Source organism: Mucilaginibacter aquaedulcis (assembly GCF_030409325.1).
Lineage (GTDB): Bacteria > Bacteroidota > Bacteroidia > Sphingobacteriales > Sphingobacteriaceae > Mucilaginibacter > Mucilaginibacter aquaedulcis.
In genome coordinates, this window is sequence record NZ_JAUFPR010000004.1 from 576713 (window position 1) to 634383 (window position 57671).

Sequence of the window (57671 nt, forward strand, 5' to 3'; positions counted from 1 at the left end):
ACTCGGCCACATCACTGAAGTTTTCGTTTTTTTGATAGGTCCATTTTTCCAGATTAGGCAATATCCGTTTTAGGTTGGCTATACCATAAGTGCCGGCTTTCATGGCATTATCGCCAAGATCTTCGTTTTGCAAACGCGGGTCAATAGAGGTGCCTTGCCTGCCGAAGTAATATAATGGATTGCCGGCCTTTTTATCGGTCCAGCCCGCTAAGATCTCTTTTTCCTGCTGCGCGGTTTTATTGCCTGGGAACCAGCTGTAGCCCCATTTTATGGCCCAAAGATCATACTCGCCTATTTGCGGATAAAGATGGGTAACGCCATCACCTGGCTGAGCTATGTAGTTAAAACGGGCATAATCCATAATTGACGGTGCTGTGCCATGTTTATCAGTAAATGATTTCGACCGCAGTGAATCAACCGGATAAGCGTAGCTTGAACCAAAGTTATGCGGCAGGCCCAGGGTATGGCCAATTTCGTGCGATGATACAAAGCGGATCAGTTCGCCCATTTGCACATCGGTAAACTGAGCTTTGCGAGCGGCCGGGTTTACCGCTGCTGTTTGTATCAGGTACCAATCGCGAAGCAAACTCATTACGTTGTGATACCAACCTACATGGCTCTCCAGGATCTCGCCTGTGCGCGGGTCAGAAACGTGTGGGCCGTAAGCATTCTCCACATCAGAGGCAAAATACCTGATCACGCTGTAACGGGCATCTTCTGTACTAAATTGAGGGTCTTGCTTTGGTGTTGGCGCTTCCTTACCTACAATAGCGTTTTTAAATCCGGCAGCTTCAAATGCTTTGTTCCAATCGTTTATACCCTGAATAAGATAGGGTACCCATTTTTTAGGTGTTGCGGGGTCAATGTAATAAACTATTTGCTTTTTGGGCTCAACCAGTTGTCCGTTGGCATAGGCCACTGGATCTTTAGGTTCCAGTTTCCAGCGATGAATGTAGCCTGTTACCAACGATTTTTGTGCATTGGTACCGTAATCAGTTTGGCGCTGACCAAAATAGCCTACCCTTTCATCGCTGATGCGGGCCTTCATAGGTATTTTGGGCAGTAATACCATTGATGTATTCAGTTCAAAGGTTATTGCTCCATTGGTGTTATCGGTTGGCGAATCGCCGGCGCGGTAAGTTTTGAGGGTGCGCGCCTCCAGGTTTATCGGGAAGCTTTTAATAGTATCGATATATGAACGGGTATTATCAACGCCTGAAATTTTGTAAGCTTTTTTAACATCGTCAGATAATCCAATGGCGCTTACATCGCCATTGTAAAAATCGGTAACATCAATGAGTACGCCTGTGGTATCCTTATTGAATGCCTTGATATCAAATGAGGCCAAAACGGCATCAAGGTTTGAGTTTTTAACAGACTCATACATATCTGAAGTGCTATCGGCACGAATAGAATAGCTGGGCACACGAATAAATATCTGTTTATCATGACGCTCCCATTTCCAAACCTGATCATTCAGCATTTCGCCACCGTATTGCTGGGTAAATGTTTTGAGGCCTCCCGGAGTTTTTACAAAACGGGTAACCACCAGCATTTCGCGGTTAATTAACGAATCGGGGATCTCATAATAATATTTGCCGTCAACTTTATAAGTATTGAAAAGGCCGCTGTCTGCCTTTATCTTATCAGTTATCAGCTCACTGAATTTTTTAATGCCGTCTTTTTTGGGTGTGCCAACAGTTGCTGTGGTAGTGGTTCCGGAGGGGCCGGATGATGTTTTGAGGGTTAGGGTTTGATTTGCTGCATGCTTTTTTGATGCACAGGAGCTGGCTAAAACTGCAAGCAAGCACGCGGCTCCATATAGATATTGGACCGCTAAAAATTTTTGTTTCATTTAATAAGAAGAGTTTGAACCGTAAACATAATAAAATATCAGCTTTTTATGATGATATATGGAGGGCTGGTGATAGTCGCACATTATATGCGCCGTTTTAAAGTGAGTACCACTTTATCAAGCCTTTTATCGTGGTATACATCAAGCAGGAGGCTACGGTCGTTTTTTGATTTAAATATGTCGTCAATTTCTTCAAGGGTCATTTTGGCAACAGGCTTAAAATTGATAGATACAATTTCATCATCAGGTTCCAGGCCAACCTCATCGCCTGCCGATCCGGGTTCTACCCGGTTAATAACTATCCGGTCAAAATTTTCGCCGGCAGCATAATATTCAAGCCCGCTCATGTCATGTTCAAAGGGTTCGCGAAAATTGGGTCCGGGTTTTAGGTACATGGTGTTGTGGGCGTAATCCAGAATAACTGAAAATCTTTTCAGCGTGCCGATACCAAGGTTGCCGTCGCGCTCTACTGATAAATTAAGCTGATTATTATTTACATCCGGAAAAGAGGCTATGGCGTCCTTGACTTTGAATTTACCCAGTTCAATTGCGGCAATGCGCCCCAGGTAGCCATTGATGGGGCCATTTAAACCGATGCCCAGGTTAGCGGAGGTAATGAACTTTTGTGGTAGCCCATAGCGCTTTACTATATTTTCGAGAGATATGGGATGCCCGGCACCAAGGTCGATAATGAGTTTGGTTTTTATGTTTTCACCGCTTTGCAGCGTAATCCAGGCTTCAACATAGGGCTTCCGGTCTTCAATGGTTATAGGTATTGGGACCCCCTTTCTGAATACTTTTACATCTTTGGGGCGCCAAACGGTTAAGGTACTATCAGGTGTATTTATTTTAACGGCGAGATTATTAAAAAATTCGTACCCGATTAAACCATGAATAGGCATACCTGCATAACCCGACAAGCTGAAAAGATCTTTTTTAAGTATAGCCGCTGCTACATCATAGCTTTTTAATCCGGGTATTTCAACATCAAGCGGTGAGGTGACGTAGGCTTCCGCATCTTCGCCCTCGCCCAGCCCCGGGATTTTTAAAGTGCGCTTGTTAGGAATATAAATAGAATCAGCTAATTTGGGGTCGGTTATGATCATGAGGCCAACGCCGGTATCTAATATAAAATTAAAGGGCCCTTTGTGGTTAATATTTAATTTAATAACCATAAGGCTGCGCACCAGGTGAAACGGAATGGTTACCTTTTTTTTGTGGAAATCAAGATCAAAATATTGAGCCCGGGCGGTTAAAAAGCAAAACGACAGTAAACATACCAGCCACAATGTGCGGGATTGCTTTAACTGATGGAATAGCTTAAGTAACAAGAGATTATAGTTGGTATATTAAATTTACAACAATAATTGGTTAAACTGAATATTTTTATGCTAAAATCAACTTTTGTATTTCTGGTAATTATTGGCGGCTTATTGCTGTGTAATGATACCGTTTATGGACGTTCAATTAAAAAACGGAAGATAAAAAGGCAGTTTAAGCACTCGCAAATAGTTAATGATCATTTTACCGGGTTTGCCTTGTATGACCTGGACAATAAAAAAATGATATATGAATTAAATGCAGATAAATATTTTACTCCGGCATCAAATACTAAGTTATTTACCTTTTATACCTGCCTTAAAATGCTTGGCGATTCGATACCGGCACTGCGTTATGAGGCCCGGAACGATTCGCTGGTATTTTGGGGTACGGGCGACCCCTCCTTTTTGCATAGCGACCTTAAAGGGATGAGTGCATACAGCTTTTTACAGCACAGTAATAAAACCCTCTATTACTCGGCAACGGGTTATGATAATGATTTTTTTGGATCGGGCTGGGCTTGGGATGATTATGGCGATTATTACCAGGCCGAGATAAACGGACTGCCCCTCGAAGATAATGTAGCCCTGATCTACGCAGATCATGATGGCAACCTGCAGGTTAAGCCTAATTATCTGAAACGCTTTTTAAGCCAGGATACCAGCTATCACCCTAAACGTTTTAATGTTAAGCGCGATTTTGTAAGCAATAAATTTAGCTATCCGGTGATGGATGTGCCTGCAAATTTTAAACAGGAAATACCCTGGAAAACCAGCACCGAACTAACGTGTGCCTTATTGCAGGATACGCTGAAAAAACCGGTATGGCCAGTAAACCTGCCGCTAAGCAGCAATGCCAAAACCATATACAATGCCAGTGCCGATTCTGTTTACCGCCGGATGCTGCAACCGAGTGATAATTTTATTGCCGAGCAACTGCTACTGGCCTGTTCATCCGTAAAGTTTAATACGCTGAATACCGATTCGGTGATTAATTATTCAAAAACTCACTTTTTGAATGATTTGCCAGATGTGCCCCAATGGGCTGATGGTTCAGGACTTTCGCGCCGTAATTTGTTTACGCCACGCAGTATCATCGCGCTTTTATGCAAAATTGAGGATGTGGTAAAGGACGAGCAGCTTTTGCATAGCATGATGCCCGCAGGCGGCACAACAGGCACCATCAGAACGGCTTATAAAACCGATAACGGACAGGTGTTTGTTTGGGCCAAAACAGGATCATTAGGTAATGTTTATAACCAGAGCGGATACCTGGTAACCCGAAAAGGCAAACGCCTGGCTTTTTCATTCATGAATAATGGCTTTACCCGCCCAACTAAAGAGATCAGGGATGAGATGGTCAGGATCATGACCTATATTCACGAGGAGTTTTAAAGGGAGGGGGAAAGTTTTGTAAAATGTGTCATTCCGATTGAGCGCGGGTAGGGATACGGGGTGTGCGAAAGAGAAAACATTTCTCGTCGTTCCTCCTCGAAATGACAATACTGCAGCACAATTTTTTAAGTTTAGTTCAACCGCTTTACCATTTGCTCTTCTACCATTTTAAATACCTGGATGGGTTTTAGGGTACGCCAGCCAAGGTTATCAAGCACACCGCCAAAATTGATGTAATAATCAATATTGTTGCGCTTAAATTCGTCAATTACATGTTCGCGGAAGTTGATGCCTGCAATCCAGCCGTCCTCTATATCCTGAAACCACTCTTCATAATACAGATCATCGGATGAGTGAAAGTTGAGTACATTCTCCCCTATCAGTATAAAATGATTAATACCACTATCTATCATCAGCTCCAGTAGTTCGCGTTTAAGCAGCATGATGTCATTATTGATAGCATCGTTCCATTCACCTATAAATTCAATAATGGTATAGCCTTTTTCGTAATCGGCAAACAGTACTTTTAGGTACAGGGTATTGGAACCAAAGGAGTCCCACTGTGGGTGCAGCAGATAGTTATACACCTGCTTATCAAACTCAAACTCATTATATTCAGTAGCATAAAAAGGCGAATATTCGTCTTCAGATGCTATATAATCATCTCTCCAGCGGTAATATGGTTCTATCTCGTGCATAGCTCTTTCTCAATTTCAAATATGCGAGTTTCAGATGAGAGGTTGATTTTAATTCGCATGTCTGCACATCTGAAATCTGCACATCAATTCGTTATTTTTTATAGTTGTCAACGGCGCTTCTAACACTTCCGTATTTCTTTAACAGCGCTGCGGCATCATCTTCATTTAACCCGGTTTCTTCCATCACCATACGGGCTCCGCGGTTAACCAGTTTATTGTTGCTTAACTGCATATCAACCATTTTATTCCCCTTTACACGGCCCAATTGTATCATAACGCTGGTACTTAGCATGTTTAAAACAAGCTTTTGTGCAGTGCCGGCCTTCATGCGGGTTGATCCGGTTAAAAATTCAGGTCCGGTTACTACCTCAACCGGATATTGCGCCTCGGCGGCAACGGGGCTGCCACTATTACAAACAATGCATCCGGTTACAATACCATTTTGAGCGGCAGTTTTTAGCCCGCCAATAACATAAGGTGTAGTACCCGATGCAGCAATACCTACTACAACATCCTTGTCATTTATCTGAAATGCCAGCAAATCTTTCCAGGCTTGTTCGGCATCATCCTCTGCAAACTCAACAGCTTTGCGAATGGCGCCATCGCCACCGGCAATAATACCAACTACCATATCAAACGGAACCCCGAACGTTGGGGGGCACTCTGAAGCATCAACAACACCTAAACGACCGCTGGTACCTGCGCCTATGTAGAACAGCCTGCCGCCTGCTTTCATGCGCGAAGCGGTTATAGCTGCCAGCTGCTCAATTTGCGGCAATGCTTTTTTAACAGCAAGGGGAACTGTTTGGTCTTCTTTGTTAATGTTTTCAAGTATCTCAAGAACCGATAGCTGTTCTAAATTCTTGTAGTGCGATTCCCTTTCGGTGATGGTTTCCATTAATTTCAAATAATTTATAACAAAATTCGGTAAAAAACATCAAATGCAATGATGCCAATAAAAATTATTGATAACGCATTGATTAACTTTGCTCACAGAACATGAAAAAGACTGCGGGTGTTATTTTTAGGACAATGATCCTGGTGCTGTTAGGTATTGCTATTGGGTTACTGATAGGCGATGGTAATTTTGCTGACCGTAACCTTGGCTTTTCATTTTCAGGTAATGATAAAATTTCAAAAGTTCTGGAACTGGTTGGTAACAACTATGTTGATAGCGTGAATGTTGACAGTATCGAGGGGGTATCAGTTAATAATATGCTGCAGAATCTTGATCCGCATTCACTTTACTTACCACCGCAGCAGGCACAATCAATTAATGAACGGCTTGATGGCGGCTTTAACGGCATTGGCATTGAATACCAGCTGCTGCGCGATACACTGGTTATTACCCAGGTATACGAAGGCGGCCCCGCAGCCCGGGCAGGCTTGTTGGCCGGAAGCAAAGTGCTTACGGCCGATGGTAAAAAATTCTCCGGAACCAAACTTACTGCGGACAGGGTAAACAATATTTTCAGGGGACAAAAAGATGCGGTTATCCTGTTAGGCGTTGCCGAAGGTAGCGGCATAAAAACATACACTATAAAACGCGGACGTGTTGATTTAAGCAGCGTGAACGCGGCTTATATGGTTAACAGCAATACAGGTTATATCAAAATAAGCAAGTTTGCATCAACTACCGATATTGATTTCAGGAAAGCGCTGAAGCGCCTTAAAACCGATGGCATGAGCAAGCTGTTGCTTGACTTGAGGGGCAATGGCGGTGGCTACCTGAATGCAGCAACATCCATGGCCGACGAGTTTTTGGATAAAGGCAAGCTGATTGTTTATACCAAAGGCGTGCATGAACCGCGTACTGATTACTTTGCTACTGATTCGGGAGCGTTTCAACAGGGTAAGGTAACAGTATTGATTGATGAGTATTCGGCATCGGCAAGTGAAATACTTGCGGGGGCCTTGCAGGACCTGGACAGGGCCACCATTGTAGGCCGGCGATCGTTTGGTAAGGGGCTTGTTCAGCAACAGTTTCCATTTGAAGATGGTTCGGCGGTAAACTTAACGGTTGCCAGGTATTATACCCCATCGGGCCGGTCTATCCAAAAATCATATAAGGGCGGGCTTGATAGCTACCGCAATGAGTTGGCCCAGCGGATGCAAAAAGGCGAACTGTTTTCTGAGCAAAGCAACCGGAGCGATTCAATTTTTAAAGGCACATCTTACCACACCCTTAACGGGCGCAAGGTTTTTAGCGGTGGCGGTATTATGCCCGATGTTTTTGTACCGGCAGATACTACACAAAATACCATGGTAATACAAAACCTGCTTGACCAGCAGCTGTTTTCGGCCTACGTGATTGACAGGATGCAGCCTGTTTTAAACAAATTTACAACCGATACCGATTTTATAAAAAACTATACGATTACTGATGAGGACTTTCATGACTTTATCCTTTACTCATCGCAAAAGCTTAAAGAAATGGATTCGCACGAACTGCTGATATCCCGTGACTATATTAAAAGTGTATTGAAGGCCAACGCGGCCCGCTTTAAGTGGGGCGATAACGCTTTTTACCAGGTAATGAATGATAACGACGAAGCCTTTAAAAAGGCAGTCGCGACTATTAATTAACTTTCGCACTCAGAGACATCCGGATATAAAAAAAGCACCTTTTAAAGGTGCTTTTTTTATGCTGATTATTTTTGTCTGAACCACACCTGTATCGGTGCGCCCGAAAAATCAAAGTTTTCTCTTAGTTTGTTTTCAATAAAACGGTAATACGGTTCTTTTACATACTGCGGTAAATTACAGAAGAACGCGAACATGGGTGATGAACCTGCAATTTGAGTAATGTATTTGATTTTAACGTATTTCCCTTTGATAGATGGCGGCGGATAGGCTTCAATGATGGGCAGCATTACCTCGTTCAGTTTAGAGGTGGATATTTTGCGGGCACGGTTTTGATAAACCTGGTTGGCCACATCAATTACCTTTAACACACGTTGTTTTTCGGTTACTGAAGTAAACACGATAGGCACATCGGTAAATGGCGCTATTTTCTCGCGGATCTGCTCTTCAAAAACTTTTACGGTTTTGTTATTTTTCTCAATCAAATCCCATTTGTTTACCACCACCATGATACCTTTTTTATTCTTTTCGGCCAAGTGGAATATATTGATATCCTGCGATTCGATACCTTCAACAGCATCAATCATCAGGATGATCACATCAGCTTCTTCCAGGGCTTTGATGGTACGCATCACCGAGTAAAACTCGATGTTTTCTTTCACCTTGGTTTTTTTACGCATCCCGGCAGTATCAATCAGCATAAAATCATGCCCGTATTGGTTGTAGTGGATGTGTATAGAATCGCGGGTGGTACCTGCTATAGGGGTTACAATGTTGCGGTCTTTACCGATAAGCGCGTTGATGATGGATGATTTACCTACGTTTGGCCTGCCCACAATGGCATATTTGGGGCGGGTGTTCTCTTCCAGAACAACATCCTCACAATGTTTAACCACTTCGTCAAGCAATTCGCCGGTGCCAGAGCCCGTCATTGACGAAATGCTGTAGATCTCGCCCAAACCCAGGCTGTAAAACACCATCGAATCGGCAACCTGGCTGTTATTATCCAGCTTGTTTACTACCACAAAAACGGGTTTGCTGCTTTTACGAAGGCGGGTGGCAATTTCATCGTCAAGATCGGTGATGCCGGTAGTAACATCAACAACAAATAAAATAACGGTGGCTTCCTCAATAGCAATATCAACCTGCTCACGTATGGCAGCTTCAAAAACATCATCAGAGTTGGCTACGTAGCCGCCGGTATCAATAAGGGTAAACTGGTGGTTAAGCCACTCGGCCACACCGTAATGCCTGTCGCGCGTTACGCCGCTAAAATCATCAACAATGGCTTTACGGGTTTCGGTTAAGCGGTTATATAAGGTTGATTTGCCCACGTTGGGCCTGCCCACTATGGCTACTATGTTACTCATGGTTGTTAGATTTAAGAATCAAGAGACAAGAATCAAGACAAACTTATCTAAAGTCGGTCTATATTTCGCACTCTAATTCTTATTATATTGTTATTAATTTAACTCTTGTATCTTGATTCTTACCTCTTGACTCTATGGATTACTCGTATCCGAATTTTTTAAGGTAATTTTTTTTGCTGCGCCAGTCGGGGATCACTTTGACAAACATTTCCAGGAAAATCTTTCGCTGAAAAAATTCTTCCATATCGCGGCGGGCATAGGTGCCTACAATTTTAAGCATTTTACCACCCTGGCCAATGATGATGTTTTTTTGCGAATCGCGTTCCACAATAATTTCGGCGCTGATGCGGTGCAGTGTTTCGCCTTCAATAAAGGCAGTAACAATAACTTCGGCGCTATAAGGGATCTCCTTTTTGTATTGTTTAAGCAACTGCGCGCGGATCATTTCTGACGCGAAGAAACGGTCGTTACGATCGGTAAGCGCGTCCTTTTCGTAATAAGCGGGGTGCTCGGGTAGGTTTTCAACAACAAAATCCATTACAGATTTAATGTTGTGCTCATGCAGGGCCGATATGGCAAAAACGGCTTTAGGGTTTAGCTTCTCCTGCCAAAACTCTACTTTCTTTTTTACGGTTTCCTCGTCGCTTTGGTCAATTTTGTTAATGAGCACGGCAACCGGGGCCAATGAGCCTTCCAGTTTTTTCAACACATCGGTTTCATCATACTCCTCGTAAATATCAGTAACGAGTAAAATAAGGTCGGCATCAACAATAGAACCATCTACCTGGTGCATCATGCTTTCATGCAGGGCATAGTGCGGTTTGATAACACCGGGCGTGTCTGAAAACACGATCTGGTAATCGTCGGTATTTACAATACCCAAAATGCGGTGACGTGTAGTTTGCGCTTTTGGGGTAATGATTGACATTTTTTCGCCAACAAGGGCGTTCATAAGGGTTGATTTACCTGCGTTGGGTTTACCAATAATGCTTACAAAACCTGCCTTGTGACTCATATAAAAATAATTAAAAATATATTTGGACTGCAAAGAAACGAATTATATCTTTGCAGTCCAATTAAAACGGAGTGCAAATTGCATTTTGACAATTGGAAGGAACTTTCCGAGGTTATGACGGAATGCAACATATAAGAATAACAGTGCGGGATGGAGCAGTTGGTAGCTCGTCGGGCTCATAACCCGAAGGTCGTAGGTTCGAGTCCTGCTCCCGCTACAAAGTAAAGGCCTCTTAGAGAAATCTGAGAGGCTTTTTTGTTTTTCAATATTTTGCCGGTGAATATTCTTGATTTAATGATTTGAACTTAAGAAAGTTTATAGAACATGAGTTAATAACAAGGTTCGACAGCGACCAGTTCTGCTAATTTGGCGGCTATTTCTTTCATTGTTTCTTCTGAAGTGCTAAGACCGCTTCGTGAGCCGAGCAAGGGACTTACATCACGTAAAGCTTCATACGTCGTGTTGTGCATGATTGGAACAAGTAAATCTCTGGCTAATAGTACAGAAAGCTCTTTGTCGGCGATGCCCTCTCCTGCAAGGCGACGCAGTAAAGCCGGAGTTACCAGCACAATTCCAACCCGTGACTTTACCAATCCCTTGTCGATTTCGCGAAGCAAGGATGAACCAAGCAAGACATCTTTTTCGCTGAACCAAACCGAAACATTATTAGATTCAAGGAGATCATGTAATTCCTTCGCAGCTCCTTGTCGATCATCCCATGCATGGCAAAGAAAAATGTCGCGTAGGTCAGGCAAAGAGGATCTCTCCTCTACATTTTCACGGACTGGTGTGAGAGTACGAACCTCGGCGGGCGTATAAAGAACAGATGAACCCGCTTGAGACCAACGAGGCTTAATGCTCCGACCCGACCCGTTGCTGCTACTGCGGCTTCCCGAGTTGCTTGTTGACGAAGGGTTGGTTGGTGAGTAAGACGGGTAGGAATCGTAGGATGGGTAGGAGCGGTAGCTGCGACTACTACATGCTGGACAGGCTGCTGCTCCGCTCGCTGTGCGGTGTCCATATGTTGGGGCTGTACATCTTGCCATGTTTTTACTATTTACTTAATGATTAAGGTTAAGGAATTATTTAAGTTGCAAAATACATAATCTTCTCCATCTTAATAATATATAATTATTAACAACCGCTTAGTAATTAGAAACTTTGACGGAATCCACTGTGTAATTCGATTTTGAGCTTCTGCCTCGCTTCCGCAAGCCACCCCCCCTGCTTCTGCAAACCTCCGGCTTGTGGCTCTTAATAATTTATTTCAAGTTATCGATTAGAATAAATCGCAGTAAAATTTTAATGACAGTAAACCTTTTCTCTACTTCTGTCGTAGCTTTGATATAACACCATTAAAAAATCAAAACAATCTCGCTATGTTAAAGAAATATTATTGCTTATCGTTTTTAATCTTCGGCTTTTCACTTTTGATAGCCAGCTCCGGCTTTGCCCAATCAAAGATGTTATCTAAAGGAGATAAAGCACCTGTGTTTAGCGCCCAGGCCAGTTTGGCCGGCAAGGAATTTAATTTCTCATTAAAAAATTCGCTTGCTAAAGGTCCAGTTGTGGTTTATTTTTATCCTTCTGCTTATACCGGCGGCTGCGATGCCGAAGCACATGCCTTTGCCGAACAAAAGGATAAATTTACCGCGGCAGGTGCTATTATTATCGGCGTATCCGGAGATGATATTCAGCGACTGAACACATTTTCTGCCGATCCAAATTACTGCGCAGGCAAATTCGCCGTTGCATCAGACGCCGGAGGTAAAATTGCACAAACATACGGCCTGGTAATGTCTTCTCCTAAGCTTGGCATGAAAGACGTGCGCGGAATAGAGGTTAACCACGGTTTTATACCACGTACAACCTATGTGATTGGTAAAGACGGTAAAATTATAGCAGTGTTTTCATCAACAAACGATCACATTTCGCCTACTGAACATGTTGACAAAGCATTGGCCATTGTAAAAGGAGCATAATTCAATGGTCCTGGTATAAATTTTGAATTTGTAGTAAAGCCTCTCATAGAAATTTGAGAGGCTTTTTTCGTGATTGCAGTACAGGCATCATTCAATGGCATACACCATAGTTCCCGCTTCTACCATTTCCTGAAACCCTGATTTGATATAGAAATCGAAAAGTGGCCTGCGTGTAAATAGCATAATCATTTTAAGATCTAATTTTTTCACCTCCTCTTTTACAACAGCCATTAGGCCGCTGCCTACCCCCGTGCCCTGGCAATTCACAGCTACAAATAATTCTTTCAAAATAAAAATGCTGCCACTGTAGTAAGGCTCCATATTCCCTATGGCACAGCCAATTATTTGTCCGTTTCTGCGGGCTGCCCATCCCATAAAATTAGGGGTATTGTAGTAGCAGGTTAGCAGGGCTTTTGCTGTCTGTATGTTCCAGTTATCGTTCCAGGGCTTCGCGTTGTATGCCGCCGGGTAAATTTCGACGCATTGTTCAAGTATTTCAATTGCCTTTATGTTATGTATTATAATGTTGTGCTCCATTGTGAATTCTTTTGTTGGATGCATTTTAGTCGGAGTAGTTGTTAATTCCTTACAAACTGTTTTGGCTCCCTCCTGCCCTCTCTTTTGTTTGATTTGGTATACCGCAATGAATTAAATCACTATATTTAATACCGGTCAGATCAATTGATAAACGGAAAGATCCTCGTGTACGACGAAAAGATTCGCCACTTTCCACCTACGGCCGCCAAAAAATAGCAGCTTATTCGTATTGTTAATACAATAAGCCCAAGAGGTTTTTAACAAAAAACAGGTCAATGTTAAAATCTTAGTGACGGGAGCAAAGTTTTTTTGCCTATTATTACGGCATGCATTTTCACGTTGGCTTCAAGGTTCTTGTTTTGGCTTCGTTATCATTGATGAAGCCTGAGCGTGAATCTTTAATAACCAGGCATAAAACAAAAAAGATCGTAAAGATGCACAGATCGCATCACGATCATCCCCGAACGGTTGTGGATACAGCTATTTTAACTGGCTGCACCAGCCCCGACGAGTTAATAGCGTTTGCCAAAACACTCAAGGGGATCAGGTACCGGTACGGTTCTTCAAACCCGGAAAGGGGCTTTGATTGCTCCGGATTTGTTAATTATGTATTTAATCATTTTGGAATAGCCATCCCCAGGAGCTCTTCAGATTTTGCTGGTGTTCAGGGAAACAAGGATCTGAGCGAAGCTAAATTCGGCGACCTGATATTATTTACCGGTACCAGAACACATAACAGAGGGCGGGCCGGTCACATCGGTATTATTGTATCGCAACCGGGCGAGCCTATCACTTTTATACATTCCACATCTGGCGCGGCCAATGGTGTTACGGAAACAACCCTGAACGATTATTATATGGGCCGGTATATCAAAACCATTCGCCTTTTTGCTGAAAACAATGATACGCCTGATGAACATCTTGTTTCAGCTTCCGACTCTACCCAGATCAATAACGGGTCCCTTTAGTACAGGTTTTTGTTTTAATTAAGTAAAATAAGAGGAGTAATCTGCACTGCTCAATTATATATTCGTCAATTACCAAAACTTATTATACATTTGCAGCCCATCAAAACAGTGCGGGATGGAGCAGTTGGTAGCTCGTCGGGCTCATAACCCGAAGGTCGTAGGTTCGAGTCCTGCTCCCGCTACATCGAAAGTAAAAAGCCTCAAGTCGAAAGATTTGAGGCTTTTTTGCGTTCAGGAGATTTGTATATTAGTGGTGCAGTGAAAATACCAACCACAGGCTTAAATCGCTCGGATGAATGTAAAGCCTATCTGAGGGCTTCAGGATGGGGTATACTGTGCTTTTAACAACGCTTAAATTAACCATTTAAAAATAAATTATGAGAACAATTAACCCCTGGATCAACTTCAATGGAAATGCCGAAGAAGCTTTCACTTTTTACAAATCAGTTTTCGGTGGAGAGTTCACAAAGATTATTCGGTTCAAAGATTTATCAAGCGCGGAATTTCAGGTGCCGGAAAACGAAGCCAATAAAATTATGCACATTGCTTTGCCAATTGGTAAGCACAATGTGTTAATAGCCAATGATGTTCCCGAATTTATGGGACGGGTAAATGAAAATGAAAACAGGTCTAAAATAGCCGTTAGCACAGAAAGCCGGGAAGAGGCCGACAAAATATTTAACGGGCTATCAGCAGATGGAGCTATTGAAGGGCCCATTGGCGACAGTCCATGGGGTACCTACGCCGGAATGTTCAGAGACAAATATGGCATCGAATGGATCGTAGAATTCGACCCTAATAGTAATTGATAAATTTAAAACAGAAAAGCCATGCAGCCCGCATGGCTTTTCTGTTTAGTACATAAGGGAATTAGGAATATCTTTACAAAATTCCTGAGGTTTCAAAACCGGACGCTCAGATGTTCGGTTTTATTACAACGGTCGATTTGAATTTTTGCGTAATTTTCTGTTTTTCAATAAATTACAAGTTTGGAATAAGGATTGGGGTATTCCTATAATTGAACCCACATGCACTCCATATTGATCTGTATAACATGGCCTCCCTGGTGGCCATGCTCATCGGGCTGGCTTTCAGCTTGATCGTGTGGTTTTCCAAAAAAGGAAACAGAAGCGTGAATCGCCTGCTTAGTCTTATCCTCGTCACCATGGTTTTGTGGTTGCTGAGAGCTGTTTGTATAGATATCCAATTAGAAAATTATTTTAAACGATGGAGCTGGTTCCCGTTTCAGTTTTTGCTGACACTTGGCCCGCTGGTATTCTTTTATGTCCGCAGTATTGTGCGGCCCGAAGAAAAAGTTACAGCTAAAGATCTGCTGCATTTCAGTCCCCTGTTGTTGGAGCAAGGTATACACCTGTTAACGATTATCCAAAGTGAACACACCGGCGCGGCAACCTATAACACATCGGTTTATAAGCAGTGGCACCCGGTGCTACAGTTGTTGGCCTTTATTTCAATCGCGGTTTATTTGTTCCGGTGCGCTAAACTTGCAAAATATCCTGTGCGGGTTGATCACAATAAGATCCCGGGCAAGGGCATTTTGTATGTGAGCCCGTCCGCAACAGAAAAGCTGATACTAAAAGGATATTGGCTGCGGCATCAAATGAAGATGGGCCGGTTTTATTTAGATGCGGAGCTGAGCTTAAATTCTTTGGCTAAAGAGCTCGGTATTCCTATCCATGAATTATCGCGGATCATCAATACTGGTCTGCGCAAAAACTTCAACGATTTTGTTAATGAATTTAGGATAAAGGATGTAACCCGGAAAATGAAAGATCCGGAATATGACCGGATAACTCTTTTAGGCATTGCGTATGATTGTGGCTTCAACTCAAAAACCACTTTTAATCGTGCCTTCAAACAAATTAAAGGGAAAGGCCCAGCCGAATACAAGGCTAAACTAAAAAAAGAGCGACCAAATCATGATTTGGAACCTCCCTCATCATCTTCAGCAATAATTTTACGTCACCGTGCCGTACCGGTATGGTCTGGTGAAAAATTAAATCGCAATCATATGTTTCGTAATTATTTGAAGATAGCATGGCGCAACACGCTGAACAACAAAGTTTATAGCGTACTGAATATTGCAGGGCTGGCCGCAGGTATGGCTGTGGCGCTGCTGATTGGTTTATGGGTAACGGATCAATATTCGTATGACAGGTTCTTGCCTGATTATGCACGATCATACCAGGTACAAATGAACCTAACCTCGCAGCACAATGGCACATCAACCCAAACATCCATAGCGCTTCCTTTGGTTAACGTGTTACGGAAAGAAATTCCGGGAGTACAATACGTGGCCGAGGCCGACAATATAGGCTGGATGAATCACAATTTATTAGTGGGTGATAAAAAGCTGTATCTCGGCGGAGGGGCCGCCGGGGCCGATTTCTTTAAAATATTTAAATATCCGTTTGTTAAAGGCAATGCTAATTCAGCATTAAAGGATATTTACACCATTGTGCTCACAGAATCAACGGCCAAATCGCTGTTTGGTGATGCCGACCCGATGGGGAAAATGGTGCGTTTTGATAATACACAGAATTTAAAGGTTGCCGGGGTTATTAAGGATATTCCTAAAAATGCAACGCTGCAATTTAATTATCTAACACCTTTTGCTTACAGTGAAGCAACCCAGAGCTGGATCAGGGATGGGCGCACCAAATGGACATATAATTCTTTCACCGCTTACGTGGCGTTACAGCCGGGTGTAAGCTACGCACAGGTTGCACCTAAGATCAGGGACATTGTTGAAAAAAGAAGCCCGGAGATGAGATCGTCTAAGCCGGAGGTTTTTATGCAGCCTTTAGCCGACTGGCATTTGTACAATGATTTCAAAAACGGAAAGGTGGCGGGCGGCTTTGTGGACTATGTGCGTTTGTTTGGTATCATCGGTATACTGGTATTGGCAATAGCTTGTATCAATTTCATGAACCTATCAACCGCGCGATCTGAAAAACGGGCCAAGGAAGTTGGCGTTCGCAAAGCCATTGGTTCGGGCCGTGTGGATCTGGTTTACCAGTTTTTGCTGGAGTCTGTTTTGATCACATGTTTATCGTTTCTGTTATGTCTGCTATTTGTTCAGCTGGCTATTCCCTCGTTCAATACCTTAACAGGAGTTTACATCCGCATCCCGTTTGGTAACATCGGTTTCTGGTGCATCATGATCGCTTTTGTACTGTTAACCGGCTTAGCTGCTGGGAGCAGGCCGGCATTTTACCTGTCGTCATTTAACCCGGTAAAAGTACTGAAGGGAAGTATTCAAATTGGTAAAGCGGCAGCATTGCCGCGGAAGGTATTGGTGGTGGTGCAATTTACCTGCTCAGTCGCACTGATCATCAGCACCGTAATTGTTTACCAGCAAATACAATATGTGCAGGATCGCCCCACTGGTTACAAGGCCGAGCGGCTCGTGATGACCGATATGAATGGAGATCTTCCCAAACATTATGAAGCCCTAGGAAATGACCTGCTATCATCAGGATTGGTGGAGAGCATAGCGTCGTCCACATCGCCTGCAACACAGGTATTCAGCCATTTTTCACTGGAGAAATGGCCGGGGAAAAACGCCGGGGAAGAAGAAGTGAATATTGGCGCGATATGGGTGTCAGACGATTATTTTAAAACATTGGGAATGACTTTTGCCGCAGGACACAATTTTACAGGTGATTGGAAAAGCGACTCACTCAATGTGATCGTGAATGAAGCAACGGTAAGGCGTATTGGCCTTAAAGATCCTGTGAATCAAATGATAACCTGCAATTTCGGCAGCAAGCCGGTAAGAATTATCGGCGTGGTGAAAGATGCCCTGATGGAATCGCCCTACAAGCCGGTAGCACCAGCCGTTTTCGGTCATAATCCTTATGGCTTCGTTATCACCTATCGCTTGCCTAAAAATGCCAATACACACACTACCATTGAAAAGATCGGCAAGGTATTTCAGAAATATAACCCGGCTTTTCCTTATCAGTATAAGTTTATAGATGATGAATATGCGAGCAAATTTAACCTGGAGGTACTTGTAGGCAAACTGGCTGGTGTATTTGCCGCCCTTGCCATATTTATTTCCTGCCTGGGCTTATTGGGTCTTGCTGCTTACGTTGCTGAACAGCGCACCAAGGAGATCGGTATCCGCAAAGTTTTAGGTGCATCAATTATACAGGTATGGATGCTGCTATCGCGCGATTTTGTGGTGCTGGTGTTAATCAGTTGCCTCATAGCTTCGCCGATAGCGTTATACTTCCTGGAACATTGGCTCGATAAATATGCATATCGGGTGAGTATTGGTCCATCGGCATTTATTGCATCCGGAATAGCTGCGATCATCATCACCCTGTTAACCATCAGTTTTCAAGCCATAAAAGCCGCGCTGACCAACCCGGTGAAAAGCTTACGGAGTGAGTGATTCTATTGGTTCACTGAAAGAACTTAGGTCATTAAACATGCGACCTGGGATTTAGTTGATACATTTTGTAATGCGTTCCGGGGTGAGATACGGAACGCATTTTTTACGAAATCGTGTTAACCAAATCTTCAAATTATCTATTTACCGCTGGTGACTAAAATTCCGGAAATAAGTGCACCCATGGCGATTGTTAACAGCAATGCACGGTAACTGATAACACTATCCCATCGTAATTGTAGTGATCGAATATCTGCCGGTGTTTTTTGGGCCATAGCTGCAGCCGACATCTGTACATTGATAGGCTTGGCTACGCGCAAATAAATTATTAGATGTGAGATAAGTGCTATTAAAGCTACACCTGAATAGATAGCCAAGGCAGAGTTATAGTTCAAAACTGTGATTAACAAAGAACTAACAAGGCTGGTAGCTCCGATTAAAGGCATCCTTTTGTCAGCGATTAGATGCGTGTGCCCCATTAAATCTGCAATAGCAGAATCGCTACTCAGGGAAACGGCTTTTTTTACAACGATTGCATGAAAAACATCTGTACCATAAACCACCCCGGTAGTTAAAATAGCTATGGCTAATAGGATTTGATTGATAAGCATATTCATTTCTTTTATTCTTTTGATGATTGTTTACCTGCACGGAATAACAGAAAGCTATTTGCGATCATGATCAGAGCCGTTACACCATGAATTAAAAGGTGTTCAACATCTCCAATGCCATTAGTTGAAAATATGATCAGGAAATCGACCGCGGGAACAATAATAGTGGTTGTAAATACCCAGGCAGTGGCTTTCCGCATCTGCATTGCTAATAGAGGCAGTAAAACAATGCCCGAAAAAATATCGCGAATACCCTTTATTTTGCCATAAGCTGCATCATGTTCATTATTAAATGAAATGCCATATCCTATGGCGCCTACCTGTGGCTGCAGAATAAAACGTGCACCAATAAAAATAATTCCGAGTGCTAATAAGAGAGTGATCCAGTAAGAAACTGAATGAATACCCCAGTGATGTTGTTTTTTGATTTGTGTTTCCATTATTAATTTGAATAATGGTACAAATCTCCTGAACTGAACGTCCTTTGTCGTTCACCTCGGTTAACTAATAAAAAAACAGATTATTTTTGTGTTACCAGTCTTTTCCGGATCCGGGATAAAGATTGAGGTTGGATCCCGACATAAGAAGCTATATAATACTGCGGAATCCTTTGCACAAGATTTGGATAAGACCGCAAAAACTGCTGATATCGCTCAGTGGGAGAATCCTTGTAGAAGGATTTTAGCTGCTCCATGCTACTTAGGAATACATTTTCGATCGCTAAACGGCCTAATTTTTCGCCTTCATTAACACTTGAATACAGCCGTTGCAAATCTGAGAAACTGATTATTTGCAAAAAGGTATCTTCAATGGCTTGTATACTGGTATCAGAAGAAACCTGGGGAAGAAAGCTCTGATAATTAGAAATGAATTCACCGTCCTTATTAAAAAACAAGCTTTTCTGATTACCATTATCATTCATATGATAACGTACCAGGCCTTTTTCTATAAAGCCTACATAACGGCATATTTGCCCCTCTTCGAGAAAATATTCGCCGGATTTTAATTCAAGAGGTTTAAATAAACCGGTTAATATTACTTCTTCATCTGCACTGATCTTAATCAGGTGCCTTATGGTGGCTATAAGTAGGTTCATGGGTGTTATTTAAAGATTTACTCGTTCCTGAGGCTTTTGACCGGATTTGCTAATGATGCTTTTATGGCCTGGAAACTTATAGTTGCCAACGCAATAACTATGGAAACAAGCCCTCCGGCTGCAAACAGCCACCAACTGATGTTGATGCGATAAACATAGTCCTGCAACCATTGATGCATATAGTACCAGGCAATAGGTGCTGCAATTGCAAAAGCAACAGTAATGAGTATGATAAACTCTTTTGAAAACAAATAAACAATACTGCTTGCTGTGGCGCCAAGTACCTTACGAATCCCAACTTCCTTTACCCGCTGTACTGCCATAAAAGAGGCCAAACCATACAGGCCGAGGCAGCTGAGGAATATGGCTATTGCTGCAAAAATTTTGTACAGTTGCGATAACTGATTTTCCTGTTTGTAAAAGCTTGCAATTTTATCATCCAGAAACTTGTATTCGTAAACAAAATCCGGAAAGGTTTGGTCAAATACAGTCTTAATTGATCCTAAAGTAGAAGACATGTTGGCTGTTGTTAGTTTTATGCCAACCTGGTTGTACATGGCTATGTCGGTAGTAATGAGCAGCGGGGCAAGATCATTGCGGAAAGAACGGTCATTAAAATCTTTCAATACGCCAACAACGGTTCCTTTGATCTGGTCGTGCCAGGTGGTCATGTGTTTGTTTAAGATATCCTCAGGCTTTTTGAGGCCAAGCTTTTTTACGAGGGCTTCGTTCACCAAAAACTCTCCCGCGGTATCAGCCGGGCGCATATTTCTGCCGGCTATCAGTGGTAGTTTATAAGCGGATATATATTCCTCATCAGCAAATTTGGTAATAACCTGGAAGTCTGTTTGTTTTACTGCATGATTATACTTGATGATGCTCCACAGATCGGTACCGTTTTCAACCGGGGTATTGGAGCTATAGCTGACGCCCTGCACGCCATTTACTGACATTAGCCGCTTTTTCAGGTAGCTCAGCTTACTGAGGCGAACACTATCTACACGGAAAGGAACGTTGATGATGGCGTCTTTATCAAAGCCCAGCGGTTGGTTCATGAAATAATCCATTTGCTTTACAATGATCAGTGTGCCAATGATCAGCACCTGCGCAATGATGAATTGAAACACAACCAAGCCTCGACGTAATGAAATTCCTTGTGTGTTGGGTATCAGCTTATTCTTTAAAGCATTAACAGGGTTAAAACCCGATAAAACAATGGATGGATAAAAGCCCGCGAGCGCGGTTACAACAACAGTTACCGTTAAAAGAAATAAAATGATTGCCGGATTGCTGAATATGTTGAAGGCAAGCGAGAGTTCTAAAAGCCCACCCACTGAAGGTAATGCAAAAACGGTAATGATTGCGGCAAGTAATACAGCGCATATAACGATCAAAAATGTTTCTACAATGAACTGGAGCTGCAATTGAGATTTATTACTCCCCAAAACTTTGCGTACACCAACCTCTTTTGCCCGGTTAACGGCTTGAGCGGTAGAGAGGTTGATAAAGTTTACACAGGCTATTAACAGGATGAACGCGGCTATAAGCCACAATACATTCAGCAATTGGTGGCTGATTGTTTTATTGCTGTAGTTGCCAACCTGGGTGTCATAATGCACGTCGCTTAATGATTGTAAGATATGGCTATCCTTATTGCCGGAAGACTCTACCGTTCGGCAATAGGCCCTTAATTGCTGATTAAAATTACTGGCAGAGGTGTTTGGGGGCAACAAAACATAACAACCAAAACCGGCTACATTGCCATCCCAATCGGCAGATTTTGCCAGGAAATCCCCTGTAAAGCCTGTTCCGTAAGATACTACCACCTTTAACTGAAAATCTGTATTTGCCGGTATGCTGGCCAATATGCCCGAAACTTTCAATACATCGGTACCGTGCTCAAACATGTAGCCGCCCATTTCCAGTTTAATGGTTCTGCCTATTGCTGTTTTCCAGTCGCCGAAATATTTTTCTGCTATTTCTTTCGTGAGCAGCACGTTGTTTGGGTCTTTTAATGATTCATATGAACCAGCCAGCAACGGAAAATCGAAAACTTTAAAGAATGACGGCGACGCATAGAATACCCCGTGCTGCTCTTTAAAACTCTTTTCGGTATTTCCATTTTTACCAATAACGAGTAGCTGGTCATCATGGCTTACAAATACCGGTGCTACCTGTTCTATCAGGGGGAAGGCCGTTCTTATCCCCACAGGCATAGGAAAAGGGAAAGCTTTTCCGTAAGTAATATTTCCTGTTTCTTCGCTGTGATATTCGGTTAACAGGCGATAAATGCGATCTTTCTTTTCGTGAAAATTATCAAAGCTTGTTTGAAATTGTATAATGATAAATATCACCATACACACTGCAATGCCCACGGCCATACCAGTAACATTAATTGCGGTATAACTTTTATTGCGTACAAGATTGCGCCATGCAATTTTTAAATAATTCCTAAACATATGATAGCCGTTTATTTTTTCAGAAAACCACTGTAGTGCGGTTTTACGATGCAATATTACCGGCGTATTTTGAGTTTGACTGCTCAAGTTATAAGATGGGAACTCTTTTTTCAGGTCGTTTTTATATTCGATCGGGCTTTTCCCCGTCACCTGTTTAAAAATGCGGTTAAATGTGCTTTGCGAGTTAAACCCCGATTCGTAAGCTATACCGAGTAAGGTGATATGGTCATAAGCGGGATCCTGCATTTTACGGGCTGCCGCTTGCACGCGGAATTCATTAATGAAATCATTAAAGCTTTTTTTCAGCACCGTATTAATTACCCGGGATAGCTCATGAGTAGTTAATTCAAGCTTTTCGGCCAATGAACTTAAGCTTAGTTCCGGATCCTGATAATATAGGTTGGCTTGAACAGCTTTTTTTAGCCAGGCACCCTTTTGCCGCAGATCGGCAGGGAGTAACGGCTTTAAGACGGGTAAAGTACCCGTGATTGTACCAATCTGCGGCCTTAAAAAAGCCCGTGCTGCCATCCATATAAGCATCATCATTAAAAGGAGGTACAAGGGGTAATAAGCCTGTGAGGTTAATCGGTAGCTGTAGTAAAAGTAATCCACAGCTACAAAAGGTATCCATAACAGCCATAAAAGACCAAAGCCTGTTACTAAATTATTTATCCATCGCAGCTCGTAACGATACCGGTCGTTTCCGTTAAATTTTTGCTGACTGTAAAAATTTTCTATACGCTTGCGGCAGTTGTGGAGATAAATGATAACCGAAACAAAGGCCATTAATTGCAATGCCGGGTTGAGGTGTTCAAATACCAGCGTGTTATAGGTTTCCGCACCAGTTTTGTTGCTTTCAAAAATGGCTAAACCATGAGCACCCAGTTCCACTAATAAAGGGCAGAAATGCAAAAGATCCTTAAACCGGAATTTGTATTGAGGCTGGGTTATTTTACGTACATAAAAATACATGAGCGGTCCAAGAGCCAGCGAAAACTGAAATGGCAAACGGCTCCAAAAGGGAAAATAAGCCGTCAGCCCGATGTCAATAGCAAATATTCGCGCCAGCCACAATGCTGCAACAGTCAAAGCCAGAGCTAAAAAACGGTTTGCTGGTCGGTTGGCCTTCCTGGTGAACCATAAAAGCAGGATAAAGGTCAGGCTGATAAATATCGCGCCGAAGAACGCAACATCATAAAGGGTAATATGGAATGTGTACGATTTCAAGTAAATAAATGAGTACCAATCGCTGTTTCAAACTCGCAAAGTATTAAGTTATAAATTATCAACGGATTAGTATGAATAGATAACGTATAACTAACTAAAATACTATAATTTCTAAATCAGCACGAAATCGGTTTGATGTTGGCTCTGCTGGTTATCATTAAAAGTGGAGAGTTCTTATTTATTGATAAAAATCCGTTTCCGCTGGCACAAAAACAAAAAAACTGGACCCCTGGCCTACCGCGCTTTCAAAACCGATCCGGCCACCCTGGCGCTCAATAAATTCTTTGCATAAAAGCAGGCCCAGGCCAACCCCTTTTTCGTTGTTTGTTCCAAAATCGGGTTCAGTATTAATGGAGAATATTTTTTGCTGTTTGTTTGGCTCTATTCCTTTGCCATTATCACTAACGGTTATCTTACATTCGTGCTGCACCAAGTGTGCATGTATTTTAATAACGCCGCCATTTAGCGTAAACTTAATGGCATTGCTAATGAGGTTACGCACTACCAGTTGCAGCATATTCATATCCGCAATTACCACCAGAGCGGGGCTGATCTCGTAGCTTAAGGTAATATCTTTTTTAGCGGCCTGCGTTTTACCCATATCAAGCGTGCTTTTTATGGTTTCAAGCAGGTTTTCCGACATCAAATTAACCGCCGGCCCTTCCATTTGCGATTTAGACCATTGCAGCAAATTGGTAAGCATATCCATTGTGCCGTTTGTGGCAGCCAGCAGTTCCTGTTCTATTACTATACGCAATGGGCTGTCCAATTCATTTTCATTCAGCAGCTCCAGGTAATTTTGTATGTTAATTAACGGTGTGCGCATATCATGCGATATGATAGACATTAGCTTATTCTTTTCCGCGTCGCTTTTTTCCAGCTGTTCTTTTTGCAGTAATATATGTCTGTTTTGTGCCTCAATGGCCACTGCCTTTTCTTCTGCGGCTACACGTTCCTTATCATAGCTTTTGCGGATGTATTTTATAACAATATAGATAGCAATAACAGGTATTGGGAATGCAGTGATCCTGTCTATGAGCTCACCCTTACCCGCTTCAAACGGATGTTTAACCAGGGCCGGATAATAATATGCCACCAGGTGCAAAACCATAAAACACAGGATGTAAGTAACCAGCCAGGCCAGGTGCTGCCTGTAAGGGGAAATAGCAAACACCAGCACAAGTATGCGGGCCAAATAATATCAGTTGAGCCATTAATGCCCGAATTGGTGAAATAATTAAGGGAGAAGATAATTAACCCGGTTAATCCCAATAAAAGGCTGCTGTGTGGTTTGTTATGATAACGGGAGTTGTAATACTCGTATAAAAAAAGCAAACCCAATAATAAACTGGATGCAGAGCCAACGTATAGTCCGGCAAAAAAGTTATAAGGGACATAAAAAGCAGCCAATATTGTTAAACCAATACTGATGGAATGAAATATTCTGCTTTCTAACGAAAAATCTGAAGAGCTGCCTATTAGCTTAAGCCAAACCGCATTCATGTTTTTTACCATAGGCTAATAGTAGCGGTTAAAATTAATAATTTAATATTATAAATAAGTTACGCTGGCTTAACATGATGCGATTTTATAATCTGCTGGTTTCGTCTTTCCAATAAATCCTCAATATGCTATCTTTAAATATGTACCATCAAGAATTTGACCCCCCTGAAGAGCTACGGGATACCATTAGGTGTTTTTGGTACAACAAGCGGGAATCTGAGGAAATACCCTCAAGTTTTGAGGTACAGCCCGATGGCTATGCCGAAATTATTTTTCATTTCGGAGGCGATTGCAGTATTATGCGCAACGGAAGCCTGCAGTTGCTGCCGTCACCGTTTATGATGGGGCTGCTTAATCAGCCGGTTATATTTCATACCAAAAGCAGCCTGGAAATTATTGCTGTGAGGTGTTTCCCGTGGACAGTTTTTGATCTGCTCGGCTTACCATCGGGTAAAAACGGTGTGCATATATTTGAGCACCCTATCGCGCAGCTTCAACCCGTGTTAAATAAATGGATAGCGGCGGGTAACATAGATGAAGCAATTGCCCAGGTAAAGCAATATTTTCTGGATGCCCGATCGCACATTGCAGCCAGCAGTATGTTGTTCAAGGCTGGAGTGGCTATGAGGGAAGCAAACGGAACCATGCCGGTAAGCGGAGTGGCTGCAGCGGCTCATGCCACCATTCGTACGCTGGAACGGAACTTTAAACAATCTTCAGGGCATACGGTAAAAGATGTATCTGCACTGATACGCTTTGAGCAGGTACGGAACCATTTATGGATTCAGCCGGATATTAATCTTGCCGGATTGGCGCACGAGCTCGGTTATACAGATCAATCGCACCTAAGTCGGGAATTTAAGCGCTACAGCGGTAGTACACCCGCCGCATTTGCCCGAAAAGCAAAGAAAGGCAAACAAGCGGTGAGCAACGATTTTGTCGCATTTATACAAGCCTAAGGCTATGGCATTGCGGAGTTTTGTAGCTCAATCATTTAATATGAAAGCTATAATCGAAAATAAATCCGCACAAAATAATTCAATTTACGATGTAATTATTTCAGGAGCAGGTCCGGTAGGTTTGTTTCTGGCTTGTGAGCTGGCGTTGGCCAAATGTTCTGTACTGGTACTGGAAAAGGCCGGTGAAGGTAGTTCGCCCTTAAAAAAACTCCCTTTCGGTATCAGGGGGCTTTCCGCTCCTTCCATTGAATCACTTGATCGCCGTGGGTTACTGGCAGAATTGGAGATACACAAGCATCTTAAAAACCCTCATCTTAATGCTGCCCAGGGGCCGCGTCGGCAGGTGGGGCACTTTGCTGGCATCCCATTTCATGAAAGTGATATTGATGATTCAAAGTGGCCATATCGCTTACCAAGCTCAACCGAAACCAGTTTAATTTCGGAAATAGAAGAACTTGAAACCATATTTACCCGCCGCGCAGAAGCGCTGGGTGTACAGATCATGCACGGACTTGCTATTACCGGTTTTCATCAAACCGCAGATGAGGTAACTGTTCAGTCGGGCGACCAATCTTTCCGGGGTAAATGGCTGGTTGGTTGCGATGGTGCCCGCAGCGCGGTTCGTAAGGTTGGTGGCTTTGAGTTTGCCGGTACGGAGCCTGAATTTACAGGCTATACAGCTAAAGTTGATATCACTGATCCGGAAAAACTAAAACCAGGTCGTAATATGACCGAAGAGGGTATGTATATCCAGTCGCAGCCGGGTTATGTTGTGATCCAGGATTTTGACGGTGGGGCATTTCACAATTCAGAAAAGCCCATCACACAGCAACATGTGCAGAAGGTATTGCGCCGGGTATCAAACACCGCCGTTACCATTAGTGCCCTGCATATTGCCACCACCTGGACCGACCGGGCACGACAAGCCACCTCCTACCGCAACGGGCGGGTATTTTTAGCCGGTGATGCCGCCCATATCCATGCGCCGTTGGGAGGCCAGGGACTTAACCTGGGCTTGGGTGATGCCATGAACCTTGGCTGGAAACTTGCGGCCACCATCCATAATAGAGCTCCGGAAAACTTATTGGATAGTTATTACGCTGAGAGGTACCCGCTTGGGATACAGGTGTTGGGTTGGTCGCGTGCGCAGGTTGCCATCATGAAGCCCGATCCGCAAGCCCGGGCATTGAATGCTATTATCCGCGACCTGTTGAATACAAGTGATGGTGCTACTTATTTTGCCTCACGTGTTTGGGGAATTAATATACAATATGACCTCGGCGGAAACCATCATTTAGCAGGCAGAAGCGTCCCCAATTTTGAGTTTGAGGACGGTACCAGAATCGGTGAATTAATGCATAATGGCAAAGGAGTACTGATAGACTTTGATGGTAACGATTCACTGAAAACGGCAATTACTGGATATGACGAGCAAATAGTATATGTTTCGGGCCGGGCGAAAGAACAATTAGGCCAAAGGGCCTTGCTGGTAAGGCCCGATGGAATTATAGCTTGGGCTGCTGATAATAACCCGGATCATGGCGAGTTGCAAAAGGCTATTGATAGTTGGTTTGTGAGCAATTGAGCTTCATGAATAAATTTATTTTTATATGTTTGAGTATTCTCAATAGGTATTCGGAAGCAATAACAATGTTGGAAAGGGTGTCATTTCGATAGAGCCTGGTTGGAATGCGGGTAAGCGCGAAAGAGAAATCTTATACCACATGCCTGTGGATTTGCTGCTCTTACAAGATTTCTCCTCGTTCCTCGTCGAAATGACAATCCTTTTTTGCTCCTTCCAAATCTATGGATATTCAAAAACCAGTAATTATGAATAAAAACCGGATCAGCCCTGCACTATTTTTACTATTATTTATCATTAATTGTTCTCGTTTATTGGCCCAGGTACCTACCCTGCCCACACCCTGGACAAAAGCGGCTACAGATGCTGCAGTTCCTTTCCCTGAATATCCAAGACCACAATTACAACGCGCCGATTGGATGTGTTTGAATGGCAAATGGGATTACCGGGGAGGCAAAAATGCAGCCACCGCGCTTGACCCGGCAAAGCCAATTTCTTTTGACGGCAAAGCCGAACAAATACGTGTTCCATATTGCCCGGAATCGGTATTGTCAGGCATTCAGCGTAAACAGGAGATCAATATGTGGTATCGCCGTAGTTTTGAAGTTCCTTCGGGATGGAAAAATAAGCAGGTAATTATTCACTTTGAAGCGGTGGCTTACCAGGCAACCGTATTTGTGAACGGACATAAAGCGGGCAGCCATGCCGGGAGTTATGATGCTTTCAGTTTTGATATAACACCCTATATAAGCAATGGAAAAAACACACTGGTAGTTGCAGTACAGGACCTGAATGATGGCCGTGTGCCATCAGGTAAAAGCGGCCCGAGAGGCGATTATACCTTTTGCTCTGGAATATGGCAAACCGTTTGGCTGGAGCCTGTAAGCAAAGCTCACATAGAGAATATCCGTTTACTGCCCGATTTGGCCAATAATCGCTTAAAGATACTGGTGAACACCAAAGGCGAAGGAAAGGTAGTTGCGACAGCGCTTGACGGAAACAACGTGGTTTCGGAAGAGAAATCGACAAGTGGTACTTCCTTTTATCTGCCTGTTAAAACACCAAAGCTCTGGAGCCCTGATGATCCTTTTTTGTATGACCTTAACATTACACTGGAAGATGCCCATGGTACCGTTACCGATAAGGTGAAAAGTTATTTCGGCATGCGTGATATTAAATTGGGTAAGGTTAATGGAGTTAACAGGCCCCTGATCAATGGAAAGTTTATCATGCAGCTCGGTTTGCTTGACCAGGGTTACTGGCCTGATGGTATACTCACTGCACCAACAGAAGAGGCACTTAAATTTGATATTCAGTTCACCAAAAAGGCTGGTTTTAACCTGATCAGGAAACATATGAAAACCGAGCCTCAGCGCTTTTATTATTGGGCTGATAAACTGGGATTATTGGTTTGGCAGGATATGCCTGCAATATGGTACCAGAACGAAGATACCACCAAAACAAGGGGCGAGTTCAGGAAGGAGCTAAAAACACTTATTGACCAGCACTATAACTCACCATCTATCATTACATGGGTTCCTTTTAATGAAAACTGGGGTGCTTTTGATGTTAAGAATATAACAGATTGGGTTAAAAAGTATGATCCGTCGAGGTTGGTTAACGGCAATTCTGGCTTTAATAACAACCCCGATTATCAGAAAGCTTACGGAGATCCGAAAAATGGCGATTATGTAGATACCCATATTTATGTAGGCCCGTATGGAGCCTCGGTGCCTGACGAGCACCGGGCAGCCTCATTAGGTGAATTTGGTGGTGTAGGTTTATTTGTACGCGACCACATGTGGCCTGTTGCCAATAACGCTTATGACTATGAACCAACCAAAGCCAGGCTAACAGACAGGTATGTGTTTTTGTTGGATAAGGTAGAACAGCTGATGAAGTACAAAGGCCTGAGCGTAGCCATCTACACACAAACAACCGATGTTGAACATGAAATTAACGGCATGCTTACCTATGACAGGGCTGTTGAAAAAATGGAAATAGACAGGGTTAAAGAGGTAAATGAGGCCGTTATTAAAGAAAGCTATAAAATGATGCCATAAACGCACTTTAATTATGGTCCCTTTAACAAAAACAAAAGCCGCTCAACATGAGCGGCTTTTGTTTTAATATGTGCTGTCGGGTTAAAATAAAGGCCTGCCCATCATGGCATTGGCAAACAATAACGATACGCCAACAAAATATACTAACGAAAAAATTATAACCGGTCTTGCATTTTTAATCCCGGTAAAGATAACGAACAGGGGTACTATTTGAAGCGCATGCATACCGATGAAATGAGGTATACGCAAATCGCCGGCAATACGACTCCAGTTCAGTAATGGCAGTCCCGGGCCGCCATCAGGAGCACCAACCGTGTGGGCAAGGCGCGAAGCCATTATGCCACCCTCAAGCGCAAACAAACAGGCCATAAGTATCCCAAGTCTTATAGCCCAAAGCAAGGCATGGTTTATTTGTGACGTGCTAACCTTGAAAAAACGGATCCCTATGTATATCGCAAACAAGGTTTGTGAAACTATGACAATACCCATTATGGCAAAAAGAATGGCGTTATAGATGCCTGAGTTATTGTAATGTGACATCTGTCCCCGTGCTGCTTGTGAGGCAATGGCCAGCATTTCAAATGCCATGGCAAATACCGTAAACCGGGCAAACCGCCGTTTTAACTGCCCAAACGGGAAGTATTGCAATAACAGCGGCCATGTTAAACAATATATAGCAATGGATATGGCAAATTTAATGGGTTTGATCCACAGGTTAATACCCATCAGTTGCCGGTGATCAAATTGAGCTATAATGATCAGGAGCACAAACAAGGTTAAGTGCGCCACGCCGCAATAATAAAGGGCGGGGCTAATATTCCTGATCCGAATAAACAGAGCTTTCATATGTTTACTGTTTTGGTTTTTTGAATGATCTGATAAAGCAGAAAACCGCAAGGGCCAAACATAAAGGTTAATACAAGGCAAGGAATAACCAGCCAATGTGAAACCGCTTTTTCCTGGGCCGATTTGATGATAGAAAAACCAATGAGCAGATCAAAAGCGAGGTAATGTACCCAGCCAGCCAGTAAAACACCGTCGTTCGCAAACAGGCTGCGTACTTCTGCGATGGAGTTATAACCACCGCCCTGAATGCTGAAGAAGCCGGTAATATATATGCAGTAAATTACCGAAAGCAATAACGGAACGGCTTTATAATTGATAAGCCATTGGGTAACCTTCCATTTATGAAGTATAATTAACAACAGCCACTGTAACATGGCTATTGCATTGACAATTGAAAAGATCTGTACCGGAGTCATAATATTTTTATTTTGATGGCGCGTATAAAAGCGCAATACAAAATTGGCTCAATTAGCAGAGCCTAAAAATGTAACCGGGTTAAAAAAGGATGTTATTTTATTAACCTAAGTTAATTTGATGCTGGATACCTTGGCCCTAATACGGCTGAGGCTTTGTGGCTGAATGCCCAGGTATGATGCGATTAAGTGCTGAGGTAATCTTTCAAAAATATGTGGCTGGTTGGTTAGCAGTTCCAGGTAACGCTCTTCGGCCGATTGGAGCATCAGGTTGCGTTTGCTTTTAGCGGTATCAATAAAAAGCTTTTCGGCAATGAGGCGGCCAAACCTTTCAAAGCGCTGACTATGCTGGTATAATTCCTGCATGTCCGGATAACTTAAGGTAAAAAGCTCACAATCGTCAAGCGCTTCAATAAAATCTGGCGATGGAACCTGCAACAGGAAGCTCTCATAATCACCCATCCATTCCCCTTCAAAAGCAAACCCAATGGTATAGTCGCCTTTTTCGCCTCTTGAAAAATATCTCAAACCACCTTTATACACCAGGGTCATGCTTTTGCAAACCTGGCCTTCTTTCAAATAAAAAGAATGTTTTTTAAGGTTTACCGGCTTAAGCCTTTTCATAAACAAAAAAAGCTCTTCGTCGGTAAAATCAACCAGGTTGCGTAATGATTTGGTGATAACTTCGTACATGTTCCATATGCCGCATTTAGTCCAATAAGGGCGACTATCAAATATACGGGATTATAATTTATCCGGAATCTTCATCCGTTATCTATACTCTCAGTACGATTAAAACTGAAAATAAATAAATGACTTGCTTGATTCCTGGCTTAAAATGATCAATATCAGCATAGCCGACCATATAAGCGCAACGCTCCAGCTGGGTATTCTGCCGGCAACTTTTAGTACGGTGGTTCCGCGCATCAGCCAGTGAAAAATCAGCATCAGCGTTATTACCACAGCTACTTTAATTATGGCAATGGTTGTTAACAATGGTGGATTGCCCGCTTGCCCGCCAAACATATCGCCCAACAGTTGCCAGGCTCCACCAAAAGTGGTTGAGCGGAAAAATACCCAGGTTATGCAAACGAGCAAAAAAGTAAGCAAAGCCTTTAAAAAACCATTGTTCATTTTTGCACTGGATAGTCCCGGAACTATGGAAGCCGTAGAGATCATTGGTTCAGACGAATTACCCATTAAAGGTGTGGTTGACGACTTATGGTAGTTGAGTGCCCTTTCGGCCCATAAGTATAAGCCGTGCAAACCACCCCAGGCCACAAAGGTCCAGTTGGCGCCATGCCACAAACCACCTATAAGCATGGTGATCATAATATTAATATAGGTTTTAAAGTTACCCTGGCGGTTACCACCCAGGGGAATGTAAAGATAATCGCGCAGCCAAGACGACAGGGTGATGTGCCACCGCCGCCAGAAATCAGAAAAACCAATGGCCGCATAGGGATATAAAAAGTTTTGAGGCAGTACAAACCCAAGGCACAGGGCTACTCCTATTGCTGCAGTTGAGTATCCGGCAAAATCAAAAAATATCTGACCGGAAAATGCCAGTACACCCGTCCATGCATCAAGTGCGCCAAGTTTCCCTGGGAAGCCAAACACGGCGTCGGCAGTTGCGGATAAAAGAGAATCGGCCAGTACTACTTTCATAAACAAGCCAAGAGTTAACAAAAGTAGTCCGTTTGTTAATTGCTGTTTGCTGGCCTTGCGGGGCGTTTCAAACTGAGGCACCAGCTGCGGTGGCCTAACAATTGGTCCGGCAACCAGGTGCGGAAAAAAAGTAACGAATAATGAAAAGTCGAGCAGGGATTTAACAGGTTCGCTTTTTCGTTTGTACATATCAACCGTATAACACAGCGTGGTAAACGTATAGAACGAGATGCCTGCCGGTAAAATGATATTTGGATGGGCCGGATGATAATCAAAACCCAGGGCGTTACATATGAGCACAAAATTATCTAACAAAAAGGTCCCGTACTTAAAAAAGCACAACATGCCCAGGTTGCCGATAAGGCTGACGACCAAAAGTAAATGCCGCTTGTTCTTATTGGGCTGTGTGTATAAGGCCCTGCCTACAAAAAAATCTATCACGGTTGATAGCCAGAGCAGCAAAATGAAAGGCGGGTTCCAGGCTGCGTAAAAAATGTAGCTTGCCAGTAGCAGATTTACTTTTTTAACCTTCCACGGAAATGGCAGGTTATGCAGAATAAGCATTATTATAAAAAATGCTATAAAAGTGTAGGAATTAAAAACCATGGTGTAAGGGGTTTACATGTTAATTAATATTACCAACCTTAATGAATAGCGGTTGCCAGCCGGTTTTCCTTTTTCAAAATATCAATAATACCTTTTGTATATAGTACGGCATCATGCGGGTTTAAATGTGAAAATTCGGGACATTGAAAATTGCTCAGTGAAGCATGATCGCCAAAATAGATGCCCTTGCAATGCGTTGTAGCCAGCAACTTATCCCAATACTTTTCTTTTGGATAACCCATTTTTTCGCCCATTAAAAATGGTCCACTCGATGGGGTTCGCAAAAAGAGAACAGAACCTCCCCTCGCCCTGATCTGGTCAACATCGTGTTTAACCGAAAATAAAATAGCATCAAGTGCTTTTCCACTAACAGGCGGATCACTTTTAAGTCGGGCAAGGCTTCCCCAAATTCCTCTTACTTTATTTATCCGGGCTGTATCGGCCAAAAATGAATCCGTCATTTTGTTTTGCCGGCTAAAAAGCGTGCTGTGAAAGCCGATCGGAAAATCAAGTCCGGCGTATACGCCATCGCGGTTTGGTACATACAGATGATCAAGCAAGCCATTAAGCGAATAGAAATCTTTATCGAGCATAACCAACCGTGGTTCAAGCATCTTGTCGAGCCCGAAGCTTGCTTTTTGGGCAGGGGTGCGTTTATGATAATAGCTTATGGCCTCATTAGGAGTTATGCTTACCTGTGGAGCTGGACTAAAAAATAGAATCTCGGTAACATCTACTATCAGGTTCCCCTTAAAATTTGGATCATTAGCCAGATCACTAAATATGGTACGGGGCGATGAGCCTACCATGGCTAATTGGATGGCGTTAGTACCCATCAGGTTTTGCCAGGTATCAACATCCAGGTCATACTTGATCCGCGATGAGCCAATAAAAACCGTTGTTTTATCAGCAGGTTCGTAAACGCGTGCGCGCTTATCGGCCCATAATTCGGGACTGTCGTCAAAATCGGGTTTTAAACCTTTGCCACGCAGGAATAATTCCCAGCAAACAGCGGCGCCGGTTACCAGCACTAATGTGAGTACAATAAGTTTTAAAGGCCGGGTTGTTATCATAATCGGGGTTTATTACGATGGAACGGTTAATTGGCAGAAACTACTTGGATAGATCTAATTTAGGTAATTAATTATCAGAAAACCAATGGGTTATTTTATTTGTGGTGTGTTTTATAAACTTTTGTATACTCATGCACGAAGTGTTAAGGAATTACACTGAAAAATAGTATTGAGCAGAATATTTAAAAAAAGAAACCGCCCCTTGTTTCACAACAAAGGGCGGTTTCAAATGCCATTTAATTAGAGGCTAATAGGTATTAATACACTTGTTTAACGCGGCTGTCGCCTGCGCCATAGTAAAAGTTTACCACCTTTTTATCACCTTTGTTAAGGCTCAGGTAAGTATTGTTTGAAAAAGTGTTGCTTGCAGTATTCAGGTTGTTAGTATAATTTAATGAGTATAAATTACTGTATTGATCATATACATTGGCATTTAAAATAACACCTTTTGCACCCGCAACCAGGGCTCCGTTATTATCTCTTTTTAAATGAACATAACCACTTCCGCCCTCTGGTGAGTTATAGTTAATCAATTTGCCATTGGCATCGGCAATTGCATATAATTTTGGTGCTGATTCAATGATGTTTCCGGCAACGTCAACCATTTGTACATCAACTTGACTATTAGGGGTGTATTGATAAGAATTAAAATCAATGTATGTGCCGTTATTGTAATTGTAGTTATAAGTATAAATTTTTTCTATCTGATATTTACCGCTAATGGCAGATAAGAATACCTGATTATAACCATAGTAATAATAATAGCCCGGAATATACAAGGCTTTGCCGTGGGTATCTGGTGTAATCTTGAAATAATAATAATTAGTTACACTTGGTACAGGCGCGTTAAACTGATTAACATTGAAATAGGTTTTGATGGTGGTAACCCTTGGTAAACTACCAGGAAAAGTGTGAACCGCATCATCTTCGGTAGAATTTACATAAAGTTTTTGATCGGCTGTAATTTGCTGAAACTGCAGGCTATAGCCATTTGGTGCAGCGGGCACTTTAATGGAATAGCTGCCGTTTGCATCGGTATACGCCGGGAAATAAACGGTATAATTACCTGATGGGTTTGATGGTATACTGGCCGATGCAGTAACCAATACGTTGGCACCAACTTTTTCAGGAGTGTTATTTGTTAAGTTGGTATCAATGTACAAGGTTCCGGTTATCTCGTTAGTTAAATCGGTTGTGTTCCACAATTTAGCGGTTCCCGAAGTTAAATTTTGTACCAGTATCTGTGATGCCGCATAACCTGTTTTTGATATCAGGAAAGGAGACGTTGGGTATAAAAGTAAAGCTGAGAACTGTGCTACCCCTTGCGCGTTGGTTTTTGTGGTAACTACCTTTCCTTCTGCTGATACGGTAACATCTGCGTCAGCTATTGGTGCATTTGATACTACATCAACAACGGTAACGCTATAATCCTTACGTTTTTCGGCAATGGCGTTTAGGCGGGCAAGGCTATCGGTCAATTTAAGTTGATTAAGTGCCGCAGTATTAATAAGGTCCTGCAAAGCTGTAGCGCCTTTTTGTTTAAGTGTTTCCAGATCAAGCTCATGCTGGTATTTCAGATTTAGCAATTCCTTTTGAGCGTCTATGGCATCACGTTCGTTGAAGCTGTCTTTAGAGCAGCCTGCAAAAAACAGGGCACATGCCACAGCAATTAAAGTAAATTTAGAATTCATTATGTGTTTTTTGTTTGGGTTTAATAGTAAAAGGGTAGCAGTTATTATTTAACAGCCATCACAATACCAATTTTTGTTATGAAAGAATTGGTTCTGATATTGCTGCCAAAGCCTGCCTTTTCCATGTAGGAGTAACCTTCCCTGGCTGTAGACAGGCCGGTCAGGTACCGGAAATCAAGAAGTAATTTAAATTTTGAGGTAAGCGGAAGCTTTACATTGGCCCCTGTTATAAAGTTGAAGCGGTAGCTGTTAAATAAGCCGCTTACATTTTGTTTACCGGTAACGGTGGCTATAATATCCTCGCCGGTTAGCAGGTCACCTGTTTTTTGATAGTTTTCGGTAACATTAAATGAGTATGCATAGCTTGCACCTGCGTAAAATGTTGGTATCCAACTTTGCTTGGTATTTATGGAATAATTAATCAAAAGCGGAACCTCAATGCTATTCAGTTTGAAAGAACTGTTCTTAACATTTTTTGTGGAGAAACTTTCGGGTAAACCATACCTGGTATCATCCTTAAAGCTGATCATCTGGCCGCCTTGCTGTAGGTAATTTGCCTCCAATTGCAGACTTAACTGTTTATATAAATGATAGTTAACGGAAATCCCTCCATTATAGCCAGTGTTAAAGCCAGTTTGCGGTTGGCCTTTTGTAAAGCGGTTTAAATTAACACCTCCCGATACACCAATCTCAAAACGTGTATTTAATGTATCGGTGGTTGTGCCGGATGATTTTGCTTCTTCGCGGTTTTGTGCAATTAAAGTGCTGCTTGTAAAGATTGAAAATGTTGTTGTTAAAAAAAGAACTGAAGCGATTTTGAATACAAAATGGGCATACGAAGATGCCTTACGAAGAGAACGCATTATTAATGATAAGGTGTTTTATAAAATTTGGGCAAATGTATTATTTAATACCATATATTAATAATAGTACCAATAAATATTTTTTAAGCGGGTAATAACTAACCCCAAAACATGGTTGAGGTATGTAATCAGGAGATCTTTTTTGTTGATACTTCATCATGTTTGTGGGTTCAATAAAATATGTTTAAATTACCTTAGTAATCCTAAGCAATACCGATTATTCCTGCACAAGTATTTACACCTTAAATTTAATGCTGATGAGATCGTTCATTACGTTTGTCGTAGTTTTTGCTTTTTTGCTGCTGGGCAGCAGCCTGGTACGCGCCCAGAAGGCCGATAGTACCGACCGCAAATGGTGGAAAGAGGCTGTGGTTTACCAGCTTTATCCCCGGAGTTTTAAGGATAGCGACGGCGATGGTATTGGCGATTTAAAAGGTATTATATCTAAGCTTGATTATATCAAAAGCCTGGGCGTTGATGTGGTTTGGCTTAATCCCATATACAGCTCTCCCAATGATGATAACGGTTACGATGTAAGCGACTATCGCAACATTATGAAAGATTTTGGCACTATGGCCGATTTTGATGCCCTGCTTAAAGGCATGCATGAACGTAATATCAAGCTGGTGATGGATCTGGTGGTAAACCACAGCAGTGATGAGCATGAATGGTTTAAGCAAAGCCGCAGTTCAAGAACCAGCCCCTATCGTGAATACTATCATTGGTGGAATGCAGAAAGAGGCCAACCTCCCTATCGCTATAGCTTGTTTGATGTGAAGCATAATGCCTGGCGATATGATTCGTTGACCAATGCCTATTACTTGCATTATTTTTCCGTGAAGCAGCCCGATCTGAATTGGGAAAATCCTAAGGTACGTCACGAGGTTTATGATATTATGAAGTTTTGGGCTGATAAAGGAATAGATGGTTTCAGGTTGGATGCCTTTCAGTTTGCAGCAAAGGATACCACCTTCCCTGCTTTTCCACAGGGATTTGAAAAAAACTTTACACAGTACTATGGGATGCAGGGGAATTTGCATGGCTACCTGCAGGAAATGGATAAGGAGGTGCTGAGCAAGTACCCAATAATGAGTGTTGCAGAAGGCGCGGGAAATACTTTTGAAGATGCACATAATTTGGTAGATACCAGCCGCCATGAATTAAACATGGCCTATGCGTTTGATGCGGTAGATATCGCTAAACCTGAAGGTTACAGTCTTTTAAAATTTAAAAATGTGTTTTCAAGATGGGATAGCGCTTTTGCGGCTAACGGCTGGCTATCGGTTTTTCTGGCTAATCATGACCAGGCCAGAATGGTGAGCCGTTTCGGTAATGACAGTCCGCAGTATCGTGACCTATCGTCAAAAATGCTCACTACTTTTATCATGACCATGCGCGGCACGCCCTATTACTATAATGGCGATGAATTAGGGATGACCAACGCTGGCTTCACCAAAATTGAAGATTACCGGGATGTGCAAACACTTAACGAATACAAACGGCAAAAAAGCATCGGTGCCGATTTGCCTCAATATTTAAAACGGATTGGTTTTGAAAGCCGCGACAATGGCCGAACGCCTTTTCAATGGAATAATACCACAAATGCAGGTTTTACAAAAGGCACCCCTTGGATAGCGGTAAATGCCAACTATAAAACTATTAATGCAGCCGCCCAGGAAAAATCACCAGCGAGCACATTAAACTATTTTAAGAAGGTTGTGAAGCTGCGCAAGGATAACCTGGTGTTGGTATATGGTAAATATACCCTGCTTGATGCTTCAAATCCTGATACCTATTCTTACACACGAGAACTGAATGGCAAAAAATTATTAATAATGCTGAATTTCAGGGATAAAATAGCTAACGCTCAAACAGGTATAAATGTCAGTAATGCTAAGGTACTGATAGGCAACTATGAAAACCCTTCAAAAAACGGAACCCTAAAACCATACGAAGCAGTAGTATATGAGCTTTAATTAAGCTATGTCAGTTGAACAGAAAAGCCTCAAATGTATCATTTGAGGCTTTTCTGTTCAACCGCTTTTTTCTCAGCTCCACGTTTTTGGGCAATAAATGTTAGCGACCTTTTAAATCAAAGTGGGGCATTTTACTCTTTTTCTTATTGTTTATAATTGATCTAAATAAAAATAACCTTTAATTTTTAAGATTTTTTCTGTTTCTTCGCCACATTATTTAGAATCATTCAAAATAGCATGAAGACAATCTTTACTTTTTTATCACTCTTTTTAATCAGCTTAGTCAGTTTTGCCCAACAAAACGGAAGCGTAAGCGGCGATGTGAACGCCCGCGATGGAAGCCCTGCAGCTTATGTGGCGGTTGGTGTAAAAGGGCATCAGGCCGGTACGCTTACTAATGAAAAAGGAGCTTACCACATCAATAAATTAAAACCGGGTACTTACACGCTGGTGGTAAGTGCGGTTAACCTAACACCTGAAGAAAAACAGGTTGTAATTAAACCCGGTGAAAATACAGTAGTAAACTTTACGCTGAATATTAATACCTCGCAATTGCAAGAGGTTGTAATTAACGGGAGGCAAAACAAGGTAAAGGTTGATAATCCATCGCCTTCATTGCGTTTGCAGGAGCCTTTGCTGGAAGCTCCGCAAAACATACAGGTAGTTACCTCGCAATCACTGGCCGAGCAGCAGGTGATCAGCATGAGCGACGGGGTGATCCGTAACGTGAGCGGCGCTATAAGACAGGAACACTGGGCCGATCTGTATGCCAATATTACTATGCGTGGCTCGCAGATACAAGCTTTTCGTAATGGCTTTAACGTGGTTAACTCTTACTGGGGTCCGCTTACTGAAGATGCCAGCTTTGTTGACCATATTGAGTTTGTGAAAGGCCCGGCAGGTTTTATGCTTGCCAATGGCGACCCAAGCGGTTTATACAATGTGGTTACCAAAAAGCCTACCGGACAGGAAAAAGGTGAATTTACCCTTACCGGAGGCAGCTACGGTTTATACCGCGCCACGCTTGATCTTGATGGCAAATTAAGTAAAGACGGCAAGCTGCTTTACCGCTTAAATCTGGCAGGGCAAAATAAAGGATCTTTTCGTGCAAACGAATATAATGATCGTTATAGCATAGCGCCCGTAATATCTTATCAGGTAGATGATCAAACTAAACTAACGGTTGAATACACCCTGCAGCACGCAAAAATGTCTGACGTGGGTTCATATTATGTTTTTGGTACAGGTGGTTATGCAACTTTACCGGCCAACTTTACCATGAGCCCTCCGGGCCTTGCACCAACAGTTATTAATGACCACAGCTTGTTTGTGAACCTGCAGCACCAGTTAAACAGTCACTGGAAACTGACTGCTCAGGCTGCATATTTTAACTATGGCCAGCAAGGTTCAGATATGTGGCCAAGTGCCGTTAACCCTGATGGTACCATACTTCGGGCTATCAGCATCTGGGATGCGAAAAGCACTATGGCACTGGGGCAGGCCTTTTTAAATGGCGATGTAACAACAGGCCAGGTACATCACCGCATCTTAGGCGGCATCGACATCGGTAACAAAAAATATGATGCCGATTGGAGCCAGGGCCATGAACTGGATACCGCAGGTGCACTTTTTAATACCAAATTGCCTGTTTACGGTCCGCCGGTAAATGGATACCCGGTTTGGGATCGCAGTCAGAATATCGAAGCCCGCTCGGCACTGGGAGGTGGTCATATCGAACAGCAATATACCGGTATTTATGTGCAGGACGAATTAGGTTTCCTGAACAACAAAGTTCGATTAACACTGGCCGGCCGTTATACATATGTACAGCAGTCTGAGTGGGGCGGTTCACCTTACAATGCCAAAAGGGTTACGCCACGTATCGGTTTAAGTGTATCGGTTGATGATCAAACGTCGGTTTATGGCTTACGCGATGAGGCTTTTATCCCACAATCTGGCAGGGTTGCCGTGGGTACAGTAAAACCAATTACCGGTAACAACACCGAGTTTGGTATTAAACGCGACTGGATGGATGGCCGTTGGAACACTACTTTATCTGTGTATCGTATTATTAAAAATAATGAGCTTACAGCCGATCCTAATGCCTCACCAAACTCAGGTCTTAGCGTAATTTTAGGGCAAAAACGCTCACAAGGGATTGAGTTTGACCTTCGTGGTGAAATTGTTAACGGACTTAACTTAACCGCCAACTACGCCTATACCGATTCAAAGGTAACCAAGGTTACTCCTGGCGTGCCTGATATTAATGTTGGCGATGTGGTTCCGGGTTTTGCCAAGCATGTTGTTAATACATGGTTGAGCTATCGCCTGCAGCAAGGTCCGCTGAAAGGTGTGGGAGCCAATGCAGGTTTTACGGCCTATCTTAAACGTGCAACTGATACCTGGAGCGATACGGATGTAAGGTTACCAAACTACTTTAAGGTTGATGCAGGTTTATTTTGGGAAGGCAGCAAAATGCGTATAGCAGCTAATTGCTTTAATGTACTCAATAAATACCTGTACAGCGGGTCATATTATTCATACCTCAATGCTTTTTACTGGCAGGCCGAGGCTCCAAGAAACTATCGTTTGTCAATTGCCTATAAATGGTAAAAGATCTTTTATTTGGTTTAATATCGAAGTCTCCGGGTGAAAATCCGGGGGCTTTTTTGTTTAATAAAGTATCTGTGTTAAATAAATATGGATGTTGCTGCAACGAATAGGTCAAAACGAGGGTCTTTTATGTAAACCAAACTTAAGCTATATGAAACCATACTTTTTACTATTTGTAATGGCCTGTAAGGCAATTACCGCCACGGCACAGGATAGTGATAACAGAACACCCTACCTCACCAAATCATTAGCGAACGATGCTATTAACAGCGTTGTAGTAAATACATCGGCGGGAGGAATCTCAGTTAGCGGCCGCAGCGGCGAGGCACCAAGGGTTGAAGTTTATATCAGGGGAAATAACAATCGTGAACTTTCAAAAGAAGAGATCAAAAAACGTTTGGATGAGGATTATGACCTGAGCATTGATGTTGTTAACCACGAAGTACGTGCTAATGCCAAAGCCAAACATGATCATACCGACTGGAGACAATCAATCAGCATCTCCTTTAAAATATTTGTTCCGCAGCAAACATCAACAATGTTAAGAACCAGCGGTGGCGGTATCCGTTTGGATAATTTAAAGGGCAACCAAAACTTTACTACCAGCGGCGGCGGCTTACAGGTTGACAAACTTAGCGGCATGATCAAAGGGGTAACCTCAGGCGGCGGTATACAGGTTTCAAACTCTGATGATAACATTAACCTGGAAACCAGCGGTGGCGGCATCATAGCCAAAAATTGCTCAGGGAAGATCAGACTGGAAACCTCAGGCGGCGGTTTACAGCTTGAGGGCTTAAAAGGAAATATCAATGCCACCACCAGCGGTGGCGGTGTTCAGGGTAATAATATTACCGGGGAACTGATCACCAGTACCAGCGGTGGTGGCATTGATCTGAAACAGATGGATTGCAGCTTAAGCGCTTCAACAAGTGCCGGCAGCCTGCACGCGCAGATGAAACAGGTTGGCAAATATTTAAAATTAGAGGCCAGCTCTGGAAATATTGATCTGCAGTTGCCCTTGAAACAGGGCCTTGATCTGGATATAACAGGCGACAGGGTAAACCAACACCCTACAACAATTAGCAACTTTAGCGGAGCCTGGGAAAAAGACCGTATCAAAGGAAGTGTAAATGGTGGTGGTATCCCCGTTAAGGCAGATGCATCCAGCGGAAATATAAATGTCAGCTTTAATTAACTGATCTGATTAATTACGCAACAAAAAAGCCCCGCTCCCAAAAGAGCGGGGCTTTTTTGTTTTCAGCTGATTTACTGTGCGGCCTTAGCAGCGTAAGGGCCAAAGATGCTTTTTACAGGGATGGATGGCACACTATCATCAAGGATGATCACGTAATATTGCCTACCTCCAGGTAATACCCGCACCACAATATGGCCTTGCAGACTTTTGTAGGCCTGTTTGATGAGATCGCCTATTACCAGTTCATTGGCTTCCATCATGTTGGTGGCAAACAGGTCGCGCTTGGCAGTGTACAGGTAGGGTGATGTTATCCTGATCAGCGTTTCATGGCCGGGATGGTCGGCTGTCCATACCTGTTCAAGCCATACGCTTGGTTGCAGGGTTTTAATAAGGTTTTCATTCACAGCATCGCGGTTACCGTGATGGTCCATAGTGGCAACATCTACAGAACCTACGGCCTTTGCTATAGGTGTTTCTACATCGCGCCAGGCTGGGTCACCCAAAAACACATTGCCGGGGCTATCTCCGCCGTTATAATATGCAAACGGTCCATAATGAATTACCAGCACGTTGCTCAGTGCATTTTCATCGGGCCATGTTTTTCTGTCGAGCGAATCAACCGGCGGAAAATGCTGTACTACCAAACTGTCTTTACCGGTCCAGATCCATCCGTTTGATTTTACGTTTTGCACATAAAAGGTTGGATAACTTGAAGCCTGATGCTGCAATCTGACCTGCGAGGCAGAACCTGCCTTAAAGAATTGTGCTTGCATTCCTTTTTTTGATGCTGCAGTAATAAAGTCCTGGTAGTTGGTCCAGGTTTTTTTGTAATTCATTTCTGCAGGCAGGCGTTTTAATGCCGCGGTAAGGCTTACCGGGTAATTATAATCGCGCTGCAAAAGGTAATGTATCGGTAACAGGCTACCTACCCCGGTAATACCAGTGAGCGCATATTGCTTATCGGCAGACAGGGGTGCGCCGGGATAATAACTGCCGAAGTGGTCGTCATGAAAATGGGTGATAAGGGCATAATCGATCCTGGTTTTTTCTTTTTGAGGAGCTACCTGTTTAATATAATCCACTATCCACTCGTACGGGTGTTTACTGTCGTTAGGCCGCATGGGCGTATTGCGTTTTGATGTGGTACGGGCATTGGTAGGGTCAAGTTCACCGGCATCCAGTACCATGGTGGTGCCATCAGGAAATATAAAGAACGATGCATTCCCGCGGCCGGTATTAATATGATGCAAATCCATATAACCCTCCTTCCATTCGGGTAATGATTTACCTACGGTTGCTACCTGGGCCCTGCCGCCAAAATGCACCAACAACAGACAGCATATGATCAATTTTTTCATAGGAATGAGGGATAAAATGATAATAAAGCAGATGCTTTTAGCTTACTAAATTAAAAATATTGAACGGGGAATAGCGGAGTCAGTATACTTTTCAGAGAATGTTAATAGCCGCGTGATATTGCGTTAACTTACAAGGCAAACAAACCAATCAGAGCTTATTGATTTTCCGTTGAATGGCCATTTTGTTGGCTTCTGTTTTAGCAAGTGACAGGGCGATTTTGAAATTCGTTTCTGCCTTTTCAGGATCAACACCGGTATAAAGTTCACCAAGCAGGGCAAAGTAAAAATGATTGTTTGTGAGGTTTAGTTTTTCGGCCTCGGCAATGGCCTCAGATTTGCTTTTCGCTTTTGAAAGGGCATACGTACGATTAAGGGCCGCTATGGGCGAATATGCTATTTGCAGCAGGTGGTTATATAACTGTAATATGTGCTCCCATTTTTCCTGGGTATCAGCTTTTTGGGTATTCCAGTAAGCGATGCCTGCTTCGAGGTGGTATTTTGAAAGTTGGTTTCCGCTTGCGGCGCGAGTTAAAAAATATCCTCCTTTACCAACCAGGTCGGTGCTCCAGAGATCGGTATCCTGATCTTCATACAAAATAAGTTCGCCGGCATCGTCTACACGGGCATCAAACCTCGATGCATGAAAACACATCAGGGCAAGCAGCGCGTTTACCTGTGCTTTATTGGTGCCGGGGTTTTCAACAAGCATGGTACATAGCCTCATGGCTTCCAGGCAAAGCTCTTTACGTACTGTTTTATTCTGGCTGATAGAATAATAGCCCTCGTTGAATAATAAATAAATGGTGGTAAGCACGGTTGATAAGCGCACATCCATTTCGGCATCGGCGGGTAGTTCGATGCTGATTTGTGCTTCCCTGAGTTTTTCTTTAGCCCGGAAAAGCCTTTTGTTGATGGTTTCTTTACCCGTTAAAAAAGCATCCGCTATTTCCTCAATACCAAAGCCGCAAAGTATACGTAACGATAAAGCGATCTGTGATTCCGGTGATATGGCAGGGTGGCAGATGGCAAACATCATTTGCAACTGACTATCATTGATGTTTTGTGGCGAAAGGTCTATTTCCAAAATTTCTTCATCGGCAAAGTCTTTTAGTTCTGCAGTAATTTTGCCGGTGAAAAGATTATCGCGCTGCAAATAGTTTTTGGCCTTGTTTTTTGCTACGCTATACAACCAGGCTGTGGCATTGGCAGGTACACCATTGATACCCCATGTTTGCGCGGCGGTAAGGAAGGTTTCGCTGGCAATATCCTCGGCAATCTCTATTTGTGCAAATCCAAAACGCTTGCCCAGCACAGTAACAATTTTACTGTACTCGGTACGGAATAAATGAGGTATAAGCTCTGCAGATTGCATAGTAAAAAGGCCCCTGCATGCAAGCAGGGGCATTGGTTTGTTTAATCTTCTTTGTTATGTACGCCAGAAATTTTTCTGACTTCAACACTGTTGCCTTCACCTTTTAGCATGGGGCATCCTTTTGCAAGGCTTACGGCTTCGTCAAAATCTTTTGCTTTAATAGTTATAAAGCCTGCAATGGTTTCTTTTATTTCGGCATAGGGGCCGTCGGTTATTACATTGTTTGGCAATAATACCCGGCCTTCTGTTGAAAGGCCTATACCTCCGCTGAATTTATTTTGGGCAGCAATGCCCCCTACCCAGTCATGATATTGTTTCATGTAAACTTCTAATTGCTCAGGTGATGGTGTTTGCATGGTGTTATCCATGCGAAACAGTAATACAAACTTGTCCATTTTAATACGATTTAACAGGTTAATAAATATATGAATTATACCCCCATATCAAATGAGATGAGCGGAATAGGACATCGCTGCGAAAAAATAATTAACTTATTGAATACAATGAAATTGACGCCTGTTTTTTGCAACATCAGATTTTTCCTATCTTTCGTTTTTTTTAACAATGAAAAGACTTTTACTATTAGCGCTGTTCATCTTCTCTACAGCCACATTTACCTTTGGTCAGCAACAGCCACCATTTATTGAAAACAACCTTGATGCTTATATTAAACAAGGCTTAAAAGACTGGAATTTACCAGGCCTCGCCATTGCCATAGTAAAGGACGGTAAAACCGTTGTGATGAAGGGTTATGGCTTAGCCGACATTAAAACACAAACGCCTGTTGACGAAAACACCCTGTTCATGATAGCCAGCAACAGCAAGCTTTTTACAGGCACGGCACTGGCCCAGTTGGATGTTGACAAAAAACTATCGCTTGATGATAAGATCACCAAGTACTTTCCTGGTTATACCTTGTACGATGCCAATACCACGGCATTGGTTACTATTAAAGATTTACTGGGGCACCATTTAGGTACCAAAACCTTCCAGGGCGATTTTACCTTCTGGAACACTACCCTGTCGCGCCAGCAAATTATGGATAAAATGAAGTTGCTGAAACCATCAATGGAGTTTAGGCAGGGCTTTGGTTATTGCAACAGCTGCTTTTTAACAGCAGGACAAGTAATTGAGCAAGTTACCGGCAAACCCTGGGAAACGTATGTGCAGGACAGTATACTTACACCTTTGGGAATGAGCAATACTTATCCGCTTACATTAGGAATAGCCGGGCGAAAAGGGATCTCAGAACCATATACCAACGCCTTTACCGGAACAATGACCGAATTGCCATATGATCAGGTAGATAACCTTGCACCTGCCGGGAGTATTGTGAGCAACGTAAAAGACGTTGCCAAATGGCTCACTATGCAGCTTGACAGCGGCAAGTTTGAAGGTAAACAGATAATACAATGGAAAGCACTTCAAAAAACCCGCGACCAGAATACCATTTTAAGCAGCAGAGCTTCCTCTACTTATCCTACTCATTTCAGGGGGTATGGACTTGGCGTTTTTGAGTCAGACTATAACGGCAAACAAATATTTTGGCATACCGGTGGCGCTAATGGCTTTGTTACCAACACCTGTTTTGTACCTGAGGAAAACCTGGCTATCACAATTTTAACCAATAACGATAATCAAAGCTTTTTTGAAGCGCTACGTTATCAGATACTGGATGCCTATCTGGGTGTAAAGTTTACTGACCGCAGCCAGGCCATGTTGAAAGAGTTTAACAAAGAGCAGGCAGAAACAGTAAAGAAAACCAATAACATGCGCGCCCGTGTAAAAGGAAAGCAACCTGAATTGCCTCTTACAGCTTATGCAGGGCAGTACCAAAACACCCTTTATGGTAATATTGAAATTTCGGTTGACAAAAAAGACCTGCTGATCAAATTTAACCAGCATAAGTTTCTTACAGCTACTTTGCAGTACATGGATAATAACGAGTGGTTGTTAACCTATAACAACGCCGCTTTTGGCATTTTCCCGCTGAAGTTTAAAATTCAAAACAACAAGGTGATATCAACTGAAACTAAAGTGAACGATGGCCTGGAGTATGATCCATACTTATTTGTAAAACAGAATTAATATTTCAACGCTTTTTATAATTAGCTGGGAAGCCAGCCTCTATATGGGGCTGGCTTCTTGATTATTGGCCTTTTTAAAGAGCTGCCTGGTGTGCTGTGGTACTCGTTTTTCCAGGCGTTTGTTTAATATATCTTTTAACTCTTCGTTTTGATTTAGCTCCATGATCATGCGCTGCTGTGCATCGTCGTTTTCTTTTTTTGATAACCATGCTTTATAGCTTAGAGCAAATGAAATAAATAGCAACTGAATAACAAAACAGATGCTTAGGCTATAATAATTAAACCCAGTACCGGGTAACCACCCAATGCCAAAAGCTATGCAGCTTTTAATAACAAAACCGGCCAGTAAAAAAGCGTAGCCTATTACAAAGAAACGGGCGGGCTTATAGCCTTTATATAAAGTGTAACAGCCAGCATATAAGGCCAGCGACAAGGGTATAAACTCAATGATTGTATAATTGAACCAATTATTATTTATCACCAGGCAATCCACAAAATAAAAACAGCGGCACACCATAACCCAGCCAATAGCTTTATTTAGCCAGGGAACATTGGCTTTTAAATTGAGCAGGCTTCGTGTAAATAACAACGCGAAAATACTGACGGCAAACAAGGCAATCCCGTATGCATACTGATTCCATATCGGCGAGTTGGGCCATATATATTGGTATGCAATACCATCGTTGCACATTTCATAAATTCCTATACTTAGGTTATAGGCAATGTAATAGAGGTATTGTACCTGGCACCTAACCATGAACATGATGAGATTGTAGAGGCAAAATGCCAGTATCAGACCATAAAAAATGCCCAAAAAGAAATATTCATTATGGGTAATGCTTTTTAACTGGCTAATGGTGATTTTGCCAGTAGTATCTTTGAGCCAGGTTAATTGGTTATACTCAAATATATGCTGTTGTATAGTGTCATTTATAGGTGCAAGCGCATGCGACCGGGCTCCAATAATAAAGCACGACAATAACACCACAATGGGTATTAAAGATCTCAACAAAAATTTAAACATGCTCTCAGACAGGTAAGAACTTTCGTACCCATAGTTTGCTACAGGCACGAAAGGGTTAAGTTTTTTTGGTTAGCGTCAGGCCGGATACAATAATAATATTTTTCTTTTTATAATCCTATTAAAAGTACTTAATACAGTTATTTAACCCATTGTAATTAAGTATAATGCACTGATTTTTTATGTGTTTAGGGCGCGATAAGCTAAAAAAGCCATGCCTGTGTTTATTAACAATTGTATATTAGTGTGTTGTTATTTTAATAACGGCGTATTTAAATTGATTTAATGCCATGAATAAAAGATTGCTCGCGTTTTTAACGCTTACTGTTTTTTTGATCCATCATAGTTTATTCGCGCAAAATTTAAGGGTGGCAGCGGCGGCCAATCTGCAATCGGTAATTGAGGATTTACAGAAGGATTTTAAACAAAAAACAGGTGTGGTTATCGAGCCTGTTGTTGGCTCGTCAGGAAAACTGGTGGCGCAGATCAGTAATGGGGCTCCTTTTGACGTGTTTTTATCTGCCGATATGACCTTCCCCGAAACACTGTATAAGAATGGGTTCGCTTTAAAAAAGCCGGAGGTTTACGCTGCGGGCAGCCTGATCATTTGCAGTTCGCAAAATATTGGCTTTAATAACTGGGAGCGGCTGCTCATGACCGCACGGGTTAAAAAGGTGGCTATAGCCAACCCATCAATTGCCCCCTATGGCAAGGCTGCTACAGAACTATTGCAGGGTAAAGGAATTTTGGATGATATGCAATCAAAAATAGTATATGGCGAAAGTATCTCGCAGGTTAATACTTACATTACTACAGGCGTAGTTGATATTGGCTTTACTACCCAGGCCCTGATCAAAGAAACAGGCAGCAAAACAAAACTCTATTTCCTGGTTATTGACCCAAGCCAATATCAACCCATACTGCAAGGCATTGTGTTATTGAAACATGCCAAAGGCAATCCCGATGCAGACAAGTTTTATCAATACATTTTAGGTCCATCGGCAAAGAAGATATTTGCCTCATATGGTTACCGCCTGCCATAAAACAGTTATTTTTACTTATGGACCTTACTCCCATTTGGCTTACCTTAAAATTAGCAGGCATAACTACCCTGCTGCTGTTGGTTGTCGGGCTTCCGTTTGCCTGGTGGCTTTCACGGGGGCGGTCATTTTTTAAGATCATCATTGAAGCCATCATCACTATGCCGCTGGTGCTGCCGCCATCGGTGCTTGGTTTTTATTTACTGTTGGCCTTTAGTCCGCAGCATGGTGTAGGTAAGTGGTTGCAGGAAGTATTTAACGTGCAGTTTGTATTCTCATTTCAGGGGTTGGTGCTGGCCTCTGTTATTTACAGCGTGCCATTTATGGTAGGCCCGGTAAAATCGGCTTTACAGCAATTGCCGCCGGCGCTGGCAGAAGCATCGTACACATTGGGGAAAACAGAATGGCAAACCTTCAGGTACGTGTTGCTACCTAATATAAAACCATCGTTATTAACAGCCACGGTGCTTACTTTTGCCCATACCCTGGGCGAGTTTGGAGTAGTATTAATGATTGGCGGCAACATACCGGGAATAACCCGGGTGGCATCCATAGCAGTATATGATTCGGTTGAACGGCAAGACTATGTAATGGCTAATAACTATTCGCTCGTTTTATTTTCGATCACCTTTGTGTTGGTGATAGCTGTTTTTGTAATTAATAAATATCAGGCAAAAAGCCCACTGGGATGATCAGTATAGCCATCGAAAAAAAATTAAAGGCCTATCATGGCCAGCAGCTATTGCAGGTTAACCGGCAATTTGTCGCAGGTAGCATAACCAAAATATATGGCCCTTCGGGGGCCGGCAAAACCACTTTTTTAAAGATCATTGCAGGGTTAATTGTACCAGAAAAAGGAACTATTATTAATGATGGAGTTACCTGGTATAATGCCGAAGCCAAGATAAACATGCCTGTGCAGCAAAGAAACATTGGCTTTGTTTTTCAGCAATACGCCTTGTTCCCTAATATGACGGTAAAGCAGCAAATGGAATATGCGACTACCGACGAGGCCTGGATAAATAAACTATTACTTTTAGGTAAGCTGGATACCCTGCAGGAGCATAAGCCCGAATATCTTTCAGGAGGGCAACAGCAGCGCCTGGCTATATTAAGAGCACTGGCTACAAAGCCAAAATTATTGCTGATGGACGAACCCTTCTCGGCCCTGGATGTTAAAATGAAAACAACGCTTATTGTAGAATTAAAACCGATTTTAAAAGAATTGGGTGCAACAACCCTGATAGTGAGTCATAATCCGCAGGAGCTGGAAGAGCTTGGTAATGAGGAAATGTTGTTTGAGTAAAGGACATAAAAAAGGGGAGTTTTCAAAACTCCCCCCTCTCAGAAACAAAAACAAACTTACATTTTGCTTGCACTGTCTTTCGACATCTTCTTTTTATCCATTTTGCCTTTCTGCATTTTGTCCATTTTTTTCTTCTCCATCTTGTCCATTTTGCCTTTATCCATTTTGCCCATCTTACCGGTATCGCTTACAGCAACGGTTGTCCTTTTTAGTGGAGTTAATGATTTGGCCTGCACATTGGCAGTTAAACAAACGGCTACTAAACCTGCGGCTAACACGCCCGAAATAATTGTTTTCATACTTTGATTTTTAGTTTTTTTGTTTGGTTCTTGTGAACATTTAAACCTTAGTCGGCCGGGTTTGGCAAACCTTACAAAGTATTTTCGTTTTATTTATTCAGCTCGTTTTCAATTCTGTCCTGAAGGTCTTTTTTAAAGTCTTCATCGAGTTTTGCAGTAGAAGCCTGTTGCGCCGAATCGCGGAAAAGCTGCAGTACCATGGTGCTGATCACGTGGCTTTGCTTGTTATAAAGTTTACACATAGAGCATCCTGCCAAATGTATCCTGAGCTCTACACTTTCACGAAAGCTGAGTTTGGTGATCTGCCTTTTCTCGATCAGCAAGGTGGCCTGCTTGCAGTTGTATATAACTTTTTTAAGATGATTCATAGCTAATTAAATCCAGTTTTTTTGAAGGCAGGCCCTCAGGCTCAGTTTAGCCCGGTGAATAATAACCCAAAAGTTTGCCTGTGAAACCCTGAGTTCCGTACAGATTAATTCGGTAGTGGCGTCATCCATATGTTTCATAGTAAAAACCGACATCCACAACGTCGGGAGCTTTTGCATACAGAGTTGCAGTATATGGTTAAACTCCTTACCCCTCAGCGGATCTTGATCTTCAATACCAAATGGCAATGGCCTGTTACTGTCGTTCCAGTGACCTGTGTCTTCGTCAAAAAAATCCTTTTGCTCATCCTCCGCTTGTTTTTCGGTTACATTATTGAGCCCCGATGATTTTTTACGATAAACATCAACTATTTTATTTTTCAGGATGGCGGTAAGCCACGTTCGTTCAGAGCTTTTACCCTCAAATTGACTCGCCCGCTGCAATGCGGCCAAAAAAGTTTCCTGCACCAGATCCTTCGCCAGCTCCTCATTGTTGAGGCGCGATATTGTGTAGGCATACAGGTAATCGGCATGGGTATCAACCCATTTGTGAGGGTTTAACAATTGATTTTCCGTTGTCATTAATAAAGATGTTTGGTACCACTTTATTTATTAGTCGGTAAGATGCGCAAATCCTTACAAAAGAACATTCATTTTATAAGGCCTTGATTATTGATTAAATTTACATATACCCTGTTGATAATAAATAATTTATATCGCTATTGGCAGACAGCTGTCAAAAGAAAAATAAAATTTATTGTAAGGTCTTAGCCCGCAAGCCGACTAAGCGGTAAAAACGTATATCAAATAATTGAAATATGAAACCGATAAAAATATTTGAACTAACCGCAGGCATTGTTATTACGGCAATGATTGTAGCCGCGGCAGTCAATTATAAAAATATAAGAGGACTAAAAAGGGATGATTTAAAATCAGATAATAAAGGCTTTGCAGTTGTGGAACTTTTTACATCAGAAGGCTGTTCAAGCTGCCCTCCGGCTGATGAGCTGGTAGGCAGGATTCAAAAAGAAGATCAGGATAAACCGGTTTACATACTGGCCTACCATGTTGACTACTGGAACCGCCTGGGATGGAAAGATGTTTTTAGCAATGCCGATTATTCAAAACGGCAAAGCAAATACGCCGGCTGGCTAAACCTGCAATCTGTTTATACACCGCAAATTGTGGTTAATGGTAAAAAGGAATTTGTAGGTTCAGAAGAAGGCAAGTTGCGTAATGCCATTACTGCGGGTTTACGGATGCAGTCTTCAACTGTTTTAGCCCTCAGCGCATTAACAGACCCGGGACACGCGCTTATACAGTATGATGCGAAAGGAGCGGAAAAGAATACCAGTTTGCTGGTGGCCTTGATTCAAAAATCAGCGCAAACAAAGGTAAAGAGCGGCGAAAATGGCGGGCATACACTATCCCATGTTCAAATTGTACGTAAAGTGCAAAGCTTACCCTTAACCGGAAATGCAAGCGGCAAAACAACGATTGCCTTACCCGATGGTTTTACTGCACAGGGCTGGGAAGTAATAGGATTTGTACAGAATGATGCCAACGGCGAAATTTTAGCAGCTGCTAAAATTGATTTTAATACAGCTAAATAATAAGGCTTTAAAGAAGATCAGAAAATGAAAGTTATCAAAGAAAAACATCCGCTGGTTATGAGGTGGACGCACTGGGTGAATTTCCCGATACTCACCATCATGATCTGGAGCGGGATGCTCATCTATTGGGCAAACGACGAGTATAAGATAACCTTGTTCGGGCACACCTATTTCATGTTTTTTCCGCAGTGGTTTTATGATAAGCTGAACATTCCCCACCGCCTTGCCGAAGGGATGGCTTTCCACTTTTTATTCATGTGGTTTTTTGTACTGAATGGTATTTTATATGTGCTATATACCATTATATCGGGCGAGTGGCGAGAGCTGTTGCCTCAAAAAAAATCATTTAAAGAAGCCTGGCTTGTGCTGCTGCATGATCTGCATATCCGAAAAATGGCACCTCCTCAAAATAAATATAACGCGGCGCAACGTATTGCCTATACCGCCATTATTGTGATGGGCATAGGCTCTGTAATAACCGGGCTGGCTATTTATAAGCCGGTTCAGTTTTATTATTTAACATGGCTTTGCGGTGGCTATCACCTGGCCCGCATTTTTCATTTTGTGTTAACTATAGGCTACGTCCTGTTTTTTATTATACATGTGGTGCAGGTGGTACTTGCCGGTTGGAATAATTTCAGATCGGTTATTTCGGGGTTTGAGGTTATAAATGAAAAGCCAAAGCCAATTGTTGAAACTAATACACCAAAGGATGAAAACCCCATTCAGTAAAAAAACTAAGGCAGCCAAAAAGCCGCTTACCGTTGATCAAAAGATCACGAGGCGCAATTTTATATCTTTTGGTACTTTCATTGTATTTGGAAGCGCTGCCTACGGCGGATGGAAGTGGTTGTACAATTCGCCCGAAGAAACAGCTACGGTAACCGCCGGTGCACGCAAACCACTACGGCGGGCATTAAATAAGACTGAACTGGCTTTCAGGCGTTTGTTCAGCAATAATAACCTGGTTAAAACCTATCCTAAAGAAATGGCCGCCAAAAACGTGCGTCATAACAGCGACATCGGATCAGGCGGAAAGATTGATACGGCGGCGTGGCGATTACAAGTTAAAAAACAATCGGGCGAGGTGCTGAAGATTTCTATTGATGAGATCAAAACACTGCCTAGAACCGATATTATTTATGATTTTAAATGTGTAGAGGGCTGGGATCAGATATCGCACTGGGGAGGCGTAAAATTCAGCGATTTTATAAGCCACTACAAGCTTGATGATCATGCGCAGCTGGAATATGTTGGCCTGGAAACTCCGGATAAAAACTATTACGTAGGCATTGATATGCCAAGCGCTATGCACCCGCAAACATTGCTGGCCTATGAGGTGAATGAGCAACCATTGCCGCTCAAACATGGGGCGCCTTTAAGACTCATCATTCCTGTAAAATATGGTATCAAAAATCTGAAACGAATAGGCAGTATCAGCTTTAGCAATAACCGCCCCCCTGATTACTGGGCCGAGCAGGGTTATGATTATTATTCTGGTTTGTAATGAACGTTATTTAGTCACCGCTTTTAAAAAACGTTCAACAGTGTAAGTGGCTAATTGCCCGCCCGGTCCATGCAGGTTATAATCAAAGCCATGAGTGGCCCAGGGCAGTTTAAGCAGAAAATGTTTAATGCCGTTTTGCTGTAGCTTTGCATTTAAACGCCTGCTGTGCTCGGGCGAAACCAGTACATCGTTATCGCCATGGAGCATCAGAGTAGGTACAGACTGTTTGTTAACAAACTCAAGCGGTGAACTGGCTGTATATTTTTCAGGCACCTGTCCGTAGGTACCGCCCAGATAGTTTTCCATCACCTTGCGCGAATCCATTACCAGCGGACTGGTGGGTGCGGAATATCCCCATACCATATCTGCAGGGCCATAATAATCAATAACCGCCTTTAAACCGGGTAATTTATACGCGTAGGCAGCCAGTAAAGCTACCTGAGCTCCTGCCGACCGGCCCAGCAGAACAAAGCTACCGGTATCTATATGTAGCTCTTCCGAATGATGGTGCAGGTAGCTCATAGCCGCTTGCACATCCTCAACCGGGGCCGGGTTTTTATAACCCGGCGCTAAACGATAATTGATAGAAGCCACATTATAGCCGATGCTTGCCAGGTAATTACTTAATTCAGGCAGTTGCTTGTTATTGCCCCCGCTCCATGAGCCGCCATGTACCACCACAACGCAAGGCCTTGCACCACCTATAGCCGACGGATAATAATCAAGGGTTAAACTATTATCGTATTTTATTTCCCGGGAGGCTATCTTTTTTGTTGGGCTGAATTGTTTCCAGAAGCTGAAAGGGATTTCCTTTATTTCGCTTTCACGGCCAAAAGTTTCTGTAAGGGTTTGGTTTAAACGGTTAGCTACCTTATAAGCCCTAATAATAGGCGATGTAAATAATATTAAAGCAACAATTCCCGCAATAGTACCTGCCAATTGATGTTTATCTGTATAAAAACCGGTTAAAAGCAACGCGGATGTAATGAGCATAAATATCCACGGGAACTCGGTAACCAGGATAGCCAGCATCCATAAATGATATTCGGGGGCTTTAAAAATGGCCAGTAAGGAAACAAGCAAAAGCGCAATGCTGATGACTAAACGGATCATTGGGCAATTTAAAAAATAAATAGGGATACCTGCTTATAATGCCAGGCAATGGTTTGGGTGGTGCAATGCAATATTCTTGTGTGCAACCAGGGAATGAGCCGGAAACATGTAAGCAGCAGTAAGCCGTTTATTAGTTTGCGCTTCGGCCACACATGAAAACACGAATGATGCAGCCAAAATAAACAGCAAATATTTTATCATCCTGATATCGGATTCCATCGCTTTAAAATTTAATGGCGATGGGTTATATCATTAAATAAAAAACCATCGCTTTATAGTAAAACGATGGTTTGTATATTATCTGTTATTGTAACAAATTTTAAACAAGATTCTTTTTAATGTAGGTGATACTTTGGGTGATGCTATCAAAAGGATCGCCAGGGCATTTATCCTGTTCTACAAAGAAATACTGCAAACCAGCTTTTTTCGATTGGGCAAATATCTTTTTAAAGTCGATGATGCCATTACCTACTTCGGTAAAGTTTCTTTCCGGTGTTTTATCCAGATCTTTTACGTGCCAAAGCGGGAAACGGCCCGGATTTTCATTAAACAAGGCAAATGGGTCCTGGTTGGCTTTAGTTATCCAGTACAGGTCCATTTCAAACTTAACCAGGTTTTTATCAGTGTTCTTTAAAATGGTTTCGTACGGGTACTTGCCATCTTCCTGTATAAATTCAAAATCGTGGTTGTGATAGCAAAGCTGTATACCTGCTTTTTTACAGGTTTCGCCGGCTTTGTTAAAATCATCTGATATTTTTTTGTAGTGGTCAAGGTTGCCACGTTCTGGCTGCGACAAATAGGCGCAAACCATATATTTGATACCAACCTCGGCAGCATCATTCACGGCTTTTTCCCAATCATTCAGGATAGTTCCTTTTTGCGATGCGCCATTCACCTGCTCTTCGCCCAGGCGATAGTGAGCGCTTGGCATAATGAGGCCGCTTTGTTTTAGCTGGGCTTTAAATGCCTTGGCATCCATCCCGTAAAATAATTCAGAGCCGGTGTAAGTTGCGCCCTCAACCGAGTTAAAACCTGTTTGTGCAACCTTAGCCAGCGTTGCGGCTGGGTCTTTAGCCATGGCATCGCGAACAGTGTATAATTGCAGGCCGATATACTTTTTGTCGTACGCAAATAAGTTGGGCGCTGCTAAAAGTCCGGCCGAAAGCAATGCCGAAGTTTTGAGAAATGAACGTCTGGTAGTCATTGGTTTACTTTTAATATTGGTTTACGTAAATATAGTGTAATATGAACACCAAAGCAAATGACGTAATTTTAATTGAATGGTTTAAATCTGTGATGCAGTGAGCGGCTGTAACAATGTTGATGTAATGTGTGTAACCAGCTTGGCATCTGAGTAATCAGGAACGCTGCTTATCTTTTTCCACTCCGGATCGCTGCCAAAAGCTTTCCAGTGGGCAGCCTTAGCATCCAGATCATCAAAAGTGATCATATAAATGAGGTTTGGCCGGTGATCACCAATAATGGTTTCGCCAAAAAATACAGGGTTAAATCCAAGGCGTTTAAAAACATCTATCTCGCCGGCATCATTAAACATTTCCAGCTTCTTTTTGCCAGCACTTTCGGTAGCATGCTCATAACGGCGCAGCTCAAATATCCGTGGGCTTTGCTTGGGTATCTGCATTTTAGGCATATGCGCAAAGGCTTTCAATAAGGAGCTTTCAATGCGCTCATACGCTGGTTCAATGGCGGGTGCTGTTAAGTAAGCAGCTCCTTTTTCCTGGTAAACGGGGTCTTTATCAAGCTTTTCTTGCACGGTTAAAAAATCGGCAAGGCTGTTAAAGGGTATCAGCGCGTAAATTTTGGTTTGGCCATCGGGCTTAAGCTCGGTAAACACGCCAATATTTTTGCTACCCAGTTTGTTTAACGCAGGTATGGCCGCGTTTTGAAAATAGTCTTCAACCAGTTTTTGCTGCGATTCGTTTTTTAAAATGTAAGTACGCAGTTCGTAAAATTGGGTGCCGGTGTCTTTAGCTGATGTTGCCA

At 42.6% G+C, this 57671-nt stretch carries 49 protein-coding genes, 2 tRNA genes and 1 pseudogene (2 of these 52 running past the window's edge); 21 read left to right on the forward strand and 31 right to left on the reverse strand.

Annotated features, from left to right (window positions below; genetic code table 11):
- On the reverse strand, positions 1 to 1855 hold the 5' portion of the coding sequence (locus QWZ01_RS20810; protein ID WP_290326725.1) for a zinc-dependent metalloprotease. Its footprint begins 788 nt before the window's first position; the window shows 1855 of its 2643 coding nt (coding positions 1-1855); its start codon is at positions 1853 to 1855; the stop codon falls past the left edge of the window.
- 83 nt (positions 1856 to 1938) lie between these two features.
- Positions 1939 to 3186 (reverse strand): aspartyl protease family protein, encoded by a 1248-nt coding sequence (locus QWZ01_RS20815; protein ID WP_290326727.1) that lies wholly within the window; start codon positions 3184 to 3186, stop codon positions 1939 to 1941.
- Positions 3187 to 3243: 57 nt separating this feature from the next.
- Between QWZ01_RS20815 and QWZ01_RS20820 the strand changes: the two genes are divergently transcribed.
- On the forward strand, positions 3244 to 4569 hold the full coding sequence (locus QWZ01_RS20820) for a D-alanyl-D-alanine carboxypeptidase (RefSeq protein ID WP_290326729.1): 1326 nt from the start codon (positions 3244 to 3246) through the stop codon (positions 4567 to 4569).
- Between the two features lie 131 nt (positions 4570 to 4700).
- Here the strand turns inward: QWZ01_RS20820 and QWZ01_RS20825 are convergent, their stop codons facing one another.
- Entirely contained in the window at positions 4701 to 5267 is a 567-nt protein-coding gene (locus QWZ01_RS20825; protein WP_290326731.1) for a hypothetical protein, read from the reverse strand.
- 91 nt (positions 5268 to 5358) lie between these two features.
- The gene (gene murQ / locus QWZ01_RS20830) at positions 5359 to 6165 is read right to left on the reverse strand and encodes an N-acetylmuramic acid 6-phosphate etherase (RefSeq protein ID WP_290326734.1); all 807 of its coding nucleotides are present in this window, start codon (positions 6163 to 6165) and stop codon (positions 5359 to 5361) included.
- A 101-nt stretch (positions 6166 to 6266) separates the two neighbouring features.
- On the opposite strand from murQ, the gene QWZ01_RS20835 reads away from it, so the two are divergent.
- Positions 6267 to 7853 (forward strand): S41 family peptidase, encoded by a 1587-nt coding sequence (locus tag QWZ01_RS20835; RefSeq protein WP_290326736.1) that lies wholly within the window; start codon positions 6267 to 6269, stop codon positions 7851 to 7853.
- 65 nt (positions 7854 to 7918) lie between these two features.
- Here the strand turns inward: QWZ01_RS20835 and der are convergent, their stop codons facing one another.
- Together der and era are read right to left on the reverse strand one after the other, a co-directional pair.
- Positions 7919 to 9220, reverse strand: coding sequence for a ribosome biogenesis GTPase Der (gene der, locus QWZ01_RS20840; RefSeq protein WP_290326738.1), 1302 nt, complete (start codon positions 9218 to 9220; stop codon positions 7919 to 7921).
- Between the two features lie 139 nt (positions 9221 to 9359).
- Complete coding sequence (gene era, locus QWZ01_RS20845) at positions 9360 to 10235, reverse strand: GTPase Era (RefSeq protein ID WP_290326740.1); 876 nt, start codon at positions 10233 to 10235, stop codon at positions 9360 to 9362.
- Between the two features lie 144 nt (positions 10236 to 10379).
- On the opposite strand from era, the gene QWZ01_RS20850 reads away from it, so the two are divergent.
- Positions 10380 to 10452 (forward strand) — tRNA-Met (locus QWZ01_RS20850).
- A 112-nt stretch (positions 10453 to 10564) separates the two neighbouring features.
- Here QWZ01_RS20850 and QWZ01_RS20855 read toward each other — a convergent pair.
- On the reverse strand, positions 10565 to 10990 hold the full coding sequence (locus QWZ01_RS20855) for a toll/interleukin-1 receptor domain-containing protein (protein ID WP_290326741.1): 426 nt from the start codon (positions 10988 to 10990) through the stop codon (positions 10565 to 10567).
- A gap of 624 nt (positions 10991 to 11614) precedes the next feature.
- Here QWZ01_RS20855 and QWZ01_RS20860 point away from each other — a divergent pair.
- Positions 11615 to 12217 (forward strand): peroxiredoxin, encoded by a 603-nt coding sequence (locus QWZ01_RS20860; RefSeq protein WP_290326743.1) that lies wholly within the window; start codon positions 11615 to 11617, stop codon positions 12215 to 12217.
- Between the two features lie 87 nt (positions 12218 to 12304).
- On the opposite strand, the gene QWZ01_RS20865 is transcribed toward QWZ01_RS20860, so the two are convergent.
- Positions 12305 to 12754, reverse strand: coding sequence for a GNAT family N-acetyltransferase (locus QWZ01_RS20865; RefSeq protein WP_290326745.1), 450 nt, complete (start codon positions 12752 to 12754; stop codon positions 12305 to 12307).
- Positions 12755 to 13080: 326 nt separating this feature from the next.
- Between QWZ01_RS20865 and QWZ01_RS20870 the strand changes: the two genes are divergently transcribed.
- The 4 genes from QWZ01_RS20870 to QWZ01_RS20885 all read left to right on the forward strand — a co-directional run bounded on the left by QWZ01_RS20870 (position 13081) and on the right by QWZ01_RS20885 (position 18145).
- Positions 13081 to 13722 carry a C40 family peptidase gene (locus QWZ01_RS20870; protein WP_290326747.1) on the forward strand — a complete coding sequence of 214 codons (642 nt, stop codon included), beginning with the start codon at positions 13081 to 13083 and terminating at the stop codon, positions 13720 to 13722.
- A gap of 109 nt (positions 13723 to 13831) precedes the next feature.
- Positions 13832 to 13904, forward strand: a tRNA-Met gene (locus tag QWZ01_RS20875).
- A 195-nt stretch (positions 13905 to 14099) separates the two neighbouring features.
- Entirely contained in the window at positions 14100 to 14531 is a 432-nt protein-coding gene (locus QWZ01_RS20880) for a VOC family protein (protein ID WP_290326749.1), read from the forward strand.
- A 209-nt stretch (positions 14532 to 14740) separates the two neighbouring features.
- On the forward strand, positions 14741 to 18145 hold the full coding sequence (locus QWZ01_RS20885) for an ABC transporter permease (protein WP_290326751.1): 3405 nt from the start codon (positions 14741 to 14743) through the stop codon (positions 18143 to 18145).
- A 137-nt stretch (positions 18146 to 18282) separates the two neighbouring features.
- On the opposite strand, the gene QWZ01_RS20890 is transcribed toward QWZ01_RS20885, so the two are convergent.
- The 5 genes from QWZ01_RS20890 to QWZ01_RS20910 all read right to left on the reverse strand — a co-directional run bounded on the left by QWZ01_RS20890 (position 18283) and on the right by QWZ01_RS20910 (position 24730).
- Entirely contained in the window at positions 18283 to 18759 is a 477-nt protein-coding gene (locus QWZ01_RS20890) for a DUF1772 domain-containing protein (protein WP_290326753.1), read from the reverse strand.
- Between the two features lie 5 nt (positions 18760 to 18764).
- Positions 18765 to 19193 (reverse strand): DUF4267 domain-containing protein, encoded by a 429-nt coding sequence (locus QWZ01_RS20895; protein ID WP_290326755.1) that lies wholly within the window; start codon positions 19191 to 19193, stop codon positions 18765 to 18767.
- Positions 19194 to 19273: 80 nt separating this feature from the next.
- Positions 19274 to 19849 carry a Crp/Fnr family transcriptional regulator gene (locus QWZ01_RS20900; RefSeq protein ID WP_290326757.1) on the reverse strand — a complete coding sequence of 192 codons (576 nt, stop codon included), beginning with the start codon at positions 19847 to 19849 and terminating at the stop codon, positions 19274 to 19276.
- A gap of 17 nt (positions 19850 to 19866) precedes the next feature.
- Complete coding sequence (locus QWZ01_RS20905) at positions 19867 to 23535, reverse strand: ABC transporter permease (RefSeq protein ID WP_290326759.1); 3669 nt, start codon at positions 23533 to 23535, stop codon at positions 19867 to 19869.
- 178 nt (positions 23536 to 23713) lie between these two features.
- Positions 23714 to 24730 carry a sensor histidine kinase gene (locus QWZ01_RS20910; protein WP_290326761.1) on the reverse strand — a complete coding sequence of 339 codons (1017 nt, stop codon included), beginning with the start codon at positions 24728 to 24730 and terminating at the stop codon, positions 23714 to 23716.
- Positions 24731 to 25178: 448 nt separating this feature from the next.
- On the opposite strand from QWZ01_RS20910, the gene QWZ01_RS20915 reads away from it, so the two are divergent.
- From QWZ01_RS20915 to QWZ01_RS20925, 3 genes are all read left to right on the forward strand, one after another.
- Positions 25179 to 25997 (forward strand): AraC family transcriptional regulator, encoded by an 819-nt coding sequence (locus QWZ01_RS20915; protein WP_290326763.1) that lies wholly within the window; start codon positions 25179 to 25181, stop codon positions 25995 to 25997.
- A gap of 40 nt (positions 25998 to 26037) precedes the next feature.
- Positions 26038 to 27582 carry an FAD-dependent monooxygenase gene (locus QWZ01_RS20920; RefSeq protein WP_290326765.1) on the forward strand — a complete coding sequence of 515 codons (1545 nt, stop codon included), beginning with the start codon at positions 26038 to 26040 and terminating at the stop codon, positions 27580 to 27582.
- Between the two features lie 245 nt (positions 27583 to 27827).
- The gene (locus QWZ01_RS20925) at positions 27828 to 29642 is read left to right on the forward strand and encodes a glycoside hydrolase family 2 protein (RefSeq protein ID WP_290326767.1); all 1815 of its coding nucleotides are present in this window, start codon (positions 27828 to 27830) and stop codon (positions 29640 to 29642) included.
- An 81-nt stretch (positions 29643 to 29723) separates the two neighbouring features.
- Here QWZ01_RS20925 and QWZ01_RS20930 read toward each other — a convergent pair whose 3' ends face one another.
- From QWZ01_RS20930 to QWZ01_RS20960, 7 genes are all read right to left on the reverse strand, one after another.
- The gene (locus QWZ01_RS20930) at positions 29724 to 30488 is read right to left on the reverse strand and encodes a hypothetical protein (protein WP_290326769.1); all 765 of its coding nucleotides are present in this window, start codon (positions 30486 to 30488) and stop codon (positions 29724 to 29726) included.
- Positions 30485 to 30904 (reverse strand): ABA4-like family protein, encoded by a 420-nt coding sequence (locus tag QWZ01_RS20935; protein ID WP_290326771.1) that lies wholly within the window; start codon positions 30902 to 30904, stop codon positions 30485 to 30487. The genes QWZ01_RS20930 and QWZ01_RS20935 overlap by 4 nt, the downstream gene beginning before the upstream one ends.
- Positions 30905 to 31009: 105 nt before the next feature.
- Complete coding sequence (locus QWZ01_RS20940; protein ID WP_290326773.1) at positions 31010 to 31594, reverse strand: Crp/Fnr family transcriptional regulator; 585 nt, start codon at positions 31592 to 31594, stop codon at positions 31010 to 31012.
- Between the two features lie 99 nt (positions 31595 to 31693).
- The gene (locus QWZ01_RS20945) at positions 31694 to 33133 is read right to left on the reverse strand and encodes an MBOAT family O-acyltransferase (protein ID WP_290326775.1); all 1440 of its coding nucleotides are present in this window, start codon (positions 33131 to 33133) and stop codon (positions 31694 to 31696) included.
- An 80-nt stretch (positions 33134 to 33213) separates the two neighbouring features.
- Positions 33214 to 34248 (reverse strand): hypothetical protein, encoded by a 1035-nt coding sequence (locus QWZ01_RS20950; protein WP_290326776.1) that lies wholly within the window; start codon positions 34246 to 34248, stop codon positions 33214 to 33216.
- A gap of 257 nt (positions 34249 to 34505) precedes the next feature.
- On the reverse strand, positions 34506 to 35939 hold the full coding sequence (locus QWZ01_RS20955; RefSeq protein WP_290326778.1) for a hypothetical protein: 1434 nt from the start codon (positions 35937 to 35939) through the stop codon (positions 34506 to 34508).
- Between the two features lie 44 nt (positions 35940 to 35983).
- Complete coding sequence (locus QWZ01_RS20960; protein ID WP_290326780.1) at positions 35984 to 36802, reverse strand: porin family protein; 819 nt, start codon at positions 36800 to 36802, stop codon at positions 35984 to 35986.
- Between the two features lie 257 nt (positions 36803 to 37059).
- Here QWZ01_RS20960 and QWZ01_RS20965 point away from each other — a divergent pair, with 257 nt between their 5' ends.
- From QWZ01_RS20965 to QWZ01_RS20975, 3 genes are all read left to right on the forward strand, one after another.
- Entirely contained in the window at positions 37060 to 38778 is a 1719-nt protein-coding gene (locus tag QWZ01_RS20965) for a glycoside hydrolase family 13 protein (protein WP_290326784.1), read from the forward strand.
- Positions 38779 to 39015: 237 nt separating this feature from the next.
- A complete protein-coding gene (locus QWZ01_RS20970; protein ID WP_290326786.1) occupies positions 39016 to 41391 on the forward strand; it encodes a TonB-dependent receptor in 2376 nt (791 codons plus the stop codon).
- A gap of 151 nt (positions 41392 to 41542) precedes the next feature.
- A complete protein-coding gene (locus QWZ01_RS20975; RefSeq protein ID WP_290326787.1) occupies positions 41543 to 42586 on the forward strand; it encodes a DUF4097 family beta strand repeat-containing protein in 1044 nt (347 codons plus the stop codon).
- A 71-nt stretch (positions 42587 to 42657) separates the two neighbouring features.
- Here QWZ01_RS20975 and QWZ01_RS20980 read toward each other — a convergent pair whose 3' ends face one another.
- The 3 genes from QWZ01_RS20980 to QWZ01_RS20990 all read right to left on the reverse strand — a co-directional run bounded on the left by QWZ01_RS20980 (position 42658) and on the right by QWZ01_RS20990 (position 45711).
- Positions 42658 to 43944, reverse strand: a complete 1287-nt coding sequence (locus QWZ01_RS20980; RefSeq protein WP_290326789.1) for a ComEC/Rec2 family competence protein — start codon at positions 43942 to 43944, stop codon at positions 42658 to 42660.
- Positions 43945 to 44092: 148 nt separating this feature from the next.
- Positions 44093 to 45349, reverse strand: a complete 1257-nt coding sequence (locus QWZ01_RS20985; protein WP_290326791.1) for an RNA polymerase sigma factor — start codon at positions 45347 to 45349, stop codon at positions 44093 to 44095.
- A gap of 8 nt (positions 45350 to 45357) precedes the next feature.
- Positions 45358 to 45711 carry a YciI family protein gene (locus QWZ01_RS20990; RefSeq protein ID WP_290326793.1) on the reverse strand — a complete coding sequence of 118 codons (354 nt, stop codon included), beginning with the start codon at positions 45709 to 45711 and terminating at the stop codon, positions 45358 to 45360.
- Between the two features lie 169 nt (positions 45712 to 45880).
- Between QWZ01_RS20990 and QWZ01_RS20995 the strand changes: the two genes are divergently transcribed.
- Positions 45881 to 47404, forward strand: coding sequence for a serine hydrolase (locus tag QWZ01_RS20995; RefSeq protein WP_290326795.1), 1524 nt, complete (start codon positions 45881 to 45883; stop codon positions 47402 to 47404).
- A gap of 39 nt (positions 47405 to 47443) precedes the next feature.
- Here the strand turns inward: QWZ01_RS20995 and QWZ01_RS21000 are convergent, their stop codons facing one another.
- Positions 47444 to 48427, reverse strand: coding sequence for a 7TM-DISM domain-containing protein (locus QWZ01_RS21000; protein ID WP_290326796.1), 984 nt, complete (start codon positions 48425 to 48427; stop codon positions 47444 to 47446).
- A 287-nt stretch (positions 48428 to 48714) separates the two neighbouring features.
- On the opposite strand from QWZ01_RS21000, the gene modA reads away from it, so the two are divergent.
- The 3 genes and pseudogenes from modA to QWZ01_RS21015 all read left to right on the forward strand — a co-directional run.
- A complete protein-coding gene (gene modA, locus QWZ01_RS21005; protein WP_290326798.1) occupies positions 48715 to 49467 on the forward strand; it encodes a molybdate ABC transporter substrate-binding protein in 753 nt (250 codons plus the stop codon).
- Positions 49468 to 49484: 17 nt separating this feature from the next.
- Positions 49485 to 50156 (forward strand): molybdate ABC transporter permease subunit, encoded by a 672-nt coding sequence (modB, locus tag QWZ01_RS21010; RefSeq protein WP_290326800.1) that lies wholly within the window; start codon positions 49485 to 49487, stop codon positions 50154 to 50156.
- Positions 50153 to 50642: pseudogene (locus tag QWZ01_RS21015) on the forward strand (ATP-binding cassette domain-containing protein); the annotation flags it as partial. The gene modB and the pseudogene QWZ01_RS21015, both read left to right, overlap by 4 nt.
- 184 nt (positions 50643 to 50826) lie before the next feature.
- Here QWZ01_RS21015 and QWZ01_RS21020 read toward each other — a convergent pair.
- The 3 genes from QWZ01_RS21020 to QWZ01_RS21030 form a co-directional block, all read right to left on the reverse strand.
- On the reverse strand, positions 50827 to 51069 hold the full coding sequence (locus tag QWZ01_RS21020; protein ID WP_290326805.1) for a hypothetical protein: 243 nt from the start codon (positions 51067 to 51069) through the stop codon (positions 50827 to 50829).
- Positions 51070 to 51158: 89 nt separating this feature from the next.
- Positions 51159 to 51437, reverse strand: a complete 279-nt coding sequence (locus QWZ01_RS21025; RefSeq protein WP_290326806.1) for a hypothetical protein — start codon at positions 51435 to 51437, stop codon at positions 51159 to 51161.
- Between the two features lie 6 nt (positions 51438 to 51443).
- Entirely contained in the window at positions 51444 to 52016 is a 573-nt protein-coding gene (locus QWZ01_RS21030) for a sigma-70 family RNA polymerase sigma factor (protein WP_290326808.1), read from the reverse strand.
- A 236-nt stretch (positions 52017 to 52252) separates the two neighbouring features.
- Here QWZ01_RS21030 and QWZ01_RS21035 point away from each other — a divergent pair, with 236 nt between their 5' ends.
- The 3 genes from QWZ01_RS21035 to QWZ01_RS21045 are packed head-to-tail and all read left to right on the forward strand — an operon-like array spanning position 52253 to position 54554.
- Positions 52253 to 53047 (forward strand): DUF1223 domain-containing protein, encoded by a 795-nt coding sequence (locus QWZ01_RS21035; protein WP_290326811.1) that lies wholly within the window; start codon positions 52253 to 52255, stop codon positions 53045 to 53047.
- A gap of 24 nt (positions 53048 to 53071) precedes the next feature.
- Positions 53072 to 53779, forward strand: a complete 708-nt coding sequence (locus QWZ01_RS21040; RefSeq protein ID WP_290326813.1) for a cytochrome b/b6 domain-containing protein — start codon at positions 53072 to 53074, stop codon at positions 53777 to 53779.
- Entirely contained in the window at positions 53760 to 54554 is a 795-nt protein-coding gene (locus QWZ01_RS21045) for a molybdopterin-dependent oxidoreductase (protein ID WP_290326815.1), read from the forward strand. The genes QWZ01_RS21040 and QWZ01_RS21045 overlap by 20 nt, the downstream gene beginning before the upstream one ends.
- Before the next feature lie 6 nt (positions 54555 to 54560).
- On the opposite strand, the gene QWZ01_RS21050 is transcribed toward QWZ01_RS21045, so the two are convergent.
- The 4 genes from QWZ01_RS21050 to QWZ01_RS21065 form a co-directional block, all read right to left on the reverse strand.
- Complete coding sequence (locus QWZ01_RS21050) at positions 54561 to 55667, reverse strand: alpha/beta hydrolase (protein WP_290326817.1); 1107 nt, start codon at positions 55665 to 55667, stop codon at positions 54561 to 54563.
- 33 nt (positions 55668 to 55700) lie between these two features.
- On the reverse strand, positions 55701 to 55886 hold the full coding sequence (locus tag QWZ01_RS21055) for a hypothetical protein (protein WP_290326819.1): 186 nt from the start codon (positions 55884 to 55886) through the stop codon (positions 55701 to 55703).
- Between the two features lie 100 nt (positions 55887 to 55986).
- Positions 55987 to 56871, reverse strand: a complete 885-nt coding sequence (locus QWZ01_RS21060) for a sugar phosphate isomerase/epimerase family protein (protein WP_290326821.1) — start codon at positions 56869 to 56871, stop codon at positions 55987 to 55989.
- Positions 56872 to 56952: 81 nt separating this feature from the next.
- Positions 56953 to 57671, reverse strand: partial view of an NIPSNAP family protein gene (locus QWZ01_RS21065; protein ID WP_290326823.1) — the 3' portion only. The gene runs 73 nt beyond the window's last position; only the last 719 of its 792 coding nucleotides appear in the window; its start codon lies off the right edge, out of view; it ends in the stop codon at positions 56953 to 56955.

Coding starts and splice junctions, on each gene's coding strand:
- QWZ01_RS20820 (WP_290326729.1), top strand. CDS start 3,244: ATGCTAAAATCAACTTTTGTATTTCTGGTAATTATTGGCGGCTTATTG.
- QWZ01_RS20825 (WP_290326731.1), bottom strand. CDS start 5,267: ATGCACGAGATAGAACCATATTACCGCTGGAGAGATGATTATATAGCA.
- murQ (WP_290326734.1), bottom strand. CDS start 6,165: ATGGAAACCATCACCGAAAGGGAATCGCACTACAAGAATTTAGAACAG.
- QWZ01_RS20835 (WP_290326736.1), top strand. CDS start 6,267: ATGAAAAAGACTGCGGGTGTTATTTTTAGGACAATGATCCTGGTGCTG.
- der (WP_290326738.1), bottom strand. CDS start 9,220: ATGAGTAACATAGTAGCCATAGTGGGCAGGCCCAACGTGGGCAAATCA.
- era (WP_290326740.1), bottom strand. CDS start 10,235: ATGAGTCACAAGGCAGGTTTTGTAAGCATTATTGGTAAACCCAACGCA.
- QWZ01_RS20860 (WP_290326743.1), top strand. CDS start 11,615: ATGTTAAAGAAATATTATTGCTTATCGTTTTTAATCTTCGGCTTTTCA.
- QWZ01_RS20865 (WP_290326745.1), bottom strand. CDS start 12,754: ATGGAGCACAACATTATAATACATAACATAAAGGCAATTGAAATACTT.
- QWZ01_RS20870 (WP_290326747.1), top strand. CDS start 13,081: ATGCATTTTCACGTTGGCTTCAAGGTTCTTGTTTTGGCTTCGTTATCA.
- QWZ01_RS20880 (WP_290326749.1), top strand. CDS start 14,100: ATGAGAACAATTAACCCCTGGATCAACTTCAATGGAAATGCCGAAGAA.
- QWZ01_RS20890 (WP_290326753.1), bottom strand. CDS start 18,759: ATGAATATGCTTATCAATCAAATCCTATTAGCCATAGCTATTTTAACT.
- QWZ01_RS20895 (WP_290326755.1), bottom strand. CDS start 19,193: ATGGAAACACAAATCAAAAAACAACATCACTGGGGTATTCATTCAGTT.
- QWZ01_RS20900 (WP_290326757.1), bottom strand. CDS start 19,849: ATGAACCTACTTATAGCCACCATAAGGCACCTGATTAAGATCAGTGCA.
- QWZ01_RS20915 (WP_290326763.1), top strand. CDS start 25,179: ATGTACCATCAAGAATTTGACCCCCCTGAAGAGCTACGGGATACCATT.
- QWZ01_RS20920 (WP_290326765.1), top strand. CDS start 26,038: ATGAAAGCTATAATCGAAAATAAATCCGCACAAAATAATTCAATTTAC.
- QWZ01_RS20925 (WP_290326767.1), top strand. CDS start 27,828: ATGAATAAAAACCGGATCAGCCCTGCACTATTTTTACTATTATTTATC.
- QWZ01_RS20930 (WP_290326769.1), bottom strand. CDS start 30,488: ATGAAAGCTCTGTTTATTCGGATCAGGAATATTAGCCCCGCCCTTTAT.
- QWZ01_RS20935 (WP_290326771.1), bottom strand. CDS start 30,904: ATGACTCCGGTACAGATCTTTTCAATTGTCAATGCAATAGCCATGTTA.
- QWZ01_RS20940 (WP_290326773.1), bottom strand. CDS start 31,594: ATGTACGAAGTTATCACCAAATCATTACGCAACCTGGTTGATTTTACC.
- QWZ01_RS20945 (WP_290326775.1), bottom strand. CDS start 33,133: ATGCTTATTCTGCATAACCTGCCATTTCCGTGGAAGGTTAAAAAAGTA.
- QWZ01_RS20950 (WP_290326776.1), bottom strand. CDS start 34,248: ATGATAACAACCCGGCCTTTAAAACTTATTGTACTCACATTAGTGCTG.
- QWZ01_RS20955 (WP_290326778.1), bottom strand. CDS start 35,939: ATGAATTCTAAATTTACTTTAATTGCTGTGGCATGTGCCCTGTTTTTT.
- QWZ01_RS20960 (WP_290326780.1), bottom strand. CDS start 36,802: ATGCGTTCTCTTCGTAAGGCATCTTCGTATGCCCATTTTGTATTCAAA.
- QWZ01_RS20965 (WP_290326784.1), top strand. CDS start 37,060: ATGAGATCGTTCATTACGTTTGTCGTAGTTTTTGCTTTTTTGCTGCTG.
- QWZ01_RS20970 (WP_290326786.1), top strand. CDS start 39,016: ATGAAGACAATCTTTACTTTTTTATCACTCTTTTTAATCAGCTTAGTC.
- QWZ01_RS20975 (WP_290326787.1), top strand. CDS start 41,543: ATGAAACCATACTTTTTACTATTTGTAATGGCCTGTAAGGCAATTACC.
- QWZ01_RS20980 (WP_290326789.1), bottom strand. CDS start 43,944: ATGAAAAAATTGATCATATGCTGTCTGTTGTTGGTGCATTTTGGCGGC.
- QWZ01_RS20985 (WP_290326791.1), bottom strand. CDS start 45,349: ATGCCCCTGCTTGCATGCAGGGGCCTTTTTACTATGCAATCTGCAGAG.
- QWZ01_RS20990 (WP_290326793.1), bottom strand. CDS start 45,711: ATGGACAAGTTTGTATTACTGTTTCGCATGGATAACACCATGCAAACA.
- QWZ01_RS20995 (WP_290326795.1), top strand. CDS start 45,881: ATGAAAAGACTTTTACTATTAGCGCTGTTCATCTTCTCTACAGCCACA.
- QWZ01_RS21000 (WP_290326796.1), bottom strand. CDS start 48,427: ATGTTTAAATTTTTGTTGAGATCTTTAATACCCATTGTGGTGTTATTG.
- modA (WP_290326798.1), top strand. CDS start 48,715: ATGAATAAAAGATTGCTCGCGTTTTTAACGCTTACTGTTTTTTTGATC.
- modB (WP_290326800.1), top strand. CDS start 49,485: ATGGACCTTACTCCCATTTGGCTTACCTTAAAATTAGCAGGCATAACT.
- QWZ01_RS21020 (WP_290326805.1), bottom strand. CDS start 51,069: ATGAAAACAATTATTTCGGGCGTGTTAGCCGCAGGTTTAGTAGCCGTT.
- QWZ01_RS21025 (WP_290326806.1), bottom strand. CDS start 51,437: ATGAATCATCTTAAAAAAGTTATATACAACTGCAAGCAGGCCACCTTG.
- QWZ01_RS21030 (WP_290326808.1), bottom strand. CDS start 52,016: ATGACAACGGAAAATCAATTGTTAAACCCTCACAAATGGGTTGATACC.
- QWZ01_RS21035 (WP_290326811.1), top strand. CDS start 52,253: ATGAAACCGATAAAAATATTTGAACTAACCGCAGGCATTGTTATTACG.
- QWZ01_RS21040 (WP_290326813.1), top strand. CDS start 53,072: ATGAAAGTTATCAAAGAAAAACATCCGCTGGTTATGAGGTGGACGCAC.
- QWZ01_RS21045 (WP_290326815.1), top strand. CDS start 53,760: ATGAAAACCCCATTCAGTAAAAAAACTAAGGCAGCCAAAAAGCCGCTT.
- QWZ01_RS21050 (WP_290326817.1), bottom strand. CDS start 55,667: ATGATCCGTTTAGTCATCAGCATTGCGCTTTTGCTTGTTTCCTTACTG.
- QWZ01_RS21055 (WP_290326819.1), bottom strand. CDS start 55,886: ATGGAATCCGATATCAGGATGATAAAATATTTGCTGTTTATTTTGGCT.
- QWZ01_RS21060 (WP_290326821.1), bottom strand. CDS start 56,871: ATGACTACCAGACGTTCATTTCTCAAAACTTCGGCATTGCTTTCGGCC.